Origin of the sequence: Bacillus sp. RC252 (assembly GCF_044909215.1) — a bacterium.
In the GTDB taxonomy this organism is placed as follows: domain Bacteria; phylum Bacillota; class Bacilli; order Bacillales; family Bacillaceae_G; genus Bacillus_A; species Bacillus_A mycoides.
Map to the genome: position 1 here is coordinate 115,344 of NZ_JBIYDV010000013.1, position 57,671 is coordinate 173,014.

The 57,671-nt window shown below is 36.5% G+C and carries 61 protein-coding genes, 3 riboswitches and 2 other annotated features (1 of these 66 only partly in view); of the genes, 14 read left to right on the forward strand and 47 right to left on the reverse strand.

The window, feature by feature from the left end:
- On the forward strand, window positions 1-1,659 hold the 3' portion of the coding sequence (locus tag ABH960_RS18995) for a Gly-Xaa-Xaa repeat protein (protein WP_404447502.1). The gene continues 180 nt to the left of window position 1, outside the view; the window shows 1,659 of its 1,839 coding nt (coding positions 181-1,839); its start codon lies off the left edge, out of view; the stop codon is at window positions 1,657-1,659.
- Window positions 1,660-1,878: 219 nt separating this feature from the next.
- Window positions 1,879-2,316: a hypothetical protein gene (locus ABH960_RS19000; RefSeq protein WP_113937030.1), complete on the forward strand. Its 438-nt coding sequence runs from the start codon at window positions 1,879-1,881 to the stop codon at window positions 2,314-2,316.
- Window positions 2,317-2,481: 165 nt separating this feature from the next.
- On the opposite strand, the gene ABH960_RS19005 is transcribed toward ABH960_RS19000, so the two are convergent.
- The gene (locus tag ABH960_RS19005; protein WP_002086687.1) at window positions 2,482-4,521 is read right to left on the reverse strand and encodes a transglycosylase domain-containing protein; all 2,040 of its coding nucleotides are present in this window, start codon (window positions 4,519-4,521) and stop codon (window positions 2,482-2,484) included.
- A gap of 311 nt (window positions 4,522-4,832) precedes the next feature.
- Between ABH960_RS19005 and ABH960_RS19010 the strand changes: the two genes are divergently transcribed.
- From ABH960_RS19010 to ABH960_RS19020, 3 genes are all read left to right on the forward strand, one after another.
- Window positions 4,833-5,453: a DUF47 domain-containing protein gene (locus tag ABH960_RS19010; protein ID WP_000231445.1), complete on the forward strand. Its 621-nt coding sequence runs from the start codon at window positions 4,833-4,835 to the stop codon at window positions 5,451-5,453.
- A gap of 11 nt (window positions 5,454-5,464) precedes the next feature.
- Window positions 5,465-6,463, forward strand: a complete 999-nt coding sequence (locus ABH960_RS19015; RefSeq protein ID WP_002030715.1) for an inorganic phosphate transporter — start codon at window positions 5,465-5,467, stop codon at window positions 6,461-6,463.
- A gap of 117 nt (window positions 6,464-6,580) precedes the next feature.
- Window positions 6,581-7,381: a sulfite exporter TauE/SafE family protein gene (locus ABH960_RS19020; RefSeq protein ID WP_002086690.1), complete on the forward strand. Its 801-nt coding sequence runs from the start codon at window positions 6,581-6,583 to the stop codon at window positions 7,379-7,381.
- Between the two features lie 293 nt (window positions 7,382-7,674).
- Here ABH960_RS19020 and ABH960_RS19025 read toward each other — a convergent pair whose 3' ends face one another.
- Window positions 7,675-7,902 carry a hypothetical protein gene (locus ABH960_RS19025; protein ID WP_000883004.1) on the reverse strand — a complete coding sequence of 76 codons (228 nt, stop codon included), beginning with the start codon at window positions 7,900-7,902 and terminating at the stop codon, window positions 7,675-7,677.
- Window positions 7,903-8,072: 170 nt separating this feature from the next.
- Between ABH960_RS19025 and ABH960_RS19030 the strand changes: the two genes are divergently transcribed.
- Window positions 8,073-8,585 carry a Crp/Fnr family transcriptional regulator gene (locus ABH960_RS19030; RefSeq protein ID WP_404447509.1) on the forward strand — a complete coding sequence of 171 codons (513 nt, stop codon included), beginning with the start codon at window positions 8,073-8,075 and terminating at the stop codon, window positions 8,583-8,585.
- A 29-nt stretch (window positions 8,586-8,614) separates the two neighbouring features.
- On the opposite strand, the gene hmpA is transcribed toward ABH960_RS19030, so the two are convergent.
- The 3 genes from hmpA to ABH960_RS19045 form a co-directional block, all read right to left on the reverse strand.
- A complete protein-coding gene (gene hmpA / locus ABH960_RS19035) occupies window positions 8,615-9,823 on the reverse strand; it encodes an NO-inducible flavohemoprotein (RefSeq protein WP_404447513.1) in 1,209 nt (402 codons plus the stop codon).
- Window positions 9,824-10,044: 221 nt separating this feature from the next.
- Window positions 10,045-10,563 (reverse strand): hypothetical protein, encoded by a 519-nt coding sequence (locus tag ABH960_RS19040; protein ID WP_404447516.1) that lies wholly within the window; start codon window positions 10,561-10,563, stop codon window positions 10,045-10,047.
- A 114-nt stretch (window positions 10,564-10,677) separates the two neighbouring features.
- Window positions 10,678-11,775 (reverse strand): site-2 protease family protein, encoded by a 1,098-nt coding sequence (locus tag ABH960_RS19045; protein WP_404447519.1) that lies wholly within the window; start codon window positions 11,773-11,775, stop codon window positions 10,678-10,680.
- Window positions 11,776-11,927: 152 nt separating this feature from the next.
- On the opposite strand from ABH960_RS19045, the gene ABH960_RS19050 reads away from it, so the two are divergent.
- Window positions 11,928-12,125: a hypothetical protein gene (locus ABH960_RS19050; protein WP_000776287.1), complete on the forward strand. Its 198-nt coding sequence runs from the start codon at window positions 11,928-11,930 to the stop codon at window positions 12,123-12,125.
- Window positions 12,126-12,308: 183 nt separating this feature from the next.
- On the opposite strand, the gene ABH960_RS19055 is transcribed toward ABH960_RS19050, so the two are convergent.
- Window positions 12,309-13,160, reverse strand: coding sequence for a YhfM domain-containing protein (locus ABH960_RS19055; protein ID WP_113733923.1), 852 nt, complete (start codon window positions 13,158-13,160; stop codon window positions 12,309-12,311).
- Window positions 13,161-13,268: 108 nt separating this feature from the next.
- Between ABH960_RS19055 and ABH960_RS19060 the strand changes: the two genes are divergently transcribed.
- The gene (locus tag ABH960_RS19060; protein WP_404447522.1) at window positions 13,269-14,045 is read left to right on the forward strand and encodes a class I SAM-dependent methyltransferase; all 777 of its coding nucleotides are present in this window, start codon (window positions 13,269-13,271) and stop codon (window positions 14,043-14,045) included.
- A gap of 39 nt (window positions 14,046-14,084) precedes the next feature.
- Here ABH960_RS19060 and ABH960_RS19065 read toward each other — a convergent pair whose 3' ends face one another.
- Entirely contained in the window at window positions 14,085-14,294 is a 210-nt protein-coding gene (locus ABH960_RS19065) for a hypothetical protein (protein WP_000880630.1), read from the reverse strand.
- 262 nt (window positions 14,295-14,556) lie between these two features.
- Window positions 14,557-14,815: a binding site (T-box leader), on the forward strand.
- A gap of 57 nt (window positions 14,816-14,872) precedes the next feature.
- Between ABH960_RS19065 and brnQ3 the strand changes: the two genes are divergently transcribed.
- A complete protein-coding gene (gene brnQ3 / locus ABH960_RS19070) occupies window positions 14,873-16,228 on the forward strand; it encodes a branched-chain amino acid transport system II carrier protein BrnQ3 (RefSeq protein ID WP_404447527.1) in 1,356 nt (451 codons plus the stop codon).
- 24 nt (window positions 16,229-16,252) lie between these two features.
- On the opposite strand, the gene ABH960_RS19075 is transcribed toward brnQ3, so the two are convergent.
- The 6 genes from ABH960_RS19075 to ABH960_RS19100 all read right to left on the reverse strand — a co-directional run bounded on the left by ABH960_RS19075 (window position 16,253) and on the right by ABH960_RS19100 (window position 20,214).
- The gene (locus ABH960_RS19075; protein WP_404447530.1) at window positions 16,253-16,609 is read right to left on the reverse strand and encodes a DUF3992 domain-containing protein; all 357 of its coding nucleotides are present in this window, start codon (window positions 16,607-16,609) and stop codon (window positions 16,253-16,255) included.
- 10 nt (window positions 16,610-16,619) lie between these two features.
- The gene (locus ABH960_RS19080) at window positions 16,620-17,252 is read right to left on the reverse strand and encodes a response regulator (RefSeq protein WP_000598709.1); all 633 of its coding nucleotides are present in this window, start codon (window positions 17,250-17,252) and stop codon (window positions 16,620-16,622) included.
- Window positions 17,249-18,304: a sensor histidine kinase gene (locus tag ABH960_RS19085; protein WP_002011673.1), complete on the reverse strand. Its 1,056-nt coding sequence runs from the start codon at window positions 18,302-18,304 to the stop codon at window positions 17,249-17,251. The genes ABH960_RS19080 and ABH960_RS19085 overlap by 4 nt, the downstream gene beginning before the upstream one ends.
- Window positions 18,304-19,044, reverse strand: coding sequence for a cell wall-active antibiotics response protein LiaF (liaF, locus tag ABH960_RS19090; RefSeq protein WP_002126337.1), 741 nt, complete (start codon window positions 19,042-19,044; stop codon window positions 18,304-18,306). The genes ABH960_RS19085 and liaF overlap by 1 nt, the downstream gene beginning before the upstream one ends.
- A 106-nt stretch (window positions 19,045-19,150) precedes the next feature.
- Complete coding sequence (locus tag ABH960_RS19095; RefSeq protein ID WP_002011675.1) at window positions 19,151-19,813, reverse strand: PspA/IM30 family protein; 663 nt, start codon at window positions 19,811-19,813, stop codon at window positions 19,151-19,153.
- Window positions 19,814-19,857: 44 nt separating this feature from the next.
- Complete coding sequence (locus ABH960_RS19100; protein ID WP_002011676.1) at window positions 19,858-20,214, reverse strand: lmo0954 family membrane protein; 357 nt, start codon at window positions 20,212-20,214, stop codon at window positions 19,858-19,860.
- Between the two features lie 310 nt (window positions 20,215-20,524).
- On the opposite strand from ABH960_RS19100, the gene ABH960_RS19105 reads away from it, so the two are divergent.
- A complete protein-coding gene (locus ABH960_RS19105) occupies window positions 20,525-20,947 on the forward strand; it encodes a GNAT family N-acetyltransferase (protein ID WP_002011677.1) in 423 nt (140 codons plus the stop codon).
- A 68-nt stretch (window positions 20,948-21,015) separates the two neighbouring features.
- On the opposite strand, the gene ABH960_RS19110 is transcribed toward ABH960_RS19105, so the two are convergent.
- The 3 genes from ABH960_RS19110 to gltP all read right to left on the reverse strand — a co-directional run bounded on the left by ABH960_RS19110 (window position 21,016) and on the right by gltP (window position 24,514).
- Window positions 21,016-22,332 (reverse strand): Na+/H+ antiporter NhaC family protein, encoded by a 1,317-nt coding sequence (locus tag ABH960_RS19110; RefSeq protein WP_219301805.1) that lies wholly within the window; start codon window positions 22,330-22,332, stop codon window positions 21,016-21,018.
- 94 nt (window positions 22,333-22,426) lie between these two features.
- A riboswitch (SAM riboswitch) is annotated at window positions 22,427-22,532 on the reverse strand.
- 120 nt (window positions 22,533-22,652) lie between these two features.
- Window positions 22,653-23,171 carry a ribonuclease FAU-1 family protein gene (locus ABH960_RS19115; RefSeq protein ID WP_404447538.1) on the reverse strand — a complete coding sequence of 173 codons (519 nt, stop codon included), beginning with the start codon at window positions 23,169-23,171 and terminating at the stop codon, window positions 22,653-22,655.
- Between the two features lie 68 nt (window positions 23,172-23,239).
- Window positions 23,240-24,514 (reverse strand): glutamate/aspartate:proton symporter GltP, encoded by a 1,275-nt coding sequence (gene gltP / locus ABH960_RS19120; protein ID WP_002086711.1) that lies wholly within the window; start codon window positions 24,512-24,514, stop codon window positions 23,240-23,242.
- 495 nt (window positions 24,515-25,009) lie between these two features.
- On the opposite strand from gltP, the gene ABH960_RS19125 reads away from it, so the two are divergent.
- Window positions 25,010-26,284, forward strand: a complete 1,275-nt coding sequence (locus ABH960_RS19125; protein ID WP_404447541.1) for a murein hydrolase activator EnvC family protein — start codon at window positions 25,010-25,012, stop codon at window positions 26,282-26,284.
- 98 nt (window positions 26,285-26,382) lie between these two features.
- Window positions 26,383-26,544, forward strand: a complete 162-nt coding sequence (locus ABH960_RS19130; RefSeq protein ID WP_002158647.1) for a hypothetical protein — start codon at window positions 26,383-26,385, stop codon at window positions 26,542-26,544.
- Between the two features lie 30 nt (window positions 26,545-26,574).
- Here ABH960_RS19130 and ABH960_RS19135 read toward each other — a convergent pair whose 3' ends face one another.
- From ABH960_RS19135 to ABH960_RS19190, 12 genes are all read right to left on the reverse strand, one after another.
- Window positions 26,575-27,930 (reverse strand): sodium-dependent transporter, encoded by a 1,356-nt coding sequence (locus tag ABH960_RS19135; RefSeq protein WP_002140989.1) that lies wholly within the window; start codon window positions 27,928-27,930, stop codon window positions 26,575-26,577.
- Window positions 27,931-28,041: 111 nt separating this feature from the next.
- Window positions 28,042-28,288, reverse strand: a binding site (T-box leader).
- A gap of 61 nt (window positions 28,289-28,349) precedes the next feature.
- The gene (locus tag ABH960_RS19140; protein WP_002166092.1) at window positions 28,350-28,967 is read right to left on the reverse strand and encodes an NAD(P)-binding protein; all 618 of its coding nucleotides are present in this window, start codon (window positions 28,965-28,967) and stop codon (window positions 28,350-28,352) included.
- Window positions 28,942-29,694 carry a sirohydrochlorin chelatase gene (locus ABH960_RS19145; RefSeq protein WP_002030685.1) on the reverse strand — a complete coding sequence of 251 codons (753 nt, stop codon included), beginning with the start codon at window positions 29,692-29,694 and terminating at the stop codon, window positions 28,942-28,944. The genes ABH960_RS19140 and ABH960_RS19145 overlap by 26 nt, the downstream gene beginning before the upstream one ends.
- A gap of 1 nt (window position 29,695) precedes the next feature.
- Window positions 29,696-30,472, reverse strand: coding sequence for a uroporphyrinogen-III C-methyltransferase (gene cobA / locus ABH960_RS19150; protein ID WP_002030683.1), 777 nt, complete (start codon window positions 30,470-30,472; stop codon window positions 29,696-29,698).
- 84 nt (window positions 30,473-30,556) lie between these two features.
- Window positions 30,557-30,757, reverse strand: coding sequence for a DUF3906 family protein (locus ABH960_RS19155; RefSeq protein ID WP_000366913.1), 201 nt, complete (start codon window positions 30,755-30,757; stop codon window positions 30,557-30,559).
- Window positions 30,758-30,768: 11 nt separating this feature from the next.
- Window positions 30,769-32,391, reverse strand: coding sequence for a nitrite/sulfite reductase (locus ABH960_RS19160; RefSeq protein ID WP_404447548.1), 1,623 nt, complete (start codon window positions 32,389-32,391; stop codon window positions 30,769-30,771).
- Window positions 32,392-32,402: 11 nt separating this feature from the next.
- On the reverse strand, window positions 32,403-32,996 hold the full coding sequence (gene cysC / locus ABH960_RS19165; protein WP_404447551.1) for an adenylyl-sulfate kinase: 594 nt from the start codon (window positions 32,994-32,996) through the stop codon (window positions 32,403-32,405).
- A 12-nt stretch (window positions 32,997-33,008) separates the two neighbouring features.
- Window positions 33,009-34,145 carry a sulfate adenylyltransferase gene (sat, locus tag ABH960_RS19170; RefSeq protein ID WP_404447554.1) on the reverse strand — a complete coding sequence of 379 codons (1,137 nt, stop codon included), beginning with the start codon at window positions 34,143-34,145 and terminating at the stop codon, window positions 33,009-33,011.
- Between the two features lie 39 nt (window positions 34,146-34,184).
- Window positions 34,185-34,889 carry a phosphoadenylyl-sulfate reductase gene (locus tag ABH960_RS19175; RefSeq protein ID WP_002011694.1) on the reverse strand — a complete coding sequence of 235 codons (705 nt, stop codon included), beginning with the start codon at window positions 34,887-34,889 and terminating at the stop codon, window positions 34,185-34,187.
- Between the two features lie 87 nt (window positions 34,890-34,976).
- The gene (locus tag ABH960_RS19180; protein ID WP_000116159.1) at window positions 34,977-35,120 is read right to left on the reverse strand and encodes a YezD family protein; all 144 of its coding nucleotides are present in this window, start codon (window positions 35,118-35,120) and stop codon (window positions 34,977-34,979) included.
- A 72-nt stretch (window positions 35,121-35,192) separates the two neighbouring features.
- A riboswitch (SAM riboswitch) is annotated at window positions 35,193-35,301 on the reverse strand.
- 117 nt (window positions 35,302-35,418) lie between these two features.
- Window positions 35,419-36,735, reverse strand: coding sequence for a diaminopimelate decarboxylase (lysA, locus tag ABH960_RS19185; protein ID WP_002126306.1), 1,317 nt, complete (start codon window positions 36,733-36,735; stop codon window positions 35,419-35,421).
- Window positions 36,736-36,915: 180 nt separating this feature from the next.
- A riboswitch (Lysine riboswitch) is annotated at window positions 36,916-37,097 on the reverse strand.
- Window positions 37,098-37,186: 89 nt separating this feature from the next.
- On the reverse strand, window positions 37,187-37,582 hold the full coding sequence (locus ABH960_RS19190) for a DUF3888 domain-containing protein (protein ID WP_016092994.1): 396 nt from the start codon (window positions 37,580-37,582) through the stop codon (window positions 37,187-37,189).
- A gap of 253 nt (window positions 37,583-37,835) precedes the next feature.
- Between ABH960_RS19190 and ABH960_RS19195 the strand changes: the two genes are divergently transcribed.
- Together ABH960_RS19195 and pssA are read left to right on the forward strand one after the other, a co-directional pair.
- Entirely contained in the window at window positions 37,836-39,722 is a 1,887-nt protein-coding gene (locus ABH960_RS19195; RefSeq protein WP_002086724.1) for an LTA synthase family protein, read from the forward strand.
- 182 nt (window positions 39,723-39,904) lie between these two features.
- Window positions 39,905-40,606, forward strand: a complete 702-nt coding sequence (pssA, locus tag ABH960_RS19200) for a CDP-diacylglycerol--serine O-phosphatidyltransferase (protein ID WP_404447561.1) — start codon at window positions 39,905-39,907, stop codon at window positions 40,604-40,606.
- A 32-nt stretch (window positions 40,607-40,638) separates the two neighbouring features.
- On the opposite strand, the gene ABH960_RS19205 is transcribed toward pssA, so the two are convergent.
- The 19 genes from ABH960_RS19205 to ilvB all read right to left on the reverse strand — a co-directional run bounded on the left by ABH960_RS19205 (window position 40,639) and on the right by ilvB (window position 57,659).
- A complete protein-coding gene (locus tag ABH960_RS19205) occupies window positions 40,639-41,619 on the reverse strand; it encodes a 2-hydroxyacid dehydrogenase family protein (protein ID WP_002011699.1) in 981 nt (326 codons plus the stop codon).
- A 135-nt stretch (window positions 41,620-41,754) separates the two neighbouring features.
- Window positions 41,755-41,919, reverse strand: a complete 165-nt coding sequence (locus tag ABH960_RS19210; RefSeq protein WP_002193236.1) for a YozQ family protein — start codon at window positions 41,917-41,919, stop codon at window positions 41,755-41,757.
- 68 nt (window positions 41,920-41,987) lie between these two features.
- On the reverse strand, window positions 41,988-43,007 hold the full coding sequence (locus ABH960_RS19215) for a histidinol phosphate phosphatase domain-containing protein (protein ID WP_002030669.1): 1,020 nt from the start codon (window positions 43,005-43,007) through the stop codon (window positions 41,988-41,990).
- Between the two features lie 12 nt (window positions 43,008-43,019).
- Window positions 43,020-43,343, reverse strand: coding sequence for a phosphoribosyl-ATP diphosphatase (hisE, locus tag ABH960_RS19220; protein WP_404447566.1), 324 nt, complete (start codon window positions 43,341-43,343; stop codon window positions 43,020-43,022).
- Between the two features lie 10 nt (window positions 43,344-43,353).
- Window positions 43,354-43,659 carry a phosphoribosyl-AMP cyclohydrolase gene (gene hisI / locus ABH960_RS19225; protein ID WP_404447569.1) on the reverse strand — a complete coding sequence of 102 codons (306 nt, stop codon included), beginning with the start codon at window positions 43,657-43,659 and terminating at the stop codon, window positions 43,354-43,356.
- On the reverse strand, window positions 43,656-44,414 hold the full coding sequence (gene hisF / locus ABH960_RS19230; RefSeq protein ID WP_404447571.1) for an imidazole glycerol phosphate synthase subunit HisF: 759 nt from the start codon (window positions 44,412-44,414) through the stop codon (window positions 43,656-43,658). The genes hisI and hisF overlap by 4 nt, the downstream gene beginning before the upstream one ends.
- Entirely contained in the window at window positions 44,408-45,127 is a 720-nt protein-coding gene (hisA, locus tag ABH960_RS19235) for a 1-(5-phosphoribosyl)-5-[(5-phosphoribosylamino)methylideneamino]imidazole-4-carboxamide isomerase (protein WP_404447574.1), read from the reverse strand. The genes hisF and hisA overlap by 7 nt, the downstream gene beginning before the upstream one ends.
- Window positions 45,100-45,729, reverse strand: a complete 630-nt coding sequence (hisH, locus tag ABH960_RS19240; protein ID WP_404447577.1) for an imidazole glycerol phosphate synthase subunit HisH — start codon at window positions 45,727-45,729, stop codon at window positions 45,100-45,102. Before hisH ends, hisA begins: the two co-directional genes overlap by 28 nt.
- Entirely contained in the window at window positions 45,730-46,314 is a 585-nt protein-coding gene (hisB, locus tag ABH960_RS19245; RefSeq protein ID WP_002030662.1) for an imidazoleglycerol-phosphate dehydratase HisB, read from the reverse strand. It abuts the gene before it with no gap.
- Window positions 46,314-47,603 (reverse strand): histidinol dehydrogenase, encoded by a 1,290-nt coding sequence (gene hisD, locus ABH960_RS19250; RefSeq protein ID WP_002126285.1) that lies wholly within the window; start codon window positions 47,601-47,603, stop codon window positions 46,314-46,316. The genes hisB and hisD overlap by 1 nt, the downstream gene beginning before the upstream one ends.
- 11 nt (window positions 47,604-47,614) lie before the next feature.
- The gene (gene hisG / locus ABH960_RS19255) at window positions 47,615-48,250 is read right to left on the reverse strand and encodes an ATP phosphoribosyltransferase (RefSeq protein ID WP_033708301.1); all 636 of its coding nucleotides are present in this window, start codon (window positions 48,248-48,250) and stop codon (window positions 47,615-47,617) included.
- Window positions 48,226-49,488 (reverse strand): ATP phosphoribosyltransferase regulatory subunit, encoded by a 1,263-nt coding sequence (locus ABH960_RS19260; protein WP_002140970.1) that lies wholly within the window; start codon window positions 49,486-49,488, stop codon window positions 48,226-48,228. Before ABH960_RS19260 ends, hisG begins: the two co-directional genes overlap by 25 nt.
- Before the next feature lie 308 nt (window positions 49,489-49,796).
- Window positions 49,797-50,378, reverse strand: coding sequence for a 3-isopropylmalate dehydratase small subunit (gene leuD, locus ABH960_RS19265; RefSeq protein WP_113937007.1), 582 nt, complete (start codon window positions 50,376-50,378; stop codon window positions 49,797-49,799).
- The gene (gene leuC, locus ABH960_RS19270; protein WP_002011716.1) at window positions 50,356-51,750 is read right to left on the reverse strand and encodes a 3-isopropylmalate dehydratase large subunit; all 1,395 of its coding nucleotides are present in this window, start codon (window positions 51,748-51,750) and stop codon (window positions 50,356-50,358) included. Before leuC ends, leuD begins: the two co-directional genes overlap by 23 nt.
- Window positions 51,750-52,814, reverse strand: a complete 1,065-nt coding sequence (leuB, locus tag ABH960_RS19275) for a 3-isopropylmalate dehydrogenase (RefSeq protein WP_404447583.1) — start codon at window positions 52,812-52,814, stop codon at window positions 51,750-51,752. The genes leuC and leuB overlap by 1 nt, the downstream gene beginning before the upstream one ends.
- Window positions 52,815-52,892: 78 nt before the next feature.
- Entirely contained in the window at window positions 52,893-54,413 is a 1,521-nt protein-coding gene (leuA, locus tag ABH960_RS19280) for a 2-isopropylmalate synthase (RefSeq protein WP_404447586.1), read from the reverse strand.
- Between the two features lies 1 nt (window position 54,414).
- On the reverse strand, window positions 54,415-55,431 hold the full coding sequence (ilvC, locus tag ABH960_RS19285; protein WP_003188179.1) for a ketol-acid reductoisomerase: 1,017 nt from the start codon (window positions 55,429-55,431) through the stop codon (window positions 54,415-54,417).
- A 21-nt stretch (window positions 55,432-55,452) separates the two neighbouring features.
- Window positions 55,453-55,962 carry an acetolactate synthase small subunit gene (ilvN, locus tag ABH960_RS19290; RefSeq protein WP_000822948.1) on the reverse strand — a complete coding sequence of 170 codons (510 nt, stop codon included), beginning with the start codon at window positions 55,960-55,962 and terminating at the stop codon, window positions 55,453-55,455.
- Window positions 55,959-57,659 (reverse strand): acetolactate synthase large subunit, encoded by a 1,701-nt coding sequence (gene ilvB, locus ABH960_RS19295; RefSeq protein WP_404447591.1) that lies wholly within the window; start codon window positions 57,657-57,659, stop codon window positions 55,959-55,961. The genes ilvN and ilvB overlap by 4 nt, the downstream gene beginning before the upstream one ends.
- Window positions 57,660-57,671: the final 12 nt, after the last annotated feature.

Below are 57,671 nucleotides of genomic sequence, written 5' to 3' on the forward strand. Positions count from 1 at the left end.
ATTACTCTCCTGAATAATCTTCAAAAATTCCTCAGTTGCTTAGATTTATCACCTGCACAAGAAAAGATTGGTAGTTCTATTATTGCTAACTTATTAACTATCCTAAAGTCCTCACCTTTCTCATGCGGAGCATTGTACGTTGAACTACAAAGTTTGCTTAATTATTTATTGTATATTGCTAAGTTATTCAAAATCGATTGCTGTACTATCGATAAACTAGTTAAGCTCATTACAGAAATTCAAGCTATCCTAGTTCAATATGGATCAGGTTGCCTTGGTGGAGGAACAATAGGACCTACTGGACCTCAAGGACCGGCTGGTGCTCAAGGTGCTACTGGACTTCAAGGACCACAAGGTATTCAAGGTCCGGCTGGTGCTCAAGGTACTCAAGGTCCGGCTGGTGCTCAAGGTACTCAAGGTCCGGCTGGTGCTCAAGGTGCTCAAGGTACTCAAGGTACTCAAGGTCCGGCTGGCGCTCAAGGTGCTCAAGGTCCGGCTGGTGCTACTGGCGCTCAAGGTGCTCAAGGTCCGGCTGGTGCTACTGGCGCTCAAGGTGCTCAAGGTCCGGCTGGTGCTACTGGCGCTCAAGGTGCTCAAGGCGCTCAAGGTCCGGCTGGTGCTACTGGCGCTCAAGGTGCTCAAGGTCCGGCTGGTGCTACTGGCGCTCAAGGTACTCAAGGTCCGGCTGGTGCTACTGGCGCTCAAGGTGCTCAAGGCGCTCAAGGTCCGGCTGGTGCTACTGGCGCTCAAGGTGCTCAAGGTACTCAAGGTCCGGCTGGTGCTACTGGCGCTCAAGGTGCTCAAGGTCCGGCTGGTGCTACTGGTGCCCAAGGTGCTCAAGGCGCTCAAGGTCCGGCTGGTGCTACTGGTGCTCAAGGTACTCAAGGTACTCAAGGTACTCAAGGTACTCAAGGTCCGGCTGGTGCTACTGGTGCTCAAGGCGCTCAAGGTCCGGCTGGTGCTACTGGTGCCCAAGGTGCTCAAGGTACTCAAGGTACTCAAGGTCCGGCTGGTGCTACTGGCGCTCAAGGCGCTCAAGGTCCGGCTGGTGCTACCGGCGCTCAAGGTGCTCAAGGTACTCAAGGTCCGGCTGGTGCTACTGGCGCTCAAGGTGCTCAAGGTACTCAAGGTCCGGCTGGCGCTCAAGGTGCTCAAGGTGCTCAAGGTACTCAAGGTACTCAAGGTCCGGCTGGCGCTCAAGGTGCTCAAGGTCCGGCTGGTGCTACTGGTGCTCAAGGCGCTACTGGACCGTCGGGCACACCAATCCCTGTAACTATAGCAGCAATAGGAAATTCTAATCCACAAACTATATCACCTGGAACGAATATCCAATTCAATCAAGTTTTCGAACTAAATAATCTCATTTTTAATGACACTTCAGATACTTTAACTATTTTAGAAACAGGAGTATACGATATTAGTTTCTCAGCATCTACAACCTTCCCGGGTTCTTCACCATTTGGATTCGGTATTTCATTCAACGGTCAACCACCTACTCGTAATTTTTCAACTAACGTTATCGGTAGTGCGGTTTCTTTCTCCACAATTGTTACTTTAACAGCTGGTACAACAATCTCTGTACAACCTACAGTAAATACTATTTCCATCCCTAACACTGGTGACACAACAGCTACACTATCAGTCTTCCGAATTTACTAATTTTAGTTTTCATTTTATTTTTGAACGACCAAGAATGTTTGATTTATAGTAATTTGTATTATTTTGATTGTATGTTAAATCTTTCTTTTAATAAAAAGGAGCACTTATTTTGGAGGATAAGTGCTCCTTCTTTACGTTTCTTTACTTCAAATTTACTCTAGCTTAATCCTCTTTTTGTATGATGAATAGTGAAGACAAAGACATGAAAGAGGGATGACAATGCGAATTATATCACTGACACGTTTTTGGTTTGTTCTTATGGTATGCATAATTTTATGTATAGGGTTTCTTTTAACTCTAAACTATTCAAATGTTTCAAAAGCAGAAAGAAAAACCATTCCATACGAACTTCTGTATACAAAACAAAACAACATCCCGTATTCCTCTTCCACACAAAATGAAAAAAAAGTTATAAAAGGAATGCTTATTACAGAAGCTTCTAGTTATGAAAACCTACTTCAAATCGCTGAAACGATTAAAGATCAATATAAAAATAAAGACGTTGATGAAATAACACTCTCTATCCATAATGAAAATACTGGAAGTTTCGAAGAGGAATTGCCATATGAACCTATTAGTAAAGGAATAATAACCGTCACGTATGATTCTCAATCCTTCGGTAGGACCAATGTTACGCTAAATAAACTGAAGCTTTAATCCGTGGCGCTTTTCCCATCCCCACGGATTATTAAGTTAAACCCATCAAATTTTTATAGGCAGCTCGATTCTCACCTAACTTCTTTTCTGTTGCCACATTTTGAACCGAGATAAAACCGCTCATTTCTCATAAAAAAGAGGCGAACTCGCTATTCGCCTCTTTTTTTACCAAAATGGAATCCACTCTTTCACTTTATCTATCCATTCATTTTGCTGTTCTTTTCTTTGTTGTTCCTCTTCTTTTCGTTTTTTCTCTTCTTCTTTCCTTCGTTTTTCTTCCTCAATCGTTTTTAATTGTTTTGTATAATCCGCCTCAGGTATTAGTGATAACTGAAATGCCTTTTGAGTTGGATTTCCATTCGCTTTCTTCATAATATCCCGGAACATTGTCGTTGTAATTTGGCTGCCTCCTGGCACATAATGCTCACTATCCGTTTTATCATACCCTACCCAAATCGCACCTACTAAATCCGGTGTGTATCCAACAAACCACGAATCCTTCGCACCAGTGCTTGGTCCATTTACAAGCTGGGTAGTCCCTGTCTTGCCTGCGGTATCGATATTATTAACTTTCGCTTTTTCACCTGTTCCCCTTTCAATAACACCTTTTAATAAGTATGTCATCTTTTGGGCAACTTTCTCGTTCGTCACACGAGTTTCTTTCTTATACCATTTTCCAATTGTTTCCCCTTCAGCATTTTGGATTTCTCTAATGGCATGAGCTTCTACTTGGACACCATCATTTGCAAGTGCGCTATACGCTTGAGCCATTACAAATGGTGAAGTCCCTACATGCATACCTCCTAAAGCAATCGGATACGTATGGTCTTCAGGCTCTAATGGAATACCAAACCGCTCTAAAGATTTCAATCCTTTATCTAATCCAATTTTCTCTAATAGCCAAACTGCTGAAACATTATATGACTTTGCCACCGCTTCATACATCGTCACATTACCATGGAACGTATGATCACTATTTTGTGGTGCATATTCTTTAATATTAAACGGTTCATCTTTTAAGACATCGTATACTTCATATCCTTGTTCTAACGCTGGTACATACACTGCAAGAGGCTTTAACGTTGAACCTGGCTGTCTTTTTAATTGTGTTGCATGATTAAACTGCAAAAATTGATAAGGACCTCTGCCTCCAACTAAAGCCGGAACACCGCCAGTTTTTGGATTCATAAGGACCACTCCAGTTTGCATAAGCTGATCTGAGCCACTATCTTTAAAATAACTATCATTATTCACAACATCTTCAACCGCTTGTTGTTTTTTCGAGTCAAGTTCCGTATAAATACGATAGCCACCTGCTAAAATTTCATTTTGTGTTAATTCATACTTGTCCATCGCTTCTCTAACAATATAATCTACGTATTGAGAATATTTTCCCTTATATTTATCGTCAACACCACGTCGTAATACAAGACCTGATTCTTTCTCCTGATTATATTGTTCTTCAGAAATATATCCTTGCTCCTTCATTAAACCTAATACGACATTACGTCTTTCAATTGATTTATTAAAGTTTTTATACGGCGAATACGCAGATGGCGCTTTAATTAATCCTGCAATCGTTGCGGCTTCTGAAATCGTTAAGTCTTTTACTTCTTTATCAAAATAAGATTTAGCTGCTCTTTTTATCCCCCAAGCACCTTCACCAAAATAAATTTGATTCATATACATTTCAACAATTTCATCTTTCGTATAAGTACGTTCTATTTTTTTCGTTAGAAAGTATTCCTTTATTTTACGCGAGAATGTACGGTCTTGCGTTAAAAATACATTTTTCGCAAGTTGCTGTGTAATTGTACTACCACCTGCCACAACTTCACCGGCTGTAATGTTCTTAAATACAGCACTTATAATTCCACTATAGTAAATACCATGATGACTAAAAAATTCCTTATCTTCTACTGCAACAATTGCTTGAACCATAATATCAGGAATATCTTTCCTTTTGACCCCTTCTGTTTTAGAAGAAGCTAATTTAGTCGCAACTTCATTATTTGCATCATAAATTAAAGTCGGTTGTGGAACAGCTTGTTTTAATTCAGATATATCTTGAATGGAAATTATTATATTTACAACAATAAATAGAGTAGCAAGTAAACTTCCCAATACAATTAATGAATTGCGTAGTTTCTTCCTCTTATTGAACCACTCAAGCGTTTTTTTAAAGTGAGTGTTCTTCAATTTCATTGGTTCACTTCCTTCATTTGTTTACACTCTTCTTTTTAAAAGGAAGAATATACCTCCTTTTAAATTTATTATAATAACGTAGTCGTTCCTATAGTGTAAAGCTTTTCTTTCACATTCATACTTTTTGCAAGAAAAGGACATTCTACAAGTAAGATATTCATCGTTGAGTATTAATATTATTAATACAACAATGAGAGTTATGTTAAGTTTTTGTAAACTTTTCGATAAAATGTTTTAAAAAACGACAGTTTTTTGTTAGAATTGATTAGCCAATATATTTTACATATATTACTTTTGTGGGGGTAACAATAATGGTCTTTAAATCAAAAAAAGATAAATTTTCTGAAATGCTTATGAACGTTTCCGAAAATTTAAAAGAAGGCGCGCAGTTTTTCGTGGAGTATAAAATTAAAAATGCTAGCGATTTAAAAGAGTTTTCTATGCGCATGAAAGAGTATGAGTCAAAAGGTGACTCATTCATTCACGAAATCATTATGGAGCTAAACAAAGCGTTTATTACTCCTATTGAACGTGAAGACATCCTACAACTTGCAATGAGTATGGATGATGTATTAGACGGATTAGATCACAGTGCTGGTCTATTCGAAATGTATTCTATTACAGAAGCTGATGAATACATGATTAAATTCGTTGAAGCAATTAATCAATGTGCGATTGAGATTGCAAATTCTGTTGAACTACTTTCTAAAAAGAAATTAGTCGATATTCGTACAAATGCGATCAAGATTAAGGATTACGAGTCACAATGTGATGATATTCGCCGTCATGCGATTAAGCACTTATTCTCTCGTGAGAAAGATCCGATTAAGATTATTCAATTTAAAGAGATTTACGAAGAGCTTGAAGAAGTAGCTGATAGCTGTCAAAGCGTTGCAAACGTATTAGAAACAATCATTATGAAGAACGCGTAAGGAGTTTGATCATGGATACACTCTTGATACTGACCGTTTTAGTAGTCATTTGCGCTTTAGCTTTTGACTTTATCAATGGATTTCACGATACAGCAAACGCTATTGCAACGGCTGTTTCAACGAAAGCTCTAAAGCCTAGACATGCAATTGTTATGGCAGCTATTATGAACTTTTTAGGTGCGATGACATTTACAGGTGTAGCAAAAACGATTACAAAAGATATTGTTGACCCGTTTGCTTTGCAAAATGGTTCTCTTGTAATTTTAGCTGCTTTGCTTGCGGCAATAGTCTGGAATTTGATCACTTGGTACTATGGCATTCCAAGTAGTTCTTCGCATGCAATCATTGGCGCAATCGCTGGTGCAGCAATTGCTGCTGCTGGTATTAGCGCATTAAACTATAAAGGGTTTATAAAAATTCTTGAAGCTTTAATCATTTCACCGATCATCGCTTTTGTTATTGGTTACATCGTATATAGTATTTTTAAAGTGGTATTTAAAAACTTTAACTTAACGAAAACGAACAAGAACTTCCGTATATTCCAGATTTTCACCGCTGCATTGCAAGCTTATACGCACGGTACGAATGATGCACAAAAAGCAATGGGAATCATTACGATGGCTCTTATGGCCAATAACTATCATACTTCTGGCGATATCCCTTTCTGGGTACAATTATCTTGTGCAATCGCAATGGGTCTTGGTACTTCTGTCGGTGGTTGGAAAATTATTAAAACTGTCGGTGGACAAATTATGAAAATTCGTCCTGTAAATGGTGTAGCTGCCGATTTATCATCATCACTTGTTATTTTCGGCGCAACATTTATTCACTTACCGGTTAGTACGACGCACGTTATCTCTTCTTCTATTTTAGGAGTTGGTGCTTCACATCGCGTGAAAGGTGTAAAATGGGGAACTGCAAAACGCATGTTAATTACATGGGTTATTACACTTCCTATTTCAGCTTCTTTAGCTGCATTATTTTACTACTTATTACACTTAATCTTTTAATCAAAAGTCGTCTTCCTTATTTTTCTAGGAAGACGACTTTTTTGTGAACAAGCCTATTTCTTATTAAAAAGCGTGTATAATGATTGATGGATAAGTTATATAGAGGAGTTGGCAATTTTGGAATACATCATGTTACTTTTCATCGGATTAATCGCCGGGACAGTCGGGAGCCTAGTCGGACTTGGAGGCGGAATTATTATCGTTCCGTTATTAATTGGATTACACAGTTTATCACCACAACTCGCAGTAGGAACTTCTATGGTAACAGTCGTTTTTACAGGGCTGGCTTCTACCCTTACTTATATGAAACATAAACGGGTAGATTATAAAAGTGGACTTATTTTATTTATCGGGAGTGGCCCTGGTGGTATTATCGGATCATGGGCAAACAAATTTTTAAACCAAGATACATTTTCTTTATACTTTGGGATTTTTCTTATATTCGTCTCCATTCTTCTTATACTACGAGACAAATTGAAACCTCTTTCCCTATCAAATATGACTGTAATTAAGCGATCTTTTACAGATAACGAAGGAAATACTGTAGACTATCAATTTCCACCATTTCTCGCTATCTTTATTGCCTTTATAGTTGGATTTATATCCGGATTATTTGGAATCGGTGGTGGTGCCTTACTTGTGCCAGCGATGATGCTCCTTTTTGCGTTCCCAGCACACATTGCTGTAGCAACTTCAATGTTTATCGTATTTCTCTCAGCAATTGTAAGTTCTTTAACTCACATCTCTCTAGGAAATGTCAGCTGGGCTTATGCATTAATTCTTATTCCTGGTGCATGGATTGGCGGAAAAATCGGGGCTTATATTAACACAAAATTAAGCGGTAATGCAGTAATTAATTTATTACGTATCACATTAATTATTCTTGGAACTAGATTAATCATTACTTCATTTTTATAACGCGTTCTTTCTAGAATGCGTTTTTTCTTATACACATGAATATAAAAAGGCTCCTAGGAGAACAAATAAAACTAAACAAACACTTAATAGCATAAAATTTGAAATATGTAATTTCTTCAAGTTGATCACTCCTATAGCTATGACTGTTATCTTTATGATAGCGAAAAAACAGTTATCTTACAGTTACAAAGCGCTAACAATGCAAAATCATTTATTACAAATTTTATCCTTATATTTCATTTCTTTGTATAATCTATCGATTCAATAAAAAAAGATGTCATATTGACATCTTTTTAGTGAAGAAGTGACCACCCCATAAAGTCTTCATGTACTTGGCACGCCCTCTTATCGTTTCGATCATATAATTCAGCATAACTATCTGTTTCTTCATCATAAGCCATCGTATAAATAATTTGGCCGTCTATTTCAACGGATAAAACGACTCCACCTTTCATCTCTTCTACATGAATGATAGCATTCGCCGGAATTCTCATATCCGTCATCTTCATCGCATCTAACAATATACTAAACCCCCTACAGCGTATTCATTGCTAGTACTATTACACACTAAATAGTATACTACTGTAATAGCATACATTTCGTCAATGAAATTGCTGTTTAAAAAGCATATTGTCTTTATACATTTACGCTAAAATATAAGAAATAGAAATGTTTTAATGGGGGGCTAACATTGATTCTACATAAGGGAGATGTATTATTCCGTCAAGGTGAGGACGGTCCATTATATTTTATAAAAACAGGTTTATTAAAAGTTATTCGGTTAGAAGAAGACGGAACACCATTTTTATTTAATATTATCGTTCCTGGTGAAACGATACCTCACCATTCTTTAATTTCACCGAAGGAATATCACGGTACAGCTATCGCTTTAATGAAAACAGAAGTTGAGCCTATAATTAGCCATGAATGGTACGACAAACTTCAGGCAAATCCTGCATCATATGAAAATATCGCTATACAATTACAATCGAAGTTAAGAATGATGCAACAGCGTATCGATCAATTGACAACTGTCTCTCCTAAAGAACGCCTTCATCGTTTACAAGAGTGGTTCACCTTTTATTTAGGTGACATCCCTATTTATGAAATATTAACACAAACTGAAATTGGGCAGCTCATAGGTGTACGCCGCGAAACAGTAAATCGCTTACTTAGAGAACAAGCAAAAAACGAGGTAAAATAATACCTCGTTTTTTGCTTGGCAACGTTAACCTATTGTAAGCTTGCTGCGGGACCGAAAAATTCATAATGAATGTTCTCTTGTTTAACACCCAAATCAATTAATGCAGTATTTATATGTTTCATAAATGGTACTGGACCGCAGAAATAAAATTCTGCTTCAGTCGTTGGAATAATAGTTTGTAACCATTCACGTTCAATGAATCCTTCTTGATCAAAATTCTTCATTTCCACATCTTGCTCTGTCGGTGAAGAATAGCAAGTATATGCTTTAACTTGTTCATACTCTTTTTCTACTGTCTCAACATGCTCTTTCATCGCATGTGTATTACTATTTATCGCCGCATGAACAAAGCATACATTACGCTTTGATTCTTGTTCAATTAACGTATTTAACATACTCATCATCGGTGTAATACCTACTCCACCACTAATTAGTACAACAGGTAATGTTGACTCCATATTTAATACGAAATCTCCCGCTGGTGCACTTACTGGTAAGACATCTCCTTCCCCTACATGATCATGTAAGTAATTAGATACTTTACCATCTGGTGTATCTACACCTTTTTCTTTCTTTACACTAATACGATAATATTCTTTTCCAGGAGCATCAGATAAGCTATATTGACGATTATGCGTATATGTTTCACCTTCAATATTTATTTGAATCGTTACATATTGTCCTGGGATGAATGAAGAAACTTTCCCGCCATCTTCAGGTTTTAAATAAAATGATGTAATAACATCGCTTTCCTTCACTTTTTTAACAATCACAAAGTTGCGGAAATCTTTCCATCCACCTTCTTTATGTGCAGCTTCTTCATACATACCCGCTTCAATGCTAATGAATGCATCAGCAATGACGCCATACGCTTCTCCCCATGCATTTAAAACTTCATCAGGTGCGCCTGCGACCTCTTTAATCGCTCGTAGTAAGCATGTACCTACTATTGGATAATGCTCTGCTTTAATACCTAAACTTCTATGCTTATGACCGATTTGTTTTACAACTGGAATAATAGCTTCTAAATTATCAATGTACATTGCAGCTGCATATACAGCATTTGCTAACGCTTGTTGTTGTCTTCCCTTTTTCTGATTCGTATGGTTAAAAATATTCAATAACTCCGGATGTTCCGAAAATAAAATTTGATAAAATCTCGTTGTAATTTCAACGCCTTTTTCTTGTAATAACGGTACTGTTGACTTTACGATTTCAATTGTTTTTGCACTTAACATTGTATCCCACTCCTCTATTTCCTTAACTGTTTTTAGTTTAACTGAATTGTATAATACATATTGTGATTTTAATCACTATTAACATGGTGTTTTTGTGAAAAATATATGAACAAAAACATATTAAATAAATTTTAACTAGTGGCGTGCTCCCATACGCTACTAATTATTAGCCCTCATTAATTGGGCTCAAAAAAAGGCTAACTAGAATTCTAGCTAGCCTACTACTTCGTTTGTATCGCTTGTTCAATTACTTGTATATTCTGCCCATCTCCAAACTCGGTATACCCCCATACATTCGTCTCACCTTTATATTTATTTACAAGTATATCCAAGTCATGATATACGCGATGAGCATAGACTACATACTCAATATTCTGAAGCCCCACACCTTTTTTTACAATTTCATAACTTCTATTCACATCGCGTTTTATTTTTTCATTTTTTATTTCTTTATGTGTATTTTTTAAAGAAGGTTCTTGCTCTTGAAACCATTGTTTAAAATGTTTCCAATCCCCATCTGTATATTTCTCTGCCTTACCATAGTTCAAGAAATTATTATAACTTTCATGTGTCGTACGAACAAATTCGAGTGTCTTCTTCTTCTCTTGCACATCTTCTATTTGTGCTACTGTATTTACTCCAGCAGACTTATTCGCATAATACAATAGTACTTTCATAAGACTATAGCTCGCTATTGCCATTACAGTAATAGCTACCAATACACTTAACAATTTCTTCATATACAGAACTCCTTTTCTACTATGAATATTACAATGTACTGTTACACTTGTAACATTCTCTCGCAGAAATGTAATTCCTGTTTAAATCCTCCTTTTCATTTCGACACTATTTTTCTACAAACTTCTCCTTGGTAAATGCTCTTGTAAAACAACATAACCTTCATAAGCTGTATAACCGAGTATAGCCATTAATCCGATATAACAAGCAAATACTGTCCATTTCGTTTTCGTATCGACTTTATAATAATTTTCTTGTTGTTCCTTTTCTGTTTCCCATTCATTTAATTTTCTTTCTGACATTTCAAATGCTTCTCTTATATGAATTGTATGCATTTCTTTTTCATCTTCATATGGGACATAATCAAGTGGCTCAAATTTTGGTAAAAGGTACTCTAGCACTTCAATCTTTTGAAGTTCTCCTGTTTTTAATTCTTTTTCACGTTCTCTTTGTCTTAATACATTCATTTCATGGTGAATCATATAAATCGTTCGATGCACCGCATCAGTTTCTTTTAATTCCTCTTCAAGCCTAGTAACATATTCTTTTATTCCATCGATTTTATATCCTAATTCCTTAATCGGCTCATCTCTCTTTATTACTCTATATAGTTCCATACAGCCGATAATAAAAATAAATCCTCCTAAAATACTCTTGAAGTAAATAGAATAGCCGAGTAGTAAAACTAGCCCTGCCCCCCAAATTTTCGTGCTTACAACTGAAATTATTCGTCCACCATCTAATGGAGAAACTGGAATTAAGTTAAAGAAATTAATCATACTTCCAAGTAAAATAATAAGCGCCCAAAACGGCTCTTTCGTGATTATATACAGTGGGATCGCGGGTAAAAATGAAAGCAATCCGAAAAGAGGTCCCATATATGCAATGTAAGCTTCATCTTTTGCATTTTTCGGCATCTCTTTCATCCCAATAAGAGCTCCCATAAATGGTATGAAGATTGCTGGCGATGTTGGTATCCCTTTCTTTCTCGCTGCCCATAAATGCCCCATCTCATGTACAAACAATAAATATACGAGTGCTACCCCAAACTTCCAACCATATATGACTGCGTATGCACCAAGCGATAAAAACATACTAAATACTGTTGAAAATTTTGCTAACTTAAAAATTGCAAATACCCATTTTAACTTAGATAGTAAAAATAACCCTATTGCAACTATAACTCCCCATAATCCTTTTTTATTATTTTTCATATTCCTCTCCTTTATCTCGCTTTATTGAGCCATATACACTCATCAAAACTTATTCTTTTTCTCTATTATGACATATTTTTTTCTATTGTTAGAAATAATGTTTATTCCATCCATTTTTAGCCAAAAATAAAAATAAAAGGAGGTAAATACAAATGAAATTACAATCTCTTATGATAGGCGCTCTATCGTTTTTAGCTTCAACTCTTATTTTTTATACCGTCAGCTACGTATTATTATTAGATTGGTTGCCAAATCACTTATTTATAGCCCTTATTATTCTTTCCGCTCTTATGATTTCCTTTCTAATTACACGAAAATCAATGAATGAGCCATCTGCAAAAGCAAAATAATAGAGGGGATCTTTCCCCTCTATTATCATTTCCTAGGAAAGGCCATATAGACTTTATGATTCTTACTGCCCGCTATTTACGGGCAGTAAGAATCCCACCTCAAAATTCGGCTGGAGCAAACAATTTAGGTAGGAGTCGTGCTAATAATCAGCGGGGGATGCCCCCACTGATTAAAATTTCACTTTATCTTTGTAAATTCATTTTTTCACCATACTCTTTAACAATTTGAATAATGTTTTGAAATGCTCCTACTTTTTCTTTCTTACTATTTAATATTTGTAAATCGTGATTATCATAATAGGTTTCTAGTGATTTTAATTGTGATTCTGAAGCATCTTTTATCGGAACAGTAACATTCAACTCATACTGTTTATACCCTTCCTTTACTTTTTCAGCTGAAATTATTTCACTCTCTTTTGCGCCAATTAATTTTTGAACCTTTTCCGGGAAAATTAATTGCAAATAATATTCTTGTTCCTTCGCTAACTTATTATATAGTGATTGTGAAATCGTATAACGTACTGTATAATTCATTTTTTGATCACCCGCTTTAATATGAAACGCAGTAATCTGCAAATCTTTTTTCGTTATTTCCGTTAAAGGCCCTACCTGCATCTCATCTTCTTTTTGTTCTGGAATCTTTGGAAATATAGCCAAAAGTTTTTCCGTATCTTTTTCGTTCAGCATATACATAGCTTTTTTATATTGCACCCATCCCCGTCGATCTTCTCCTCTTAACCATGCATAATACGTTTCTATTTTCCCCTCTCTACTAATTTGTATTTCATATTCTGGTTTACCAAAGCTACCTGTTACTTCTTGTTTTTCTGCTTTGCTTATAATATCCACCACTAACTCCGCATCCATTTTCTTTAATTTTTTTTCTTCTGTACCTTTTTGTATAACAGTTATTTGTAATGGTTCTTTCACTTCATTCACTGTCTCCTCTACTTGTTTCGATTCTTTCTTTTGCTCTGCTTGACCACACGACGCGAGTAAAATAACACATAAAACCATTAAATATTTCCCTTTCAAATCGATTCTCCTTTTCCAATAAGAAATTCTTATAATCCTCATACATAAAACAAAAACGTTACATTATATAGAATGAGCTATACTATACAATGAAGGGAGGATTTTACAATGTCCATTAATTTTCATGATGCAAATAATAAGTATACGTATGCAAGTCGTAACGCACATATTTCATGGCGGGAAACAATAAACAATATTGTAGATGTGCAAAATAAACAAGTAATTGATATAGGTTGTGGTGGCGGCATTTACACGAAAGAACTTGCTCTTATGGGAGCCAAAAGTGTTGTTGGGCTTGATTTTTCAAAAGAAATATTACAAGCTGCAAAAGAAAATTGTAACGGCTTCCCAAACATTTCATTCATTCACGGTGATGCACATAATATCTCATTCCCTAATGAAACATTCGACCTTGTCATTTCTCGTGCAGTCATTCATCATTTGCATGATATTCCCACATTTATACGAGAGGCTTCTCGCATATTAAAAAAAGACGGTATACTTATTTTACAAGACCGAACTATTGAAGATTGTACAATTCCAGGAAGTCCTGAACACCTTCGTGGATATTTTTTCTCTGTCTTTCCAAAACTCATTGAAACAGAAGCGAAAAGAAGACCAAAAACCACTACTATTCAGCAAGAATTACAACAATATTCTCTTCAAGCGTTCCCCATACAAACACAATGGGAAGTACGAAAAGTACATGATTCTGTAGAGGCTTTGCTACAAGATTTATCTCCTCGAACAGGCCGATCCATTCTATATGAACTAACAGATAATGAACTTTCTCAACTTCTACATCATATCCAAACGGCATTACAAAACGTCTCTCCTATCATCGAAAGAGATCGTTGGACAATTTGGAGCGCGAAAAAATTGTAAGGAAGGAAGCCTCACAAAGTAATGTGAGGCTTCCTTCTTTCATAATCTAATTTTGCAACACTCTTGATATCCTCCACTCCTGGCCTGTGCACTTCCACACTTCGGACATACTAAATATCTAGACTGATTTGTCAACAAACTACCTTTTTGAAAGAGTAAAACTTCTGCTTGTTTAAACGAACGCGAATAATATAACCACATAAAACCAATTATAGCAATAATGCCAAATAATACTCCCATCGCAAGCATTTCAGTCACCTCTTTTGGTTTGTTCTTTCCAGCAAGTGGATTGTTGTATTATTCTCTGCAAATTCAAACAATTCCTTCCTTACTCCTATAAATATCGATTTTCTCCATAATCTTTACAATTCTCTATAATGTTTTACAGCATTTTTACAAATAGTATTAACCCTTATATTCTCAGCTATATTTCTACAGGAAAGTGTATTTCCCAAAAAATATGTTGACTTTCTAAAAAAAACGTGTGAAAATACTGTCAGAATACTTGAATTAAAATTCATTGACGAGAACGAGTACGTTATAGGACTGTTCCCCAGAGAGTTGGCGATTTGCTGAAAGCCAACGTTCAGTGCTTAACCGAAAATCATCTCCGAGAAGTAGAACCGAATGCTAGAGTAAGTTCTTACCGGATGTCCCCCGTTACAAGGAACACGTATCATGTTGTACGTTGCAAAGCCGTATACATATAGATTTATTTCTACATGTATAAATTAGGGTGGTATCGCGGGTAAATATAACTCGTCCCTTTCTTTAGGGACGAGTTTTTTGTGTTCTTACAATGAATTTACAAAAAAGGAGGAAAAACAATGAACACTGTATCAAAAAAACATGTTTTTTTCACAGGCCTTATGCTATTTTCTTTATTTTTTGGGGCAGGAAATTTAATTTTCCCTCCAATGCTTGGACAAAATGCTGGTGAAAACTTTTGGCCAGCAATGATTGGTTTTTTACTAACAGGAGTCGGCTTACCACTACTTACTGTTATCGCTATTTCTCTATCAGGAAATGGAATGCAACAACTTGCAAGTCATATCCACCCATTATTCGGAATATTCTTTACGGTAGTTGTATACATTGCAATCGGTCCATCTATGGGCATCCCACGTGTTGCTAATGTCGCTTATGAAATGGGGGTTAGTTCTTTCTTACCAGAAACTATTCGCTCTAGCAGCCTAGTGCTATTTTTATACACAGTCATCTTCTTTTCTATCGTATTTTGGCTTAGTTTAAACCCTTCTAAGCTCGTCGATCGTATCGGAAGTGTATTAACACCTATTTTATTACTCTCTATTTTTTTATTATTCGTTAAGAGTGTATTTACACCCCTCGGGCAATCTGGACCAGCCATGCAAGAGTATCAAACTTCTCCAATTTTCAAAGGTTTTATGGAAGGATACTTAACGATGGATACCATTTCAGCACTTGCATTTGGGATTATCGTTGTAAATGCAATTCGCTCAAAAGGTGTGAGTGATCGTAAATCAATTGCCATCGCTACAGCAAAAGCAGGACTTATTGCCGCTACTGGTCTCGTACTTGTATATGGTGCACTTGGCTGGCTCGGTACAACTAGTGTCTCTCTCGGATACGCAAAAAATGGAGGACAGCTACTTACCGTTATCGTACAACAATTATTCGGTCCATATGGTCTAATTCTGTTATCTCTTATCGTTACACTTGCTTGCTTAACAACATGCGTTGGACTTGTATCTGCGTGCAGTCAATACTTCTCAACATTATTGACAAAATTTTCATACAAAATGTTAGCAAGTGTCATTTGCTTGTTAGGATTATTAGTTGCCAACTTAGGTTTAACAAAAATTATCGCCATCTCTGTTCCTATTTTACTTGTTGTATATCCAGTTGCAATTGTACTCGTGTTATTATCATTACTTCATAAATATTTCGGTGGCTATCGATCTGTTTATGTATGTGCTTTAATCGGAACAGCAGTTGTTAGCGTTTTTGACGGATTAAAACAAGGGAATATTCCTGTTTCATTTATCACATCTTATTTTGAGTTTATTCCATTATATAATGAAGGAATTGGCTGGTTAGTACCAGCGTTAGTTGGGGCTATTATCGGTTTTGCTATCGCAAAATTAAGTGGTGCAAAAACAGTACCATTAACGGAGCATTCACCTGAATCGAAAGTATCATAAAAAAACTCCCATTTCGGGAGTTTTTTACATTTGATAAGAAGTATGATTAAAGCTACTTACTTTATAAGCTTTCGTATAGTAATCAATATTCGTATCCACTGTTTCTACTTTTACAACATCATAGCAATCTTCTTGCTTCACTAGAAATAAATAATATTCTTCTGTTGCCTCAATAATTGCAATACGATCTGTTTCAATATCATATTGTTCACAAAGTGCTTGCAACGCATTCACATAGTTACCTAATTTTTTCGTTTCATCCATTCCAAATATCGTTTGAACTAACATACACTCTCTCCCCTTTGTATGTACTGTTAACATCTTAATGATAACGCTTACATAAATAACCGTCAATAAAAAGCTTTGACCATATATAGTCAAAGCTTCCTTCTTATTTCGTCAATTGGTGTCTAAACGCATAAATAACCGCCTGTGTCCGGTCACTTACATTTAGCTTATTTAATATATTACTCACATGTGTCTTTACTGTTTTAAGGGCAATAAACAACTCATCTGCAATCTCTTGATTACTTTTCCCCTCTGCAATTAATAACAAAATTTCAGACTCTCTTTCTGTTAACTCCTCATGCAAAGGTTGTTCTTTCTTCTGACGCATACGAGACATCATTTTGCCAGTAACTTTCGGCTCTAATACCGTTTCCCCATCATAAGTAGCTCTTACAGCATCTGCAATATCACTCGCTCTTGATGTTTTTAATAAATAACTTGTCGCCCCCGCCTCAATAACAGGATATAACTTTTCATCATCTAAAAAGCTCGTGACAACTACAATTTTCGCTTCTGGCCATTCTTGAATAATAGCACGTGTCGCTTCAACCCCGTCCATCTCATCCATAACAAGGTCCATTAAAATAATATCCGGTCTTAATTGCAAAGCTAACTCTGAACCTTTTCTTCCATTTTCAGCTTCTCCAACTACTTCAATATCTGGCTGCGTTGATAAATATGCTGATACACCCATTCGAACCATTTCATGATCATCAACTAGTAATACTTTTATCATGATTCTCCCCCTCTCTCAATCATAATAGGTACTTTCACTTCTATTTGCGTACCTTTATTCGGAAAACTAAGAACTTTTAATGTACCACCAATTTCATGAACTCGCTCTTGCATTGACCTTAAACCGTATGAACCAGCCTTATTAACACCGACTTTAAACCCAACACCGTCATCAATAATTTTCAAAATCGCATATTGATCAATTTTCCGAAGGCGTACTTCGGTTTTCTTTGCCTTCGCATGCCGTAAAGTATTAGACAGCGCCTCTTGTACAATACGGAATAAATGATCCTCTACACCTTTTTTTAATTGAATCGGTTCAATTAACCATTCAATTTTCATATGTTGCTTTCTAGACAGTTCTGTTAATAATTCTTCTATACCCTCTGTTAGTTTCTTACCTTCTAACTGCACTGGGCGTAAATGAAGGAGCAATGCTCTCATTTCTGATTGTGCATTTACAACCATATTCTCAACAAGCTGCAACTGTTTTTTCGTCGTGTCTGGAATTTCAGCTGCTTGCTCATTAATGGCTGACATCATCATCGACATTGCAAAAAGCTGCTGACTTACAGAATCGTGCAGCTCTCTCGCTAATCGATGCCTTTCTTGAGAAATCGCTTCTTGTCTCATCTCTTCATTCCAATGGGCTCGTTCATTCGTTACTTTTTGAAATAGCCCAGCTTGCTCCTCTAAGCGACGAGCAAGACCAATTACTTTTCGTTCCACTTCATGAAATTCATCGTCCGCAGTAAATGAAACATCACTCGGAAAATTCCCTCGCTCTACTTCAAATAGAAAAGTATTTAATCCTTGTATACGCTGTTCTATATAATAACCGATTGCATATCCTACAATTCCTCCGATAAGAAGACTCGTACTCATAATAAACAAGCCAATTGGAACAGAAGCAATGGATTCTTTCCAGAGTAAATCATAAACTTGTTGCTCGCTTTTCCATACATATACAATTGTACAAATAAGTGCGATACTCACAGAGGACAACATAGAATAACGAATATACATCCACGAAATATTCCTTTGTTTTTTCATTATACTTTCCTCACTTCCGTATCGCCTACGACAAGCGAAGAAATAATTTTAATACGACGAGGGGCTTCTTTATACTGTTCTGTTCTAAACGTAACATTACGGTTAAATCCAGTTTCTTCGTGTCCTGGCAGGAGGACTCGCCCAACAATAACAGAATGATTTAAAGACAATTCAATATCATATGGTACATATAAGCGAATATTACCAATGACGCCCCGAATCACAATAACCGTTTCTCCCTCTGGAATCATAGCAGTTGTTAAATCAATCTCGACGTCACAAGCACCATATTGGACGTTAATATCCTCTATTTCATAAATATGATCCATCATTCGTACATTACCTACAAACATATTTTTTATATACGGTTCTGTACGATATATTTGTTTTTCTTCATTTATATATCCCTTTTCTTTAATTTCAACTTTCATTGCTTTTTGCCGATGTCCTTGTTGAATAAGTTGATAACCAATTAAAGCTAAACAAGCAAACACAACAAGTACGAATGCCGCTGATGAAAATAAGAAGAATAAGAAGACAATACCACCGACAAATAAAAATACATTCCCTCTTACATAACGGTTCTTCTTTCGATAATGTCTTCCAAACATAATCATAATAAATGCAAATATTAGACCACCTGGTTCAAAATGTCCAAGTATCATATCAAGAAAAAGACCGAATCCAAATATGATGAGGAGCATCCCCATAAATTGTGTTTTTGAAAATTGCTTCTTCATTTCAGCTCCCCCCTCCTTGTCACATATACATAGAAGAAAAGGCATTGCTTTCCAACACCTTTTCTCCTATCACTATATCATAAGCCTGTTTTATTATATACTACAATTATTTTGTTACTTCTTTCGTTAACGATACTTCATTTTTCTCTTTCATTTCACTCTCTAGTTTTGCAATTTTCATATCAAATGTATCACGCTCATGCTCTTCATTTATACGAAGCTCTATGTCACGAATGTGATCTTCAATTTCTTCGAATCGTAAGAACGGATTATTTTCATCCATTTTATGCATAGCAGTATTCATACGGCGGTTTGCATGCGCCATATTTTCACGTGCCATTAATTCCATACGCTTTGCGTTCATTTCTTTTAATTTATTTTTCATTTCTGAAAGACGACGCTCTAACTCATCAATTTGCTCTACAACACCAGCATACATTTCTTCTAAGCGAGTTACTTGCCCTTCATAATACGCTACTTCTTCTAATGCACGTTCATGCAATTGCAATTCGCCTGCTTCTTGTGCGATGATAGCTTGCTTTGATCTTTTATTAACGAAATAACGTGCTTGCTCAAGCTCACGAGCAAAGTTAGATTTCAATGTTTTATGACGCTGAATCAACTTCTCAATTTTTGTTATTTCACGCTCACTATCTCGTAAATATTGGTTTAACATAGCAATTGGATTTTTTCTTTCTTTCTCATCTAACACATTATGAAAATCAGCTAAAATTGCATCGCGTACACGTCCGAATAAAGATTGTTTCATTATAATCTTCCTCTCTTCTACTTTATAATTTGATTTATTTTATATTAGTTTTTCATTAACTTGTTCCACTCATCTTCAAAGTTGCTATATGGTTTAGCACTTTCTGGAGCAGAATCAACAACTACATTTTTTCCTTTTTTCCACTCACGGTATCCGTAGTATAAAACTACTAATGCTGCGATACCGATTAATGCTGGGGAATGAGAAAGTGCAATGGACAAACCGATTAAACCAACAATACCCCAAGCTAACTTTCCAAAGAATGATTTAGCTCGCACAAATGATTTATAGCTCCAGTACACAACTCCTGCTCCAATGGCGAATCCTACAATACCAGCAAGACTACCAAGAGCAATTAAAGCCAAAATACCGGCTGCGATAAACGCTAGAAATTGTTTCATCTTGTGCTTGCCTCCCTTCGATTTGATACTCTTATCTTAACTATTTTTTCATTTTTTCATAACGAGCTTAAGAACCGTTTTTAACTCAGACTTAAGACTGAGTTAAATTCAGCCTTTTGCAAAACGAACATGTATGCGATGCGTATAGATACAGAAAAATTCTTATTCAATAACGGATGAAAATCTCAACTTGCGCGTCCAAAAAATTAGCAATACATACAAACGTTTATTAAATCACATTAAATATATTATTAAGAAAATTATGTTAAAATAAATCAGAAGGCTACATTTAAATTAAAGGGGATATATCATGAATTTACACATTACGAAAGAAATCAATACCGCCGCTAAAAACTATATAAACAATCAGCTTTATGAATATAATTTAAAGCACTTTCCATCTGATTTAAGAGACAGATACTTAGAGATTCATTTATTTCTTAAAGATGAAAATGGTAAAATATGCGGGGGAATATTAGGTGAAGTCTGTTGGAATTGGTTAGAGATTCACTCTTTTATCATCGATGAAGATATACGTGCATTAGGGTATGGAACTAAACTGTTATTAGAAGTAGAAAAAATCGCTTTAGAAAGAAATTGTGATTTTATAAAAGTTGACACTTTAAGCTTTCAAGCATTAGATTTCTATAAAAAATATGGTTATAAAGAGTATGGTATCCTCGATAACGTAGGAAGAGATTATAAACACTACTATTTGAAAAAGGATTTATAAATAATAAAAAACGCTCAGAGAATGTTCTCCGAGCGTTTTCAACTGCTAATAATAAATGTCTCTTTATGTTATGCAGTTTTATGATACTCTTTTTTTTCCGCCACTTTAGAAAATCTCGGGAAACCAATTAATATAGAAATGATTCCACATACTCCAACTAAAATTGGATAAAATGCATATGGTAACAATTCGACCGGAGATAACGCAGCAAATCCTGCCGCTGTTAACATTTGAGCACCATATGGGATTAACCCCTGTACACAGCAAGAGAAAAGATCCAGTACACTCGCTGATTTACGGGGATCAATTTCATACTGATCCGCAATATTTTTCGCAAGCGGACCTGTAAAAATGATAGAGATTGTATTATTTGCTGTACACATATTCGTCATACTCACTAAGCCAGCAATACCAAACTCTGCTCCTTTTTTCGAACGAATATTACGTGTTAAAAGATTCATTAAATATTGAATGCCACCATTATATTGGATAAGTTCAACCATACCACCGATTAATATAGCAAGTAGTACTAGCTCCATCATACCGCCCATTCCAGTCGTTACACTTTTAAAGAAACTCTCTAACGTGTAACTTCCATCTATAAGGCCGATAGCACCTGATAATATTGTTCCACCAGTTAACACAATAAGTACATTCCAGCCAAGTAGTGCTGTAATAAGTACTCCTGCATACGGTAAAATCTTTATCCAGTCAAAACTATGGGCTTTAACTTGTGTATCACTTCCTAAAGTAATTATTACTAATAGTACAATTGTAATAATAGCGGCTGGTAATACAATTAAAAAGTTCGTTTTAAACTTATCTTTCATTTCTGTTCCTTGTGAACGAACAGCAGCAATTGTTGTATCTGAAATAAATGATAAATTATCACCAAACATCGCTCCGCCCACAACAGTAGCCATCGCAAGTGCTATTGAGATATCAGTTTGCCCACTAATCCCTACAGCAATTGGTGCTAGTGCTGCAATTGTTCCCATTGAAGTTCCCATCGCTAATGAAATAAATGCCCCTATAACAAAAATTCCAGCAACGATAAATCCTGGTGGCAAAATAGATAACGCTAAGTTAACAGTGGAATCAACTCCGCCCATTCCTTTTGCTGTTTCAGAAAACGCCCCTGCAAGTACAAAAATCAGAACCATGATCATAATATCAGGATTTCCTGCACCTTTAGCAAATCGTTCTACTTTCACATTAAAGCTTTCCTTACGATTCATCACTAAAGCAATTCCTACAGCAATTGAAATTGCTACGAGTATCGGCAATTTATAGAAATCACCTGTAATAATTCCAGAACCAATAAATAGCGCCAAAAATACTCCAAGTGGTAATAAAGCTAAACCATTTCCTCTCGTTTCTTTCAAAGTATCATCTCTCCCTAGTTTTCAACCTTTTCTAATGAATAACAAAAGACCTCTTCCGATGAGAAGAGGTCTTATACATCTATAAGAAACGCTCTTCTCATCTTTCAAGCACACGCTTGCTGGATTTGGCACAGCACTCTGAAATCGAGTCCGCTGCCGAGGCATCGTAGGGCCAGTCCCTCCGCCTCTCTTTATAAGAAGGTTTCATATTTATTTTTTAATAATAATTTCTTTCCTAACTTTACTCGCTTACAAAACAAAAGTCAATTATTTTTTGTATAGATTTTTTTGGTAATTATACAAAAATATGAATAAACCAATCATTTTAACTTTTCGATTTCTTTATCCAATATTGAAATCCAATAAAATTTTCTATTTTTTATCGTCGCGATAATCCATTTTGTTGTATTCCATGCTAACTCATATTCTTCTTTTGTAACATCACCAATTTTATAGGCATCCTCTAACTCGTCTTCATCCAGTACATAGATCTCACCGTTCGGTAACAATACTACATCTAAATATAAATCATCAAAATAAGGTAAACCACGCTCGTCTATTTTATATTCTTTCGTCACGTCGATATAATATTGTACTAATTGTTTTTGATTGTCTAACATAGCTGTAATTGCAAAGTTTTTCCCGTTTATAAAATATTGCATCCATGTATACCCATCACCTGCAATGCAAAGCTGTTTACCATTGTATTCTTTATGACTAGGTTCTCTCACTTTTTTTATGTCCAGCATTCCTAACATTCCATCCTCTACTTGCTTAACCATATAATCCTTCTCTATTAGTCGCTTCCACGAAGAACCGTCACCATATTTACGTTTCATTACGTCCGCTCCTCTTCTATATATAGAAAAGCCCCCACATATTATGTGAGAGCTTGTTCATATTATAATTAAGCTGCTTGACCCTTTTCAGATATCTCTTTTAAATAGGCTTGTCCTTTTTCAGCGTCATATTGACCTTCCCACTTAGACATAACTACAGCCGCTAAAGAGTTACCTACAACGTTAACTGCTGTACGAGCCATATCAAGAATACGGTCAATACCTGCAATAAACGCTAAACCTTCAGCTGGAATACCTACTGTACCAAGTGTTGCTAATAATACAACGAATGATACGCCCGGTACACCCGCGATACCTTTTGATGTAACCATTAATACAAGTAATAACGTAATTTGTTGTGTAATGGATAATTCAATACCGTACATTTGAGCTAAGAAAATTGCCGCAATTGCTTGATATAAAGTTGATCCATCTAAGTTAAATGAATAACCTGTTGGAATAACGAAAGATGTAATTGCTTTCGGACAACCGAACTTTTCCATTTTCTCCATAATTTTCGGTAAAACCGTTTCCGAACTTGCTGTAGAATACGCTAAGATCAGCTCGTCTTTTAAAATCTTAAAGAATTGGAAAATGTTTATTCCAAAGATTTTCGCTGTAAGTCCTAATACAACTACAACGAAGAAGATCATTGCCCCATATACTACAATGAGTAATTTCCCTAATGGAATTAATGAAGCTAATCCGAATGTAGAAACTGTAACACCAATTAATGCGAATACACCAAATGGTGCAAACTTCATAACTTGGTTCGTTACATAAAACATTGCATCTGCTACACCTTGGAAAAATTGTAGAACTGGTTTGCCACGCTCACCAACTGCTGCTACACCTAAACCAAATAATACTGAGAAGAAGATAATAGCAAGCATATCACCTTCAGCTAATGATTTCATAATGTTCGTCGGAACAATATTTACAAACGTATCTGCGAACGAATGACTTTGTACTTGCTCTGTCGTATGTGTATATTTAGAAATATCTGTTTTTGTTAACTTATCCATATCAACGCCTTTTCCAGGTTGGAAAATGTTTGCTATTAATAGACCGACAGCAATTGCAATCGTTGTAATAATTTCAAAGTAAATAATTGTTTTTCCGCCTAGTCGACCTAACTTTTTAACATCGCCAACACCAGCAACCCCAACAACAATACTCGCTACAACAATCGGTACAACAATCATCTTAATTAATCGGATGAAAATATCACCAATTGGTTGTAAGTACTTCACCACTTCCGGATTGCCAAAGAAAATCGCCCCAACTGCAATACCAAGCGCAAGTCCTATTAAAATTTGCCATGCAAGTCCTATTCTTTTCATACTTGTGGTAACCCCCTCTTCGATGTGTCACTCTATCTCTCATTCTATCTCTATAAAACTTGAAATTAAGAGTATTACATATTATTCGACAATTCACTACATTTTGTCCCTGTTGAAAATCATAAATCAAAATTTAAAATCTGACAACAAAATAAGTTTGCCCGAATGCAAATAATTTTCTTGACAAAAATAAAACCCATGTAAGAAAACCTAACATGAGAACGATCCCTCACTAGTGATTTAAAGGTTTTTAAAGTAATGTTTCACCATCGAAAACTCCATCATTTTCCATGTTTTTTTTTAGAACAAAATAGAAAATGGTGCATTTTTGTATGCATGCAAAAATTTCACTTTATGACAAACACTACGAAAAGATACTAAATTCCGACAAAACTTAGCAAATTTATAAAGTTTTCTTTACATTATGATTACAACGATAGACACCCTTCTTCTTCTTATGATATATACATTCATAGGGAAAGGAGCAAGACAACAATGAAAAAGAAATTTGCAGCATTTAGTGTTTTAGCAGCTGGAACGATTTTCGTTTCCCCGTTACTTTCACCCGTATACGCTGAAACGAATGAAAATAAATTATCTAATATTCAATCCGAATTAGAAGGCAAACAAAATGACTTACAAAATAAATCAGCTGAGAAAGAACAAATAGAAAAAGAAATCCAGGAATTACAAAAAAAAATCGACGAATTAACTACTTCTATTAATAAAAACGAAGCTGAATTAAACGATACAAAAAAAGAAATTAGCAAAACGCAGCAAGCAATTGCTGAAAAAAAGAAACATATAGAGCAATTACAAACAAACATAGATACACGTCAAGAGGTTATTAAACAACGACTACAATCTATGCAAGAGAAGCCTCGTACGAGTATCATTACAGAAGTATTAACAAGTTCTGCAAATATCGCTGATCTTGTTGATAATATGTATTCTGTAAGTTTAATTTTAAATAACGATACCGATATTGTGAAAAAGCAAACAGATGATCAATATGCTGTAACGACAGAAAAAGAGGCTGTTGAGAAAAAAGAGCAACAACTGAAAGAATCTGAACAAAAATTAGAGCAAAAACAACAAGAGTTACAAAATAACCAACAACAGCAACAAACTCTTATTAAAGATCTACATACGAAAGTATCAAAAGTAGATTCCGAGATTGAAGGATTAGAAGAGTCACAAGGTATTTTAGAAAACCAGCGTCAAGCTGTTCAAAAAGCAATTGAAGAAGAAAAACGTGCGGAAGAAGCTCGGAAAGCGGAAGAGGCACGCAAGGCTGAGGAAGCAAAAAAACAAGCCGCCGCTTCTGCTAAAGAAAGCACACAATCCGCACCAACACCGCAAGATACGAACAAAGGTGGATTTATTAAACCAGCGGCTGGATCAAAAACTTCTGGATTCGGCACACGTTCTTTAGATAACCATAAAGGAATCGATATCGCAGCTCCGGGAACAGTTCCAATTATTGCCGCTGCAGATGGCGTTGTTATCCGTTCAGAATTATCCTCTAGTTACGGAAACGTTGTTTACTTATCTCACCGTGTTAATGGAAAAACATATACGACAGTGTATGCACATATGAATAGCCGCTCTGTATCAAATGGACAAACTGTAAAACAAGGCGATCAACTTGGCTTTATGGGAAATACCGGTCAATCTTACGGACAACATTTACACTTCGAACTTCATATCGGGGAATGGAATGTTGGTAAGACAAACGCAGTTGATCCGTCTCCTTATATCGGATTATAAAAAACTCGGTGCATACCGAGTTTTTTTTACTACTTCACACTTTTTAGGCGTTTTACATAAACTACAACTAAATGCCTATATTTTGCGGGGTGATAAATATGAATACACAATTACAAGAAGAAATAGAAGAAGCTAGAGAAACATACATTGGCCGGCTATTTACATTCGGCGGCTCAGCTTTATTTTTAATTGGATCATTTATCGCAGTTGTCACAGCTTATAAAGCATATAATCGCTTATTAAATACTTCTACAACATAATAAAAAGACGGAGATTTCTCCGTCTTTTTATTATGCAAACATTTTAAATACACCTATCGCATTTAAAAATACGATAATTACAGTTACCGGAATAACATAACGAAGCAAGAAGAACCAAATATTAAACAATGTTTTCCCTTTCGTTTCCGTAACTTCTAATTCTTTCATTAATAGCTCTTTACTCATTTTATTTGGTACAAATAACGAAATGGCTAGTACTCCGAGTGGCAGTAATACATTACTTACCGAAAAATCGACGAAATCAAAGAATGTCTTACCAAATATTTTCACATCACTCATAATTCCAAACGATAACGCTGATGGGATTCCAACTGCAAAAATAAGAATACCAATTAATAACGAAGCTGACGGACGCTTCTTCTCATTATCTTTCGCAACAGATGCTACTACAATTTCAAGCATTGAAATCGCAGATGTTAAAGTCGCAAAGAAGAATAAAACTAAAAACATAATGAAGAAAAATTGTCCAAATGGAATTTTTGCAAAGACAGCAGGAAGAACGATAAACAGTAGCCCTGGTCCTTCTGTCGGTTTAACTCCTAATGCGAAAATCGCTGGGAAAATCGCTAACCCTGCAAGTACTGTAATAAATACAGTTAAACTTACAATAGATGTTGCTGATTTAGCTAAATGCTCTTCTTTCTTTAAATACGAACTATACGTTACCATTACCGAGGCACCTACCGTTAGTGAGAAGAAAGATTGTCCCATCGCATATAAAATCGTATCTGCTGTAAGCTTTGAAAAATCTGGTTTTAAGAAGAACTCTACCCCAGCCATAGCACCATCAAGTGTTAACGCACGAATAATGATAGCAATAAATAAAATGAATAATAACGGCATCATGTACTTACTTGCTTTTTCTATGCCTTTTTCCACACCTTTACTAACAACAAAAATCGTACAAAGCATAAAGATGAATTGCGCCCCAATCGCACTTACTGGATTTGAAATTGTTTCAGCAAACAATTGTCCATAATCGACTACTCCGTTCCAGAAACTACCTGTGACACTATAGTATAAATAAAGTAAAATCCATCCACCTACAACACTATAAAAAGATAGTACGCTAAAACAAGTAACAACCCCCATACGACCAATCCAAGGATATAACTTGCTATTCGGTACTAATACTTTATAAGCTGTAACGGCCTCTTTTTGAGTACTACGGCCAATAACAAATTCAGCTAAAAGAAGAGGCATCCCAATAAATAAAGTTAATAGTAAGAATACAAGGAAGAATGCGCCTCCCCCACCATTACCTGCAACATATGGAAACTTCCATATTGCACCAAGACCTACTGCGGCTCCGGCTGCTGCGAGTACAAAGCCAATTTTCGACGTCCATTGCTGTGTTTCTTTCATCATAAATTCTCCTTTTCTGAATATTATAACTTTTATCAATTATACACTTTCATTTCATACTCGCACACCTCCTTTAGAAAATAAAAAAGTCCCCTACACGCAAATATGCATGTAGAGGACGATATATGTAATAGAATACCGTGGTACCACCTCAATTGGATCAATAAATCCCACTTGTTCAGGTACAGGAAAATTCCGATACCCTATCCTTTTAACGGCGGAACCCGGGTTGCCTACTGCAATGTTCAGCATACCTCTCGCAAGCCCATTCTGTATATTTTATCGTACCGGGCTCACACCTTATCCCAGCTCTCTGAACGCATCAAATATACGTACTCTTCTTGCTCATCGATTTCATCTTTTGAAGTTACTTGTGATTATAAATTATATTTTTATATTTGTAAAGCACAATTCATTCACTATCCTATATAAATTCCCCTCTCTAATTCTTGTAAAAAAAGCTCTCTTTTTTGTTCACTTTGAACATATATCGACTTTAATACTTCTTGTAACAATATATTTTTTTGCCTTTTCTCTACTTGTAATTCTTTCACTTTTAGTCTAACTTCATATAAAAAATCAAGATACGATTCATACTTCTCATCATATTTATTTGCGATATCATCACGAATTTTTTTTGCAAGTTTCGGACTTGCCCCTCCAGTAGAAACAGCTACATTAAGCAATCCACGATGAATTGCCGCCGGAAAATGAACATTTCCACTTTCCGGATTCGTAATAACATTTACCAATTGATTCACTGCGGCATCTTCAGCAATTTGTTCATTTAGTACCGAATCACTAGTCGCTGCAACTACTAAAAAAGCATCTTTAATATCACTTTTCTCATACTCTCTTTGATACCAACGAATTTGCTTTTCTTCTACAAGTTTCACTAAATTTGCATCTAATTCTGTACTTACTACAACAATATCCGCACCTTGTTTTAGTAAAGGAATAATTTTAAACCCCGCTACTTTCCCTCCACCAATGACAACAACACGTTTCTTATCAACTCGCACTGTAAGTGGATACATATTGATCTCCCTTCAATATTTCCTCTGTTTTCTGAATTAACATCTCTCGAAACGCTACATTCTTTCCTAAATAGGGACTTATTTTTATCTCTTCCGACTCATATTGACGCACTTCTTTCTCAACATGTTTCATGAGTAAGCCTGTAAATAATAAGTAAGGTAACACAACAATGTTCCGTTCTTTTTGTTCTACAATTTCTTTCAACCTCTCATCAAACTTCGGCTCCGCGGCTGCTAAATAACAAACTTCCACTTCTTTAATGTTCTCTTCTTTTTGAAATAAAGAAGAAATCCACTTTATGTCTTGTAAAGTTTCCGGATCACTACTCCCTCTTGCAACGAGCAAAAGTGTTACTTCTTCTTTATAGTCTTTAATACCACTTCCGTTGTATACCGCTTTTACAAGCACTTCTGATACACCAAATGGATTACCATACACTATTTTGATATCCGGATATTCCTCGTTTAACTTTCGTAATTCAAACGGAATATCTTTCTTTACATGTCCTGCCGCTAATAAAAAAACAGGAATAGCGACAATCTCTGTAGCACCACGCTTCACACATGTACGAAATCCTTCTTCAATAGAAGGATTCGCTAGCTCTAAAAAACAAATTTCTTGAATATTTGCCTCTACACGGTTCATACATGACGTAATAAATGCAACCGCTTCTTCTTTTGCTGCTTTCAAACGGCTTCCATGACATATATATATAACAGCCTTCATTTTACAATACTCCGCTTACTTGATATGCATTTTCCGTTTGTTTCTCAAACCAATGTATCTTTTCTCTAAAACGGACAACTTCTCCAATAACAATCATACTTGGATTTTGAATTCGTTCTTTTTTGGCAACATCTACAATTGTTCCTAACGTCGCTGTAACAGTACGTTGCATAGATGTCGTTCCCCACTCAATGATAGCGGCAGGTGTACTTTGATCTTTTCCATGTTTTATTAGTTGTTCACATATGTAAGGTAAATTACTAACCCCCATATAGACCGCTAATGTATCTACACCTTTCGCTAAACTTTCCCACTTCACTTCCTCTTCAGCCCCTTCTTTCCGGTGCCCTGTCACAACAGCAAAACTTGCACTTGCATCGCGATGCGTTACTGGAATTCCAGCATAAGCAGGAGCAGCTATACCAGCTGAAATACCAGGAATAATTTCAAATGGGATACTTTGCTTCGCTAACGCTTCAGCTTCTTCTCCACCTCTTCCAAATACAAATGGATCTCCGCCCTTAAGTCTCGTTACAACTTTTCCTTTTTTCGCATATTTAATAAGAAATGTGTTAATTGTCTCTTGCTTCATCGTGTGATAATTTGGGAGTTTCCCGCAATAAATTAAATCCGCTTCAGGCTTTGCATGAGAAAGCAATTCTTTATTTACGAGACGGTCGTACAATATAACATCAGCCTTCTCGATGCATCTCAACCCTTTAACAGTAATTAAATCCGGATCACCAGGACCCGCCCCGACGATATAAACCTTCCCCATAATCTCTCCTCATTTCTACTATAAAATGAAACTTCCACTTTTAATCACGAATGGAAGTTACTATTATTTCGTATTACATGTTCTCTACTCATGAATAACAAATGCCGCCCCTTTTCGAATCTTCTTTTTTTCAAACAAAGAAATCTCTTTCACTTCTGGTAACGGTAAAAAATGTTTTTCAAGCTCAATTTCCGCAAGCTTAAATGCCTGTTCTTCACTCTGAGCAACGACAACAATTGGAACAATACTATTTACTAATACAGCTTCAAATCGATATAAGTCCATATTGCCCCCTCCTAAGATGCTATTACTTCTTCTAATACACGATTTAGTACAATTTGTAATTCTTCTACTCCAACACGTCCTACGAAATCATAAAACGTTTCGGCTAGTAATTTATTCTTTTGGAAATAACTTAAAAAGGACACGAGAACATCCGGCAAATCTTCTCCATCTATTTTCCCTTTTAACTTTTCGTTATATGCTCCTCCGTCTAATAGTGTTCCGCCCACATATATTTCAAACGCCTCAACGATTCCCTTTTCCTTCGTTTTCAGTTTTATCCCTTGCAAACCAATATCAGCAATTTGACGTTGACCACATGAGTTCGGGCATCCTACCATATGAATTCGAACTGGAACATCGAGTGCAATTTGTGTATCTAAGTACTCTGCGATTTTGCGTAATCTTTCTTTCGTTTCTACTAACGCAAGATTGCAATACTCAATGCCAGTACATGAAACCGCATGACCGATAAACGATTTCGGATTTGCTGAAATTGCTTCAAACAACGGTTCACTTAATAATCCTGCAACATTTTCTGGCGGAACATTCGGAATAATGAAGTTTTGAGAGTTACAAGTTCGAATTTGCCCGTTTCCATATTTCTTTGCAATTCTTGCAATCTCAAACATTTCCTCTGCGTGTAAACGCCCTACTGGTACATTAAAGCCGACATACTTTAATCCTGCTTGTTTTTGACCTTGAACGCCATAAAAGTATCCTGCATTCCAGCCTTTGAGAGCACTTTCCCCTTTACTTTGCAATGGGCCTGTGTATTCTACTAGTTTCTCTTTAAATTTCTCAGCGCCCCAGTCAGCGACAAGAAATTTCAAACGTGCTAAGTGGCGTTTTTCACGATATCCAAAATCACGGAATATAGTAGCAATTGCAATCGACACTGCCTTCACTTCTTCTGGTAAAACGAATACATCTAATTCTTCCGCTAAGTACGGACGAGCTGATAATCCTCCGCCTATTTTTATATGAAACCCAACCTTTTCCTCACCATTTATTTCTTTCGTAGAAGGTGTAAACGCCACACAGTTAATCTCTGCATTTGCTGAATTATAAATGTTAGAACTAATAGACATTTTGAATTTACGTGGTAGATTAGAAAACTCTTCATTATGTTGGAAGTAATCGTATATTTCTTTAACAATCGATGTTGTATCAAATAGTTCATTCGCATCAATTCCAGCAAGTGGATTTCCTGTAATATTACGCGTAATATCACCGCATGCCCCTGCTGAAGATAAACCAACTCTAGCTAACCTCTTAAAAATATCCGGAATTTGCCCAATTTCTAACCAATGAAACTGAATCGCCTGTCTTGTCGTAATATCTAACACATCACGCCCATAATCTTCAGCAATGGAAGCCAGCACCTCTGCCTGCGCATTTGTAATAATTCCAGAAGGAATGTTGACACGCATCATAAAATAGCCCGCTTCTTTCGGTCTTTGCAAATACAATCCCGCCCATTTAAAAGCGTCCCACTCTTCTTTCGGAATAGATTCAAATCCATTCTCCGCATAGTAAGGAATATCATTAAAGATTTCTAATCCGTCTTTCTCTAATTTCTTTTTCTCTGTTTGATTTAATTTTTCATTATTAGCCCACACTTTTTCATAACTCATCTTTTATCCCCCTATATGAAACTACGCTCTTGTAAGTACTTCACAATTTGCTCTGCACATTCTTCAATAGAATACTTGTGCGTTTCTACAATTAATTCTGCTTGTTTTGGTTCCTCATACGGTGAATCGATACCTGTAAACTCTTTAATATCACCTTTTCTCGCCTTTTTATAAAGTCCTTTCGGATCACGTTTCTCACACTCTTCAATTGGACATTTTACAAACACTTCTATAAACTCATCTGCAGCTAATAGTTCCCTAACTTGTTTTCGGTCTACTCGAAATGGTGAAATAAACGCTGTAAGGACAACAGTTCCTTGATCTACAAATAACTTCGCCACTTCACCAATACGTCTTATATTTTCCATGCGATCACTTTCAGAAAAACCTAAATCCTTATTTAAACCTTGGCGAATATTATCCCCATCTAGCACATAATTTCCGATATTCTTTTCAAACAGTTTGCGAGCAACCGCATTCGCTACTGTAGATTTACCCGAAGCTGATAAACCAGTAAACCAAACTACAAAACTGTGATGCCCATTCTTCACTCTTCTCTCATCTTTTGAAATAGAAGCTGTATGCCAAGTAATATTCGTATCCATCTCGTTCTCTCCCTATTCTGTTACTACTTCTTTTTTCAAACCTTTAATTAGCACTTCCACTACTTCTTTACGACTAAATGTACTTGGCGGAATCTCACCATTCCTTAACATTTCTCGTACTTTCGTACCCGATAAGATGACACGGTCTTCTTTTCCATGCGGACATGTTTTCGTTGAAGCCATTGCTTCACATTTCGTGCAGTAAAAACTATGTTCAAAAAATAACGGCGTAATCCCTAACTCTTCTACTGTAAAATTCGTAAAGATTTCCTGCGCTTCATATGTTCCGTAATAGTCCCCTACCCCAGCATGATCACGCCCTACAATAAAGTGGGTACAACCAAAGTTCTTTCTTACTAGTGCATGAAATATCGCTTCCCTTGGTCCTGCGTAACGCATTGCTGCAGGAAATACACCTAAAAAGACACGATCTTTCGGATAATAGTTTTGAAGTAATACTTCATAGCTTTCCATCCTTACATCAGCAGGAATATCATCTGACTTCGTTTCCCCAACGAGCGGATTTAAAAAGAGACCATCTACAATTTCAAGGGCAGATTTTTGAATATACTCATGGGCACGATGTACTGGGTTTCTCGTTTGAAATCCAACTACTGTTTTCCAACCGCGTTTTTTAAATTCTTCTCTCGTTTCAATTGGATCTAAATGATAAGAAGGAAACGGATTATTTCCAAAGCGTTTTGTAAGAATAATAGCTCCTCCAATGTAAACGTTTGGTCGTTCATATAATTTTTTCACCCCTGGATGTGCTTCATCCGTCGTTTTATATACAAGTAACGCTTCTTTTTCTTTATCTGGTACAAAAATATCTTCTATTTGAATAACACCATATACATTTCCGGCGTTGACAAGTTTTACTTCCTCTCCAGCCTGCAGTTTCTCGGCTACTTCTTCTGTTACCGGTAGTGTAATCGGTATACTCCATACGCTACCATTTGCTAAACGAAGCGTTTCTACTACTGAATCATAATCTCTCTTCCCTAAAAATCCTGTAAGAGGGCTATATCCTCCTGTCGCCAAAAGTTCTAAATCACTAAGTGCAATTTTGTCTATCTCGATTTCCTTTACAATGTTCGATATTTCATATGTTTCATCAATGCGGTTTACTAATTCATTTGTTGTACTCATCTTCTTATATCCCTTCTTAGCTTTATTTCAAAATCTATCTCATTGAAAGTGAAGGCCACATTCCGTCTTCATTTTCCCAGCCCATCTTCCATCTCTTGAGTTGCCACCATCACCTACAGGTAATGTACATTTCTCACACCCAATACTCGGATAGCCAACATCATGCAATGGGTTATACGGCAAACTATGTTTATATACATATCGCCAAACTTCTTTCCAAGTCCAATGAATGAGCGGACAAACTTTAATAGATTGAAAACGACGATCTTGATTTATAAACTGTGTATGCTTACGCGTTTCTGATTGTTCCCTTCTTAAGCCTGATATCCACGCTTTTTCCGCTGCTAATGATTTTTCTAACGGTAAAATTTTTCTAATACTACAGCAAAGATTCGGATTACTTTCCCATAACTTCTCTCCATGAAGCTTCGCTTGTTCATCGAGTGTAAGTTCTGGCTGTTTTTCTATAATATTTAATGAAGGAAATCTCTCGCGTACCTTCTTAATTAATTCGTACGTTTCTTGAAAATGAACATTTGTATCCAAAAATACAACTTTAGCAGATGGATTTACTTGGTTTATAAGATGCAATAAAACCATTCCCTCCACCCCAAAGCTACATGCATATACAATTTCATCTTTATATTCGTTATAAGCCCAACTTAATACTGATAGCGCGCCTTTCGTTTCATCTTCTTCAGAAAATGAAACACTATTTTCTTTCCACGTTTCGTACGTCAACATGTTTTTTCCCCCTGTAAAAGCAAAAAGACGGCTTTAACCTATTAAAAATAGATTAAAACCGCCTCTAGTTTTTCTAGTCAGCGCTTTTTACTTTAAACGAACCTTTTCACTTTTTTCTAATTGAATCACTTTTCCATCTTGCACAACAATTGTAATGGAACCATATTTCATATCAGCAAGCATCGCTTGAATTTTCTCAGATACTTCATCAAAATGCTCCCGTACGCTCACGCAAACAGCCCCCCTTTTTATTCATAAAAAAAATCTTTCCCATTTCGAAAAGACTGTTCGGTAATATATTTTACCTTATCTTTCAAAATGGATTCCATTTTGCTGGATTTAGCACCTTGCTTTCTATAAGCAGGTTGCCGAGCTTCGTAGGGCCAGTTCCCTCAGCTTCTCTTGATAAGCTTTGTATTTGTATTTTATCACAATTCTGATTTTTTTCAATCCTAGTTTTCCGATATATTTAATTATTTTTCTTTTTTTAAAAGGAGTTGCCTTTACTAGACAACTCCTTCTTTCTCATTCACACCAGCTCTTTAATACGTATGCGATCGTTCCCAATGATATTTTCATATGTTTCACGTTCTACGACAATTTGTGACGTCCCGCCTTTTGCAAAGACGACAGCTGGTCTACGAATACGATTATAATTATTCGCCATCGAGTACCCATATGCCCCCGTACAAGAAATTGCTAGTAAATCAGAAGAAGCAACTTGCGGTAAGTTAATATCCCAAATCAGCATATCTCCACTTTCACAGCATTTCCCAGCAATCGAAACGAGTTCCTCATTCTCATCATTCCCTCGATTCGCCAACATCGCCTCATAACGGGCTCCGTATAGAGCTGGTCTTAAATTATCTGTCATTCCACCATCGACTGAAACATATTTCCGAATGCCAGGAATCTCTTTCACCGCTCCGACTGTATAAAGTGTTGTTCCCGCATCACCTACAATACTACGACCTGGTTCAATCCATATTTCTGGAAGCGGATATTCACATAATGTAAATTGTTCTCTTATCGTACTTGTTACAGCGTGCACATACGTTTCAAGTGTTAACGGTGTATCTGAATCCGTATAACGTATACCGAAACCTCCGCCCACATTTAATACTTTCATCACATAATGTGTTCGCTCTCTCACTTCTTCTAAAAATTGGCGGAGTACTTCAATTGCTCGAACAAATCCAGCCGTTTCAAATATTTGTGATCCGATGTGCGAGTGAATTCCTAGCACATTATAATTTGATTTTTGCAAGGCAAGCTCAATTGCTTGCATCGCTTGACCATTTGAAACACCAAATCCAAATTTCGAATCCTCTTGACCTGTTGTTATATATTCGTGTGTATGTGCCTCTACTCCAGGCGTTACACGGATTAATATGTTCACAAATTTCCCATGTTGCATTGCTAAATCGTGCAAGATTTCTAATTCTAAGAAATTATCTACTACAAAACAACCGATATTCGCCTGAAGAGCCATAATCATTTCTTCTTCTGTTTTATTATTTCCGTGAAAATGAATACGCGATGCCGGAAAACCAGCTTGGAGCGCAGTATATAATTCTCCTCCAGAAACAACATCTAAAGACATATTCTCTTCACGAGCTACTCGGCACATCTCCATGCACAAGAACGCCTTGCTTGCATATGCTACTTGATAAGAGAAACCACTTTCTTTAAAAGCACGATGAAACGCGCGGCACTTTCCTCGAATAGACTCTTCATCGTATACATAAAGTGGTGTTCCGTATTGTTTTGCTAGCTGCGTCGTATCGCACCCACCAATTTCTAAGTGTCCTTGCCCATTGATTCGGCTTGTGCCGTGTAAATACATTTAAATTCCTCCCTTATTTCCTCTAAAACTCATAACCCCAATCTTCTATTCATTGCAGCACGCTTTTAGATAGACAAAAAACGCGCGGAACAATGTTCACACGCGTTTCTTATTAGGAAAAATATATATTGAAAAAATAAACGAGTTGTTATCTTCTCAAAATAAGAAACCGCATCAACATCTCCAAATAGCTCTTCATAAAATAAATTTTATGACAGTACTACATTTATTCAATGCAGTCCCAATATATGAATAAGATGGTTATTCTTATATTTCGGCAATAGTCCCTTTCAACCTATGATCACAGATTCCACTAAATCTCCCATAGCTTACTCTTTCCTATCGCGGCCTCTACCTTTGAGAGTAGATGAGGTAAGTCTATTTAATTTTCAAACATCTAATTGTTGCTATTAACAATACCAAAGGACCATTTTATTTGTCAAACAATTTTTTATATTGTTTTTTTACAGTTTAATTTTGTATCATTTGGTAAGCGCTTTACTGAAACCTTTGTCACTTCCCATTCGCCCTCTTCGTTATTAAATGTAATCGTTACCTTCTCAAATGGTGGAACAATTTTCCCACCAACCTGTTCATACTTCGTTACTTCAATACTCGCTTGAAATAAATATGTACCACTATACACTTTTTTTAAACTAATAATTTTAGGACATTGATAAGGCTTCAAGCTCCCATATTGTTTTTCAATTGCCTTATTTATTTTTGGAAATAAAACAGAATAAAGGGCATCTTCCATAAGGGGTGCATCATATTGTGCTACCGACACACTCGGTGAAGCAAAAAGTATAACACTACTGCATACTATAAAATATAATAATTTTCGCATTATAACCTCCGTTTTATTACTCGATTCTTTTTGCGCACGATAATTATCATACATAGAAACTCCGTTTTATTGTCTCCCACTGCCCTTTTTCTACTCAATTATTATAAAAAAGCCCACAACTCTCTTTTATTTTCGTATAATGATACTCATAGTATAATAAACATAATAACAAAGGACTGTTCGTATATATAAAATGAGGCGCTAATCAAACCGGCTCACAAGAACCGTCATGCTTTTAGGAGAGGAGTATATTATGCTACAAAATCTGTTTCCAAAACTGCGATTTGCACTAGTTGCAGTCGTTTTATTATGGATAAAAACATATATTGTGTACAAGCTAGCATTTGATATTAGAATTGATAACTTCTTTGAAGAGTTTATGCTTTTTATTAACCCACTAGCTTCGTTGCTTTTATTTTTTGGTTTCGCTTTACTTGCATCTAAGTACCGAAACCGAATTATTATTGTAATTAGTTTTATACTGTCATTTATTTTATTTGGAAATGCAATGTTTTACGGGTTCTATAACGATTTTGTTACTTTCCCTGTTTTATTCCAAACAAATAATATGGCTGACTTAGGGACGAGTATAAAAGAACTCTTTACGTATAAAACATTACTTTTATTTGCAGACGCAATTATTTTAATGTTTATTTCGCGTAAATTCCCATCATTTGGTGATAAAACACCCCTTTCTCGCTCTGAGAAGCGAACTTTCTTTAGCGGTGTAACAGTATTATTAGCACTACAAATTGTTGTTTCAGTTATATATAAACCACAAATGTTCTCACGCTCATTTGATCGTCAAACTGTCGTGAAAAATTTAGGGTTATACACATATCATCTATTTGATATTACACTTCAATCTAAGTCTTCAGCTGAGCGTGTATTTGCAAGTGGAGACGGGTTCTCTGAAATTAAAAACTATACAGACTCAAAAGATAAACAAGTTGATAAAAACTTATTTGGAGCTGCAAAGGGTAAAAATGTAATTTTAATTTCAATGGAATCTACACAAAGTTTTGTTATTAATAAAAAAATAAATGGAAAAGAGATTACTCCATTTTTAAATGAGTTTATTAAAGATAGTTTTTATTTCGATAACTTCTATCATCAAACGGGACAAGGTAAAACTTCTGATGCTGAATTTATCGTTGAAAATTCCCTTTATCCGTTAGACCGTGGTTCTGTATTCTTTACTCATGCAACAAATGAATACACTGCCACACCAGAACAATTAAAGAAATACGGATATTCTTCTGCTGTCTTCCATTCAAACGATAAAACGTTTTGGAATCGTGACGTAATGTATCCTGCGCTTGGATATGATCGTTACTTTAATTTAAATGATTACGTAGGAACGGAACAAATGTCTGTCGGTTGGGGATTAAAAGATAAAGAGTTCTTTGAGCAATCTATTCCAAAGTTAAAATCTTTACCACAACCGTTCTATACAAAATTTATTACGTTAACAAACCATTTTCCATTTCTTCTAAATCCAGAAGATCAATATGTTGATGAATTTAATTCCGAAAGTGGTGTTTTAAATCGCTACTTCCCAACCGTTCGTTACACGGATGAAGCTCTTAAATTATTTATTAAACAATTGAAAGACGAAGGACTATATGATAATTCCGTTATTGTCATTTATGGTGATCATTACGGCATTTCTGAAAACCATAATGCAGCTATGGCTCAGTTCCTTGGGAAAGACGCTATTACACCGTTTGATTCTATGCAATTACAACGCGTCCCTCTCATTATTCATGTGCCTGGCCAAGAAGGAAAAGTCATCTCTAAAGTATCTGGTCAAATTGATATTAAACCAACGTTACTTCATTTACTTGGTATTAAAACAAATCAATCCGTAGAATTTGGAACAGACTTATTTACGAAAGAAAAAGACCCTCTTATGGTAATGCGAGACGGCAGTTTTGTTTCGGAAGATTATGTTTATACAAAAAATATGTGCTATAAAAGAAGCACAGGTGAAGAAGCTGATTTAACACTATGTCAGCCTTATATTGAAAAAGCAAAAACAGAATTAAAATTATCCGACAAACTCATTTATGGAGATTTATTACGATTTGATCCTAACAATCGATATAAAACCGGAACGATGACAACGAAATTTGAATAGTGTAGGAAGCAACTTTACAAAAGTTGCTTCCTTTTTTTACTTTTTTTTCAAATTTATCTTCTATACAATCTTTCACAAATTGGGAATTTTTTTCGTATGAGAAAGAAATTTATGGTATGATAAAATAAGTAAACTTTCATACACTAATTAAGAATTTATAACAGAAAGCAAGGGATCAGATTTTGTATAGAGCAGCTATTCCAAACTTATTTACGCTCGGGAATTTATATAGCGGATTTTTGTCAATCGGCTATGCATCTTTAGGATATTATAAATCAGCTGCTATTTTAGTACTGATCGGGATGATGTTAGATAGTCTTGATGGTCGTGTCGCTCGTTTATTACGCGTTGATTCACAAATGGGAAAAGAGCTTGATTCACTCGCGGATGTTGTAACATTTGGCGCAGCACCTGCTGTGTTAATGTATTACACATCTTTCTCCAACTATGGCATCATTGGACTATACATAGCGGGATTATTCCCACTGTTCGGAGCATATCGCTTAGCACGATTTAATGTAACGCCATCATCTACTTCTATGAAGTATTTCACTGGAGTTCCGATTACTGCAGCAGGAGGGCTTGTTGCTTTCTTAACATTATTTTCACATACCATTCCAAAAATCGTTCTCATTACCGTATTCGTAACGTTCGCATTTTTAATGGTGAGCCGTGTTCGTATCCCAAGTTTAAAAGATGTACCAATTCCACGATATAGCATAATTATTACACTATTTTTAGTTGGAATTATTATCACAATGTACCAAACAAGTTTTGGCAACATTTCTGTTTTCTTATTCATTGCCATTCCACTATACATTTTGTATATGTTATCTCAATTTATTAGACAAAGACCTTCTAAAAAAGCGAGTAAAGAAAAATAAAAAAACCTTCCGTATTTCGGAAGGTTTCTTTTTTATTTTGTAACTAATACTTTTTGATTTACAGGTGTTACAGGTTCTTCACCATTTAATACAGCTAAAATATTTCTTACTGCCATTTCAGCCATTGCATCACGTGTTTCGAATGTTGCATTTCCTACGTGAGGAGCAAGTACTACATTCTTTAATCCTTTTAGCTCTTCTGTAATTTTCGGTTCAAATTCAAATACGTCAAGAGCTGCACCTTCAATTTCATTCGTTTTTAGTGCATGAGCAAGTGCTGATTCATTCATAATTGGTCCACGTGAAGCATTTATAATATATGCTGTTTTCTTCATCATTTTAAACTGTTCTTCATCAATCATATGATGTAATTTCGGATTATAAGCACAGTTAATTGTAATAAAGTCCGCTGTTTGTAATAATTCTTCCAACGTTACGTATGTCGCTTCCAGTTCACTTTCAGCTTCAGGCTTTCGATTTGGTCCTGTATATAAAACATTCATTCCAAATGCTCTCGCACGCTTTGCAACTGCCTTCCCGATTTCTCCAAGGCCAATAATTCCGATTGTCTTACCGTGCACTTCGCGGCCCAAGAAGAATAACGGTGCCCATCCGTTAAATCCAGTTGTACGACATAACGTATCACCTTCAGGAATTCTACGTGCAGCTGCTAAAAGAAGTGCAAACGTTAATTCTGCTGTTGCCTCTGTAGATACTTTCGGCGTATTTGTAACAGCAATACCCTTTTCTCCAGCATATGTGTAATCAATATTATCGTAACCAGCACCATAATTTGCGATAATTTTCAAGTTTGGTGCTGCGTCAATAACCTCTTTCGATACCTTCGTAGAAAGTAAGCTTAAAAGTGCATCTTTATCTTTTACACGTTCTGCTAGCTCTTCTACACTAATTAATTCTTCTTTATTGTACATTTCTACATCATGATTTTTCAATAATTCTAATCCGATTTCTGGAATTTTCCCTGCTACTAATATTTTCGCCACTACTAACACCTCTTCTATACAAAATATGATATCTCTTATATTTCATTGTAAGAAATCTACATATAAAAACCAAGGAATTTGATTATAGTTTTGAAAATCGACACTTTTCCATAAAAAAAGAGGAGATGCAACTCTCCCCTCGTTTTACGCTTTTTCTTGCGATTCTTTCCCAAGCTTCGCATCGATTGTTCCTTCTGCAACTGTATCGCTAATTTGTTCCTCAATAACTGAGTTAGCAGTATTATTTGTTTCAGAAGTATAGGCTTGACCTGCCGCTTGTACATTTTGTTTATTTTGTTGTTTCGCCATTTTTTATCCTCCTTTTCATTCTTTCTTATTTTGAACAAAAAGGGTGATTTTCATCAAAAAATCGTGTTTCATTTTGAAATTATTCCTTCTTCTTCAAGCAATCTCATCGTTCTTACTCGTTTCGTAAATGTAGCTATGTGAGAAATATCATGATTGCGTAATGTCTTTATATTCTCTTCCACATACTTTCCTAAATCATTCGGATAATGGGCATCTGAGGATAGAGTAATCGGAACTCCATGCTTAGCTAATACTTGTAAATAAAGCGGACTTGGGCACATTTCGCGCACAGGATATCGATAGTACAATCCCGCATTTATTTCTGTTGCTGTATTTGTTTCCACTAACGCACGAGCAATTTCCTTATAATAAGAAAGCTGTTCATTCTCATCCAATCGATAATTAAATACTTTTATGTTATCAAGGTGAGCTATAATATCAAAAAGCTCGGAACGAACAGCACTTTCAACTGTAGCGAAAAACGTGTGATATAAAGTATGTAACTCATGCGTACCAAAATACTCTTTCGTATCTGGATTATCAAATCCCCATCCATCTATAAAATGGACCGAACCGATTACATAATCAAAGTCTCCTAATGCTAGTAAACCTTTTAACTCTTGTTCACCCCCGATAAAATAATCCGCTTCAATTCCAAGTTTGAGCGTTATCCCTCGTTTACTCCATCGCTCTTTTGCCTCTTCAATCGCCTTTGTAAAATCATAAATAGACGTTACTCTTACTTGATCTAACCATTCTTTTTGCAGGCGACCAAGCTTAGAATCACTAATATCTACATACTTTTCATAATATCCTTTCGCTTCATGAAAACGATATAAATGATCGACAATGCCAACTTCTTTTATACCTTTTCGCACAGCTTCTTCTAAATATAAATCAATCCATTTCGCTGTAAATGGACCTTCCTTCACACGTCTTTGCAGGCGTTCTTGTGTTTTCATAAGCCATTCCATAGAATGTTTTTCTTCTTTAAGCGGTTCAAAATATTGTAGCGCATCATTTATTTTAGCTAGCCACCCTATTGAATATGGCCCTTCTTCTAAATGAATGTGATAGTCCACTTTCATCCATATTCCCCCTTATAATTTATCTATTTCTCTTCTGTCCCCTACTCGCGAAAGCTTTCCATTTCTTTCTTTCACTTCTTGCATGACATCTTCTAATGGAATATTTTTTTCGGCTAATAGAACAAAACAGTGATAGAACACATCAACCATTTCTTTTACTATTTCTTCTTTATCATTATTTTTAGACGCAATAATTACTTCGGTGCACTCCTCACCAATTTTCTTTAAAATTTTATCTTCACCTTTTGAAAATAAATAATTCGTATATGATTCAGAGAGTGGATTTTTCTTTCGTTCTTCAATTGTTTCAAATAATAACTTAAGGATATCTTCCATATGTATCCCCCTATATAATTTTGTAGTGAAAACACGTTTTTTCTCCCGTATGGCAAGCAGGCCCTACTTGCTTTACGACAACAACGATTGCATCTTGATCACAGTCTAAATAAAGTGATTGCACATATTGGGCATTTCCCGATGTACCTCCTTTATTCCATAACGATTGTCTCGAACGGGAATAAAACCATGTTCTTTTCGTTTCCAGCGTCTTGTCATACGCTTCTTCATTCATATAAGCTAACATTAAAACTTCTTTCGTATCTTCCTCGATAACAACAGCTGGTATCAATCCTTTTGAAAAGTTAGGTTTCATAACCGCACCTCAACCTTTGCTTCTCTTAATTTTCTCTTTACATCTTGTACAGTCGCTTCACCATAATGAAAGATTGATGCTGCTAATGCTGCATCAACTGTTGTCTTTTGAAATACTTCTATAATGTGATTCACATGACCACATCCCCCTGATGCGATTACTGGAACAGAAACGCTGTTTGAAATTGCTCCTGTTAAACGAAGATCATATCCGTTTTTCGTTCCATCTGCATCCATACTCGTCAACAAAATTTCTCCTGCCCCGAGCTTAACAACGTGCTTCGCCCATTCGATTGCATCCATTCCCGTATTAAGTCTTCCGCCATTTACGTATACATTCCATTTATCTTCTGCTACTTTTCTAGCATCGATTGCTACGACAATACATTGTGAGCCAAAATGCTCCGCACCTTCCTGGATTAACTTCGGATTTCTCACTGCCGCTGAGTTTATTGAAACTTTATCTGCTCCAGCTCTTAGTAAATTGTACATATCTTTAACACTTGAAATCCCCCCGCCAACTGTGAGAGGTATGAATACTTTTGAAGCAGTTTTTTCTACAACATCTATAATCGTTTTTCGCCCTTCATGCGTCGCAGTAATGTCTAAAAATACGATTTCATCTGCTCCCGCATCATTATATAATGCGGCTATTTCAACAGGATCACCGACGTCTTGTAACCCTATAAAATTCACACCCTTTACTACCCGCCCTTCTTTCACATCTAGACATGGAATAATTCGTTTTGCTAACATAGTTTTGTTACCTGTAACACTTTTTCTAAATCAATCGTTTTCTCGTAAAGTGCCTTCCCAATAATGACGCCATATATGTTCATATCATTTAATCTTTTCACATCTTGAATAGATGCGACACCTCCAGATGCAATCACACGAATACCCACGCTTTTTTGCAGTAACTCTAATTGCTCAAAATTTGGTCCTGCAAGTGTCCCATCTTTTGAAATGTCCGTAAACACAATCGTTTGAACACCTACACTTTCCATTTGCTTCGCTAAATCGATGTACGAAATTTCAGACAAATCTAACCAGCCCCTCGTTGCTACGAAACCATTTTTCGCATCAATTCCAACTATGATTTGCTCCTTATATAGACGAACCGCTTCTTCTAAAAATGATTTATCGTAAAGGGCAGCCGTTCCTAATATCACTTTTTCTACACCTACTGACAACAACTTCTCCACTGCCGCGAGTGACCGAACTCCTCCTCCAATTTGCACTGGAATACGTACCGCCTTGCATATTTTTTCAATGACAGGTAAATTTACTGACTCCCCAACAATTGCTCCATCTAAATCAACAACGTGTAGTATTTTCGCTCCAAGTTTTTCAAATATGATTGCTTGTGCGACTGGATCTTCATTCATCACCGTTTCTTTACTAAACTCTCCTTGATAAAGCCTGACGCATCGTCCTTCTTTTATATCGATAGCTGGGAAGATTTCCATGCTTCTACCACCCCTTTGAAATTTTTTAACATTCGCATCCCAATTTCCCCACTTTTTTCAGGATGAAACTGTGCACCAAATATATTTCCTTTTGCTACAAAACCAGGTACTTTCACTCCATATTCACTTGCCCCATACACAATTTCATTCGGACAATCTGCATAATAAGAGTGGACATAATATACGAAAGAACCGTCCTCTACTCCATTCCAAAGCGATATTTCTCCTTCTTTTTTTAATTCATTCCACCCCATATGTGGAATTTTATAAGGAACTTTTAACTTTCGAATAACACCTGGCAATAAATTTAATCCGTTACAATTTTGTAGTTCCTCACTTTTTTCAAATAAAAGCTGCATTCCTAAGCAAATACCCAGAAGCGGTTTTCCTAAGCTCTCAACTTCTTTTAGCACACATACTAAATCTTTTTCTTCTAAAACGCCCATCGCTTTCGGAAATGTGCCTACTCCTGGTAAAATAACTCCATCACTTCTCAATATTTCTTTTTTATCATCCGTTATGATGTACTCTGTTCCAATATATTTTAATGCTTGTTCCACACTACGAAGATTTCCCATTCCATAATCTATAATTGCAATCAATTACAACATCCCTTTCGTTGAATTTACGCCATTAATATTGGCATTTTTATCGACTGCCTCTCTAAGCGCTCGACCGAACGCTTTAAATAAAGCTTCAATTTTGTGATGTGTATTGCTTCCGTATAAAATGCGAGCATGTAACGTAATATTTGCAGCATGAGCAACTGCTCTAAAAAATTCTTCCGTTAATTCTGTGTCAAAATCCCCTAGCTTCGGATTTGTTAATTCACCTTGAAATACAATATATGAGCGCCCGCTTATATCAATCGCGACAAATCCTAAAGATTCATCCATCGGTACATACGCTGAGCCGTAACGGTTAATCCCCTCTTTATTTTGCAATGATTCTTTCAAGCAAGTTCCGAGTACAATTCCAACATCTTCAACCGTATGATGAGCATCAACGAATACATCACCTTCAGCTTCAATTTGCAAACCAAATCTTCCGTGTCTAGCAAATAAAGTTAGCATATGATCAAAAAATCCAACTCCTGTTTGCACAGAAACATTCGTACTTTCATCAAGTTGCAAACTTAATTTAATTTTTGTTTCCGTCGTCTCACGTACTTGACTAGACTCGCGCATTATTCTTCCTCCTTAAACCTAATTTGGATTGCTCTTGCGTGTGCATGTAAACCTTCTTTATTTGCAAGTTCTACAATATGATGCTGTACACTTCTTAACGCTTCTTCCGTGTACGAAACGAAGCTTGATTTTTTTACGAAATCATCGACGGATAACGGAGAAAAAAATCTTGCCGTTCCACTTGTCGGTAATACGTGATTCGGCCCCGCCAAATAATCTCCGAGCGGTTCAGGTGCATATGGACCAAGAAAAATTGATCCAGCATGCTTTACATAAGCTAGAGCATTCATTGGCTCTTTTATGTGTAACTCTAAATGTTCTGGAGCGATTTCATTTGATAAATGAAACGCCTCTTCTAAAGAAGGGACAATAAAAATTGCTCCATTTCTTTTTATGGATTCACGAGCGATTTCACTTCTAGGCAACGTCTCTAGCTGCCTTTCTATTTCTCTTTCTACTTCTTTAGCAAGCTTTATATTTGTTGTAATACAAATAGCTGTTGCCCTCTCGTCATGTTCTGCCTGTGATAATAAATCAGCAGCAATATATTCGGCATTTCCTGTTTCATCTGCGATAACTACAATTTCTGATGGTCCAGCAATCATATCGATATTGACTATCCCATATACTTCTCGCTTCGCTAGCGCGACATATAAATTCCCTGGTCCAACTATTTTATCTACTTTAGGAATCGATTCCGTTCCATATGCTAGAGCAGCAATTACTTGAGCACCACCGGCCATATATATTTCATCTACACCTGCAAGACTTGCAGCAGCTAAAATATGCGGATCAATTCCTCCTTGCTTCGGCGGTGTTACCATTACAATTTTTTTCACTCCTGCGAGTTTTGCTGGCAATACATTCATTAATACTGATGAAGGATACGAAGCAGTCCCGCCCGGCACATATACACCTACATTTTCTAACGGACGAATAAGCTGCCCTCTAATTACCCCTTCACTCACGCAATCAAACATAGATTGTCTTTTTTGCTTTTCGTGATACGAGATAATATTTTTCTTCGCCTCTTTTAACGCTTCTAAAAAAGCTTGTTCTACAAACTTACTTGCTTGTTTTATTTCTTCCTCACTTACACGAAAATCTTTTGTCTCTACACCATCAAACTTTTTTGTATAGAACGATAAAGCCTCATCTTTACTCTCCCTTACGTTTTGAACAATTTCACTTACACTTCTTTGAACAGTTTCTTCTATTATATTAGCGCTTTCTCGTAGCGATTTTATTTTCGATAAAGCCTCTTGGAAATCTTCAAAAACTATCTCCATTTAAAATCCCCCTATTTCCCTGACAAAATTTCTTGTTCCATCATATTTATAATACAGAATATTTCGTCTTTTTTAGTTTTCAATGCAGCCTTATTCACAATCATTCGAGCTGATATAGAGCACATTTCCTCAAATACAATTAACCCGTTTTCTTGTAATGTTTTTCCTGTTTCAACAATATCAACAATTGCATCTGCCAAACCTAGAAGTGGAGCAATCTCTACAGATCCTTCTATTTTAATAATTTCTACATCCTCCCCTTTATCATGAAAATATGTAGAAGTAATGTGCGGATATTTCGTAGCAATTCGTTTTTTTCGATAACTCTTCGGATTATACGTAGGAATAGAAGCGACACAAAATTTACACACGCCCACTCCTAAATCGACCATCTCATATATATCTTTCTCAAATTCCATTAATATATCTTTTCCAACGACTCCAATATCAGCTACGCCATGTTCTACATAAGTAGCAACATCTACCGCTTTCACTAAAATAAATGAAATGTTTGTGTTTTTACTTTTAAACACAAGTTTTCTTCCTTTATCTTTGAGCTCTGAACAATCAATTCCAATTTTTTCAAACAGTGGAATAACATGCTTTTCTAATCTTCCTTTCGTTAACGCAATTTGAATGTTACGCATGAAGCCTCCCCTTCTTTCTGGATGATCCATTTCTCTCTCCATACATATTCCACTAGTGACTCACTCTTCGCCTCAACGACTGTCATTATTTTATTCTTGTTTGCAAATTGAAAAGTATCGTTTAAATTAGAGAATAAAGATAACTGGGCATTCTTCCCGTCCTTTTGAAGTAAATTTCGTAACCTTTCCGCTTCTGCTAATCTATTTAACTCATAATGAATCATAATATCTATTCTCTTTCGTTTATATGGTTCTTGCTGCTCTTGAAGTGCCTTAACTATTTGATTTACTTGCACCGCGAGCCCAACCGCTGGCATCATCTCTCCAAAATTTCCAATTAACTCATCATACCTTCCGCCACTAACAATCTCTTCTCCAATTTCATATATATACCCTTTGAAAATAACACCCGTATAATAATCCAAATGTTGAACCATACCTAAATCAATTGATATGTAAGAGCCATATCCTAACTGTTCAATTGTTTCATATATTTCTTTCACTCTCGCAATGGCCATTTTCATTTCATTACTTGAGGCGAGTTTTTCTGCTTCCTCAACAACATCTAAACTCCCGAATAACCTTGGTAGTTTCTCAAGTAACCTTACTGTTTCATCACACCGATTTAATTTCTTTTCTTCTATAAAGTGTGAGAGTGCGGCATAATTTTTACTTTCAATATACGTTCTAAGTAACTTCTCTTCTTCATCATTAATGGGGAGCTTTTTTACGATACATTTATATAACTGCACTTGCCCAATCTCAATTGTGAAAGATTGCACCTTTAATTTTTGAAGTGCTTGAATTACGCTTATCACACATTCAATTTCAGCCCTTACATTTTCAATCCCGATAATTTCAATACCACTTTGCACTATTTCATTATATTTCCCAGTAAGGGACTCATTCGCCCGAAATACATTCCCGCTATAAGTTACTTTAAGAGGAATATCCCCTCTCTGTGTTCCAATTACTCTTGCTAAAGGAATTGTCATATCTGGGCGTAAAACGATAATCCGTCCTTTTTCATCGAAAAATTTATACATCTTTTCTTCATCTATCGGCCTGTTTTGAAATGCAAAAACATCATAAAATTCAATTGTAGGTGTCCTTATTTCTTCATAACCTCTCTCTAAAAAGGTCCGTCTTAATTTTTGTTCCACTTCTTCAATTAACGTACATTCTTCGAATAAGTAATCTCTCGTTCCATTCGGATTTGCCCGTTTCCACTTTGTCATCTCATTTCACACACCTTTCCCTCTTTAATTTATGCCCATTCGATCCACCCAAACCGAAAATAAAAAGAGCCTTGTAGACAAAATACCTACAAGGCTCTTTAGTAGAGTGTAGGTACAACGGGAATAACCCTTGTGCCTACACGTTTTCACGTTAGGTTCAAGGGTTTCATGTATGATGATGTAGTTGTGTAAGCATTTTTATAGATTGCACGATATTCATAATACTTACTCCCTTTCTCCTCTGATTTTCACATAGTATATAACAGTTAATTCTGAATGTAAATACATTTTTAATATTCCGTTATTTCTTAATATAAGGCTATCTCTCTTTCATACTCTCCAATTTCTCGTTCGTATTGCATCGTAATGCTGATTTCATCTAGACCATTTAATAATTTTTCTTTCCACATTTTCTCGATTGTAAAATGAAACCTGTGCGTATTCGTAATAATTACTTCATTCTCTAAATCAACTTCCATTTGATCTCTCGCATTCGTTTTGGCAAGTTGTTCACGCATCTCTTTATCCATTACAATCGGTAACATACCATTCTTCATACAATTCATATAAAAAATATCTGCAAATCCTCCGGCGATAATAACGCGGAAACCATAATCCGCAAGCGCCCACGGAGCATGTTCTCTTGAAGAACCACATCCAAAATTATCACCTGTAATTAATATACTTGCTCCTTTTCGTTCTTGTGCATTAAGGGGGAAATTAGGATTTTCATGGCGCTCATTATCGTAACGCCACTCATCAAATAAATATTTTCCAAATCCCGTCCTTTCAATTCTCTTCAAATATTGCTTCGGAATAATTTGATCTGTATCAATGTTATCATTCATAAGTACTGCGGCAGTACCTTTATGAATATGAAATGGTTCCATCGTAACTCTCCTTTCTAATATCAACAAAATGACCATATAACGCAGCTGCTGCAGCCATAGCTGGACTTACTAAATGTGTTCGTGCTCCTTTCCCTTGCCTTCCTTCAAAATTACGATTTGAAGTAGAAGCACAATGTTCTCCTTCAGGTACTTGATCTGGATTCATCCCAAGACACATTGAACATCCAGGCTCTCTCCATTCAAATCCCGCTTCTTCAAATATGCGATGTAAGCCTTTTTGCATCGCCCGCTCTCTCACACTTTTTGATCCTGGTACAACGAGTGCTCGCACACCTTCTTTTACCTTTTTCCCTTTTACAACAGATGCAGCAATTTCTAAGTCAGATAAACGTGAATTTGTACAAGAACCAATGAAGACATGCTTAACAGGAATTTCAAACGTACTTTGCCCAGGGCTCAATCCCATATATGAAAATGCTCTTTCATCATTTTCGTTATGCTTCTCTGGTAATTTTTCATCAATAGGAACACCCATACTAGGATTTGTTCCCCAGGTGACATACGGTGCTAAATCCGTAACATCTACCGAAATATGTAAATCATAAATTGCATCTGAATCTGTATAAAGCTCCGACCATTTTCCCGTAAACGTTTCATAGTCTTTCGGTGCATATTCACGCCCTTTTACATAAGAAAATGTTTTCTCATCTGGTGCAATGATGCCAGCTTTCGCTCCCCCTTCAATTGCCATATTGCAAAGTGTCATTCTCTCTTCCATACCCATATCACGAATCGTCTCTCCGTAGAATTCCATTACATGCCCCGTTCCAACCGCTACACCGTACTTTGAGAGAAGATGCAAAATAATATCCTTTGCATAAACGCCTTTCGGTAACTTTCCTTTTAATTCAATCCCCATCGCTTTCGGTTTTCGTTGCCACAACGTTTGAGTTGCTAATACATGTTCTACTTCACTCGTACCAATACCAAACGCTAAAGCACCGAAAGCACCGTGGGTTGCTGTATGGCTATCACCGCATACAATCGTTTTCCCCGGTTGTGTGAGCCCAAGTTCTGGTCCTATAACGTGAACGATTCCTTGCTCTTCATCACCAATATCGGCTAATCGCACCTTAAATTGTTTACAATTGTCACGAAGTGTATCCAATTGCTGCTTCGCAATGCGATCGGTAATATTCCAAACATCTTTCGTTGGAATATTATGATCCATCGTTGCAAACGTTAATTCCGGTCTCCGAACAGTTCGATTTGCAAGCCGCAAGCCTTCAAAGGCTTGCGGTGACGTTACTTCATGAACGAGATGAAGATCGATATATAATAAATCCAATCCATTTTCATTAGTTACAACTACATGTCTTTCCCAAAGCTTATCTAGTAACCTTTTTCCCATTATCTTCCTCTCCCTACTAGTGCCTGCTCTTCCATTTCTTGAATAACTGCCCTCGTAAATGAAGTTGTCGTCTCATTCCCCCCAATATCAGCTGTACATTTCCCAGATTGAAGAACTGCAGAAATTGCCTCTTCAATCGCATACCCTTCTCTCGTTAATCCAAATGATTGCCCAAGCATCATCGCTACTGAACGCATCATCGCAATTGGATTCGCTTTATTTTTACCTGCAATATCTGGCGCTGATCCATGAATAGGCTCATATAAAGACGGCCCGTTTTCCGCATGGCTCGCTGATGGAAGCATTCCTAATGACCCTGCTAATACAGAAGCCTCGTCGCTCAAAATATCACCAAATAAATTTTCTGTTACGATAACGTCAAATCTCCTTGGGTTTCGAATTAACTCCATAGCAGCTGCATCTACTAAAATGTGCTCTAATTCAACATTAGGATAACGAAGAGCTACTTCTTCCGTAACAGCTCTCCACAATTTACTAGATTCTAAAACATTCGCTTTATCAATAGAAGTTACTTTTTTCTCTCTCTTACTCGCTAATTGAAAAGCATACGACACGATACGTTCAATTTCATGACGATGGTACGTAAGTGTATCAGTTGCCGATTCTTCCGTTCTTTCTTTCGGATAAGAGAAATAAATACCGCCTGTTAGTTCACGAACGACAACGAAGTCAATTTCATCTGCGTTTTTTAATGGCGATAAATGTGCAGTTGCGCTTTCTACTGTTACAGGACGAACGTTCGCAAATATACCAAGTCCTTTTCTTAAAGCTAATAATCCTTTCTCTGGCCTTTCTTTCGCATCATCCCACCGCGGTCCACCAACCGCTCCAAGTAAAACCGCATCACTCGCTAAACAAGCGGCAAGTGTTCGCTGTGGTAATGGTTGCCCATTTAAATCGATAGCCGCTCCGCCAAAGTACTCATCTTGTAAATGAAAGTGATGTCCATATAGCCTCTCTACCATATGCAATACTTCCTTCGCGCTTTCCATAATTTCCGGACCAACACCATCACCCGCTAAACAAACGATACGTTTTTCCAATTAAAACACTCCTTTTTGTCTGAATTTTCAGAAATATACTTTGATAAGTAAGGGACGATCCCCTCACTTATCAAACAGTTACTTCACAAGAGTAATAAAAGATTTTAATTTTCCGGCCGCATGAACATACGCTCTCGCCGATGCTTCTAATACGTCTTGCGCAACACCAAAACCTGATACTTGATGAGTTCCTTCTTTTAATTCAACATGAACATGTGCAAGTGCATCTTGACCTTGCGTTATAGATTGTATGCGATAATCCGCTAAGTCACATTCTAATCCTAAAATTCTTTGAATTGCATTATAGATCGCTTCAATACTTCCAGAACCAGTTGCTGCATCTTCGTACATATTTCCTTCCTCATCTTTTAGTACAACCGTTGCACACTGTGTACTATTTGATACGAAATGTACTTGCAATTGAGTAATGCTATATTGCTGGGCCGCAAATGCTGCTTCACCAAGCATAAGCGCACGTAAATCTTCTTCTGTAATTTCTTTTTTACGGTCAGCCAAGTTTTTAAATGCTTCAAACACCACATCTCGTTCTTCTTTTGTAAACTCATAACCAAGTTCTTTCATTTTTTCAGTAAACGCATGGCGCCCGGAATGCTTTCCTAATACAAATAAATTTTGTGACTCTCCAATCAGTGATGGTTCAATAATTTCATACGTCGTTACTTCTTTTAATACACCGTCTTGATGAATACCTGATTCGTGAGCAAAAGCATTTGCTCCAACAATCGCCTTATTTTTCGGTACAACCATACCCGTTAACCGACTTACTAACGTACTCGTCGCTTTAATTTCTTTTAATGTCATAGAGGATTCTGCTTCATAGAAATCTTTTCTAATATGGAGAGCAACCGCGACTTCTTCTAGCGCCGCATTCCCCGCTCTTTCTCCAATTCCATTAATCGTTCCTTCTACTTGTAACGCTCCGCCTTCAACCGCTGCTAACGAGTTCGCTACTGCCATCCCAAGATCATCGTGACAATGACAAGAGAAAATTGCTTTTTCATACGACGGAACGGATTCTTGTAAGTATTTAAAAAGAGAATAATATTCTTCTGGATTCGTATATCCAACTGTATCAGGAATATTGATTACATTCGCTCCTGCGCGAATCGCGACTTCTACTGCTTCAGCTAAAAATGCTCTCGATGTTCTTGTTGCATCTTCTGCTGAAAATTGAACTGTTGGAAATAGTGATTTCCCGAGCGTAACCGAGCGATGTATGCTATCTAATACATCTTCTTTTGACATACAAAGCTTATATTTCATATGAATGTCACTCGTAGCTAAAAATACGTGTAAACGAGGAGAGACAGTGCCTTTCACAGCTTCATAGGCTCTTCGAATATCACTTTCTTTCGCTCTAGCTAAACTCATAACCGTAGCATTTTGAATGGTATTTGCGATACGTTTTACCGATTGAAAATCACCTTCAGAAGCTGCTGCGAATCCAGCTTCCATTACATTAATACCAAGTCTCTCTAGTTGCCTCGCAATCTGTAATTTCTCTTGTTCATTTAAATTAACTCCTGGTGATTGTTCGCCATCACGAAGCGTCGTATCCATGAACAAAATTTGCTTCATATTATTTGACCCCTGCCTTTACTCGCGGCTGTACAAACGGCATCATTTCACGTAATTTACGTCCAACTACTTCGATTTCATGTTCATTTTCTTTTTCATTTGTCGCATGGAAATTTGGTTTTCCTGCTTTATGCTCTGCGATCCAGCCTCTTGCAAATGTACCATCTTGAATTTCTGCTAGCACTGCACCCATCGCTTTCTTCGTATCTTCCGTTACAACGCGTGGTCCTGATACGAAGTCGCCCCACTGCGCTGTATCTGAAACTGAATATCTCATATTTTCAAGTCCGCCTTCATACATAAGGTCAACGATTAGTTTTAGTTCATGTAAACATTCAAAATATGCAACTTCCGGTTGATAACCAGCATCAACTAACGTTTCAAACCCAGCTTTTACTAGTGCAGTCACTCCACCGCAAAGTACAGCTTGCTCTCCAAATAAATCTGTTTCTGTTTCTTCTTTAAACGTTGTTTCTAATACACCTGCTCTCGTCGCCCCAATTCCATCTGCATATGAAAGTGCCTTTTCAGTCGCAACTCCTGTTGCATCTTGATATACTGCAAATAATGCAGGAACAGCTCCCCCTTCCGCAAACGTACGACGTACTAGATGTCCTGGACCTTTCGGTGCTACTAGAAATACATCTACATTAGCTGGCGGTTTTACTTGATCAAAGTGAACATTAAATCCATGCGCGAAAACGAGAGAATTGCCGCCTTGTAAGTTTGGTGCAATTTCAGCTTCATATACTTCCGGCTGTAATTCATCAGGTAGTAGAATCATTACTACATCTGCTTTTTCTGCTGCTTCCGCTACTGTATATACAGAAAAACCGTCTTCTTTCGCCTTATCCCATGACTTCCCTTTCCTCAGTCCTACTACCACATCAAATCCGTTATCACGTAAGTTTTGCGCATGCGCATGGCCTTGCGATCCATATCCGATGATTGCTACTTTCTTTTCCTTTAATACATTTACCGTTACGTCTTTTTCATAATAAACTTTCGCCATTTTCATTTCCCCCTATTTTTTAAATAATTATTGAATTAACATAACTTGTTTATCTTGTTTTTTCATACTACGTGTAAATGCTGTTACACCTGTTCTAGCAATTTCTTTCAAACCATATGGACGAAGTAATTCAATTAACGCTTCTACTTTCTCCTGGGTACCTGTTACTTGCACCACTATGGAATCCTTCCCAACGTCTATTACAGCGGCTCGGAACGGTTCAATTAAACTATATAATTCTGCTCTTGCTACAGACGTTGCTACTTTAATAAGTGCAAGTTCTCTAGCGATCATCGCTTCTTCTGTAATATCTGATACTTTCAGTACATCGATTTGCTTATGAAGTTGTTTAATTAACTGCTCAACTTGCTGTTCATTTTCAACGTGTACAACAATCGTCATTCTCGAAATATCCGATGATTCCGTATGACCTACTGAAATACTTTCAATATTAAAATGTCTACGTGTCATAACACCTGTAATTCGATTTAACACACCGCTTTGATTTCGAACTGTCGCTGTTACAATTCTCTTCACCTTTTCTCCACTCCCTCCATTTGATGAACGCCTTTTCCTGGGGCAACCATCGGCATTACCTTTTCGGATTGAAGTACGCGGCAATCAATTACAACAGGCTCTCTTAACTCAATTGCATACTGTAATTGTTGCTTTGCAAGAAGTGGGTCTTCAATACGAACACCTTTTATGCCATAAGCATTGGCAAGCGCAACAAAATCTGGTTGGGATGAAAGTAAGGAGTGCGAATATCGCCCATTATAAAATTCCTCTTGCCATTGTCTTACCATCCCTAAAGCTTCATTATTTAAAATAAAAACTTTAACTGGTAAAGAATGCTCTTTTAACACACTAAGTTCTTGCAGGGTCATTTGAAATCCAGCATCACCGACAATTGCAATAACTAGTTCTTCAGGCTTTGCGATTTGTGCACCTATTGCTGCTGGAAACCCGAAGCCCATTGTTCCTAAGCCTCCAGAAGTTACCCATTTATCTGGATTTTTCAGCGGATAATATTGAGCTGCCCACATTTGATGTTGCCCAACATCTGTCGTTACAATCGCTTCCCCTTTCGTAATTTCGTATAGCATATCAATTGCATATTGAGGCTTAATACATTCCGAATGCTCTTTGTAAGAAAGAGGGTATTTTTCTTTTCTACTATTCAATAATGAGAGCCAATCATTGTGATGTACTTCCCCTTCCTTAAAGTTGAGTAGAGCTTCTAATGCTTGCTTCGCACTCGCAACAATTGGAATTTCAGTCGGCACATTTTTTCCGATTTCCGCTGGATCAATATCTATATGTGCGACAATCGCTTCTTTAGCAAAATAAGCTAAATTTCCAGTAAGACGATCGTCAAATCTTGCTCCTATATTTATAAGTAGATCACATTCATATAACGCCATATTAGCCGTGTAAGAACCGTGCATTCCTCCCATCCCAAGAAATAATTTATCATCTGGCGGAAAACCACCAAGACCAAGTAATGTATGAACAACAGGAATTTCATATTTACGAGCAAAGCTTGTTAATTCTTTCGATGCCTTTGCATGCAATACACCTGCTCCAGCTAAAATTAACGGTTTTTTTGAAGTCGCAATCGCTTGTAATAATTTGTTTATTTGTAGTAGGTTCGGTTCGTAATTAGGCTGGTATCCTGGTAAATCCATTTGTACATCACTACATCGCTCACCTTGCTCTACTACCATATCTTTCGGAAGGTCAATTACGACTGGGCCTGGTCTTCCTGTTCTAGCGATATGAAATGCTTCTTTAATAATTCGGGGTAAATCCGATGCTTTTCGTACTTGATAATTATGTTTTGTCACCGGCATCGTAAGCCCCATAATATCAGCTTCTTGGAAAGCATCACTCCCGATTAACGTTGTTGCTACTTGCCCTGTAAATACAACAAGTGGCAATGAATCAATCATCGCGTCAGCTAGACCAGTAATAACATTTGTAGCACCCGGTCCACTTGTTGCAATTACCACTCCTGGATTTCCTGTAATTCTTGCATATCCTTCAGCAGCATGAATTGCACCTTGCTCATGCCTCGTTAAAATATGCGGAATTTCACAATCATAAAGCGCATCATATAGAGGTAAAACCGCACCACCTGGATAACCAAAAATCACCTCTACTCCTTCCTTTTCTAGCGCTTCTAACAATAGCTGTGCACCAGTTGCCAGTTTCTCTTCCGTTTTTGAAGACATTTTTCTTATAAG

Excerpts from the sequence above, each read along its gene's own strand:
- ABH960_RS19000 (WP_113937030.1), top strand. The coding sequence starts at position 1,879 with ATGCGAATTATATCACTGACACGTTTTTGGTTTGTTCTTATGGTATGC.
- ABH960_RS19005 (WP_002086687.1), bottom strand. The coding sequence starts at position 4,521 with ATGAAATTGAAGAACACTCACTTTAAAAAAACGCTTGAGTGGTTCAAT.
- ABH960_RS19010 (WP_000231445.1), top strand. The coding sequence starts at position 4,833 with ATGGTCTTTAAATCAAAAAAAGATAAATTTTCTGAAATGCTTATGAAC.
- ABH960_RS19015 (WP_002030715.1), top strand. The coding sequence starts at position 5,465 with ATGGATACACTCTTGATACTGACCGTTTTAGTAGTCATTTGCGCTTTA.
- hmpA (WP_404447513.1), bottom strand. The coding sequence starts at position 9,823 with ATGTTAAGTGCAAAAACAATTGAAATCGTAAAGTCAACAGTACCGTTA.
- ABH960_RS19040 (WP_404447516.1), bottom strand. The coding sequence starts at position 10,563 with ATGAAGAAATTGTTAAGTGTATTGGTAGCTATTACTGTAATGGCAATA.
- ABH960_RS19045 (WP_404447519.1), bottom strand. The coding sequence starts at position 11,775 with ATGAAAAATAATAAAAAAGGATTATGGGGAGTTATAGTTGCAATAGGG.
- ABH960_RS19050 (WP_000776287.1), top strand. The coding sequence starts at position 11,928 with ATGAAATTACAATCTCTTATGATAGGCGCTCTATCGTTTTTAGCTTCA.
- ABH960_RS19060 (WP_404447522.1), top strand. The coding sequence starts at position 13,269 with ATGTCCATTAATTTTCATGATGCAAATAATAAGTATACGTATGCAAGT.
- ABH960_RS19065 (WP_000880630.1), bottom strand. The coding sequence starts at position 14,294 with ATGCTTGCGATGGGAGTATTATTTGGCATTATTGCTATAATTGGTTTT.
- brnQ3 (WP_404447527.1), top strand. The coding sequence starts at position 14,873 with ATGAACACTGTATCAAAAAAACATGTTTTTTTCACAGGCCTTATGCTA.
- ABH960_RS19080 (WP_000598709.1), bottom strand. The coding sequence starts at position 17,252 with ATGATAAAAGTATTACTAGTTGATGATCATGAAATGGTTCGAATGGGT.
- ABH960_RS19085 (WP_002011673.1), bottom strand. The coding sequence starts at position 18,304 with ATGAAAAAACAAAGGAATATTTCGTGGATGTATATTCGTTATTCTATG.
- liaF (WP_002126337.1), bottom strand. The coding sequence starts at position 19,044 with ATGAAGAAGCAATTTTCAAAAACACAATTTATGGGGATGCTCCTCATC.
- ABH960_RS19095 (WP_002011675.1), bottom strand. The coding sequence starts at position 19,813 with ATGAAACAATCTTTATTCGGACGTGTACGCGATGCAATTTTAGCTGAT.
- ABH960_RS19100 (WP_002011676.1), bottom strand. The coding sequence starts at position 20,214 with ATGAAACAATTTCTAGCGTTTATCGCAGCCGGTATTTTGGCTTTAATT.
- ABH960_RS19105 (WP_002011677.1), top strand. The coding sequence starts at position 20,525 with ATGAATTTACACATTACGAAAGAAATCAATACCGCCGCTAAAAACTAT.
- ABH960_RS19115 (WP_404447538.1), bottom strand. The coding sequence starts at position 23,171 with ATGAAACGTAAATATGGTGACGGTTCTTCGTGGAAGCGACTAATAGAG.
- gltP (WP_002086711.1), bottom strand. The coding sequence starts at position 24,514 with ATGAAAAGAATAGGACTTGCATGGCAAATTTTAATAGGACTTGCGCTT.
- ABH960_RS19125 (WP_404447541.1), top strand. The coding sequence starts at position 25,010 with ATGAAAAAGAAATTTGCAGCATTTAGTGTTTTAGCAGCTGGAACGATT.
- ABH960_RS19130 (WP_002158647.1), top strand. The coding sequence starts at position 26,383 with ATGAATACACAATTACAAGAAGAAATAGAAGAAGCTAGAGAAACATAC.
- ABH960_RS19135 (WP_002140989.1), bottom strand. The coding sequence starts at position 27,930 with ATGAAAGAAACACAGCAATGGACGTCGAAAATTGGCTTTGTACTCGCA.
- ABH960_RS19140 (WP_002166092.1), bottom strand. The coding sequence starts at position 28,967 with ATGTATCCACTTACAGTGCGAGTTGATAAGAAACGTGTTGTTGTCATT.
- ABH960_RS19145 (WP_002030685.1), bottom strand. The coding sequence starts at position 29,694 with ATGAAGGCTGTTATATATATATGTCATGGAAGCCGTTTGAAAGCAGCA.
- cobA (WP_002030683.1), bottom strand. The coding sequence starts at position 30,472 with ATGGGGAAGGTTTATATCGTCGGGGCGGGTCCTGGTGATCCGGATTTA.
- ABH960_RS19155 (WP_000366913.1), bottom strand. The coding sequence starts at position 30,757 with ATGGACTTATATCGATTTGAAGCTGTATTAGTAAATAGTATTGTTCCA.
- ABH960_RS19160 (WP_404447548.1), bottom strand. The coding sequence starts at position 32,391 with ATGAGTTATGAAAAAGTGTGGGCTAATAATGAAAAATTAAATCAAACA.
- cysC (WP_404447551.1), bottom strand. The coding sequence starts at position 32,996 with ATGGATACGAATATTACTTGGCATACAGCTTCTATTTCAAAAGATGAG.
- sat (WP_404447554.1), bottom strand. The coding sequence starts at position 34,145 with ATGAGTACAACAAATGAATTAGTAAACCGCATTGATGAAACATATGAA.
- ABH960_RS19175 (WP_002011694.1), bottom strand. The coding sequence starts at position 34,889 with ATGTTGACGTACGAAACGTGGAAAGAAAATAGTGTTTCATTTTCTGAA.
- lysA (WP_002126306.1), bottom strand. The coding sequence starts at position 36,735 with ATGTATTTACACGGCACAAGCCGAATCAATGGGCAAGGACACTTAGAA.
- ABH960_RS19190 (WP_016092994.1), bottom strand. The coding sequence starts at position 37,582 with ATGCGAAAATTATTATATTTTATAGTATGCAGTAGTGTTATACTTTTT.
- ABH960_RS19195 (WP_002086724.1), top strand. The coding sequence starts at position 37,836 with ATGCTACAAAATCTGTTTCCAAAACTGCGATTTGCACTAGTTGCAGTC.
- ABH960_RS19210 (WP_002193236.1), bottom strand. The coding sequence starts at position 41,919 with ATGGCGAAACAACAAAATAAACAAAATGTACAAGCGGCAGGTCAAGCC.
- ABH960_RS19215 (WP_002030669.1), bottom strand. The coding sequence starts at position 43,007 with ATGAAAGTGGACTATCACATTCATTTAGAAGAAGGGCCATATTCAATA.
- hisE (WP_404447566.1), bottom strand. The coding sequence starts at position 43,343 with ATGGAAGATATCCTTAAGTTATTATTTGAAACAATTGAAGAACGAAAG.
- hisI (WP_404447569.1), bottom strand. The coding sequence starts at position 43,659 with ATGAAACCTAACTTTTCAAAAGGATTGATACCAGCTGTTGTTATCGAG.
- hisF (WP_404447571.1), bottom strand. The coding sequence starts at position 44,414 with ATGTTAGCAAAACGAATTATTCCATGTCTAGATGTGAAAGAAGGGCGG.
- hisA (WP_404447574.1), bottom strand. The coding sequence starts at position 45,127 with ATGGAAATCTTCCCAGCTATCGATATAAAAGAAGGACGATGCGTCAGG.
- hisB (WP_002030662.1), bottom strand. The coding sequence starts at position 46,314 with ATGCGCGAGTCTAGTCAAGTACGTGAGACGACGGAAACAAAAATTAAA.
- hisD (WP_002126285.1), bottom strand. The coding sequence starts at position 47,603 with ATGGAGATAGTTTTTGAAGATTTCCAAGAGGCTTTATCGAAAATAAAA.
- hisG (WP_033708301.1), bottom strand. The coding sequence starts at position 48,250 with ATGCGTAACATTCAAATTGCGTTAACGAAAGGAAGATTAGAAAAGCAT.
- ABH960_RS19260 (WP_002140970.1), bottom strand. The coding sequence starts at position 49,488 with ATGACAAAGTGGAAACGGGCAAATCCGAATGGAACGAGAGATTACTTA.
- leuD (WP_113937007.1), bottom strand. The coding sequence starts at position 50,378 with ATGGAACCATTTCATATTCATAAAGGTACTGCCGCAGTACTTATGAAT.
- leuC (WP_002011716.1), bottom strand. The coding sequence starts at position 51,750 with ATGGGAAAAAGGTTACTAGATAAGCTTTGGGAAAGACATGTAGTTGTA.
- leuA (WP_404447586.1), bottom strand. The coding sequence starts at position 54,413 with ATGAAGCAAATTTTGTTCATGGATACGACGCTTCGTGATGGCGAACAA.
- ilvC (WP_003188179.1), bottom strand. The coding sequence starts at position 55,431 with ATGAAAATGGCGAAAGTTTATTATGAAAAAGACGTAACGGTAAATGTA.
- ilvB (WP_404447591.1), bottom strand. The coding sequence starts at position 57,659 with ATGTCTTCAAAAACGGAAGAGAAACTGGCAACTGGTGCACAGCTATTG.